Origin of the sequence: Collinsella sp. LCP19S3_D3, assembly GCF_052121455.1 — a bacterium.
Taxonomy (GTDB): Bacteria; Actinomycetota; Coriobacteriia; order Coriobacteriales; family Coriobacteriaceae; genus Collinsella.
Window position 1 is genome coordinate 1 of sequence record NZ_JBQKEF010000011.1, and the last position, 57,671, is coordinate 57,671.

Below are 57,671 nucleotides of genomic sequence, written 5' to 3' on the forward strand. Positions count from 1 at the left end.
ACGGACCGCTGCGGCGCTTGCGCGCCTTGCGAGCTACGCTGGCAAACGCTATCGCGTTTCCTCAGCTCCGCGCCCTCGCGGGGTTCGATTCCGTGCGGGGGCTACATAAAAGAAAAGGACCCCTTTGCAGAGGTCCTAGTCAATTCAAGGTGGCGGGGAAGGGAATCGAACCCCTGACACGAGGATTTTCAGTCCTCTGCTCTACCAACTGAGCTACCCAGCCATTTGAGGTGTGCCTTGTTTCAAGGCTTGATTAGTATAACCAAGGACGCGCTCCGGTCAACCGAGAATTTGAAAAAAGTTTTTGGACACCGCCTCGGTTCTGTAAAGCAGCACGTCAGAGACATCAACCGGCCGCAAGAAGTTTTTCGCCCAGGGCCTTCAAGCCTGCACTCGTTGCAAGACATCGGGCGATACAAGGATTGAAGGGCGTTCCAGCACCGCCCAAGCACCGGGACAGGAGCACATGCGCCAGGGGCGGACATTTTCGTAGCGTGCAAGGATATTGCCGCTGCAATCAATAAAGGCAATGTCGATGGGATAAGCCATAAAACAGGTGTGGACCGAAGAGCAGGACGGAAACGCCATGACGAGCGGCAGTCCGTCAGCCGTAATCGGCACGCGGCCCAGCATGCCGCGCAAGCGTGCGCCAAACGTTTCTGCCACCATAAACTCTGCCGGCGACCAACCGAGCCTATTGAGCGCACGCGCGTAGGCGATATAAGACAAGACGGCGCTCACATGACCACCCCCGGTCGCCACGGATCGACCGTAACCGCGCGCTCGTGCGACAGCTTCGCCGGCGTCCCCAGAGAAACGCCGGCAATGCTAAGCAATCTAGGCCACGGCTCATAGTACATGACGCAGGCATAGGTCCTAAACGTCCCGGACAGAGAGAGCAAGCCGCCGTCAGACGACGCCGAGCTCTGCTCGCTCGAGACCTCGACCTGCAGATCATAGCCCTGCATAGCCGCCTGAATCTCGGACTGGACACGCACCGAGGCATCGACAGAGCTCTTGTCGCCCTCCCCTTCCGGCGCCACAGCGTGCGCCAGCACGATATCGGGCACCACGCGATCGAAGCGCGCAACGGCGCCGGCAAAGACCATGACGTTGTACACAATGAGCGCAAGCGCCAGCAAAACGGGAGCGACCACTGCCATCTCGACCGTCGCCTGGGCGCGCTCCTCGTACAAGACTGCACCAACGCCCATTACGACCCACCGCCCAGAGCGCCAACCAGCGTGGCGACATCGACGGTGAGCGGGATGGAGCCGCCGCCGGGCAGAGGAATCTCCGCAAGTGTGAACACCGTACCGCTAATGGTGCGTTCGACTTGATATTCCAACGCCTCGCAAAGCGCCTTGGGATCGGTCACGCCCAACGGAATACTTCGCAGTTTGTCTTGCGCTTGAGAGAGACCGGCAATGTCAGACCCCGGACTCTTAATGACGTTAGCGGAATCGGTCAGCACCGGCTTTCGCAGGCGCAAGTCGCACGGTTCCAAACCCAGCGCCGCCACGGACGCCGAAACGGTATCGCCGAGCCACGATGCAATGGAGCCCAACGCGCCGCTGCCCCCTCCTAGGTCTTTAATCATCTCGTCCATAAGTTCGTCGGCCGAACCTTGGATGTCTCCGTATCCCACAAGCAGGCGTCCCCAAACATCCATGACGCCATCGAGTACGCCGGCAACGCCGCCCGAGCGCTCTTCCAGTGTCGAGAAAAACCGCGAGAGCACGTTGTTTTGCGCCGTCGCGTTGTCGGGAGCCAAGACCGCGGCAGAGATTGCACCGCGACTGCCGAGCGTAACCGGCTTATTGAATGAAGAGTTGAGCTTACCGGGACTGGTCATATCGCCCGAGACCGCAAAGGCGACCACGCCGTTTCGGCCGGGCGGGGCGATACGCGGCCGCTCGCCCGAAAGCGCCTTGATGGCCTGGTCAAACGCATTACCCGCGCGATCGGCCTCGTCCTCGGTCTGACGCATAAGCTCGAGCTCTTTGTTGCGACATTCGACGTAATCTTCCAGAGCCCTTTTAAACTCGTCAAAGTGATACTCGAAGCCGTTTTCGATAAATGATGGAGGCATGAGGGCGCGACCCAGGTCAACGACGTCAAATTGGCACTCCTCGCACACATCGTGGCCATCGTAATCGACGACGGATGCCAACCCGCCCGGCGACCCATTCTTATAGTTGGGGCATCCGGTCCCATAGTGCAGGTATGTCTTGCCACCAATATCACTCGTAGGCCACATGGCATCGGTGTAGAGCTGGGTTCCCTTCACCTCATCTGGAGTGCGTGGCAGGAATGGAATCTGGGGTAAGATTTTTTCACCATCATCTTTAATATACGAGTGATCGAGTTCTTCGATTGCATAAGCGTAAAACGCTTTGCGCGCGACAGACTCCGCCTCCATCTCTACACCCCCACCAAGCGGCCTTTCATTCGCCAGGCGCCGGCGGTAATAGGCCTTCGCGCGATCGAGCGCCACTTGCGGCTCCCATGTGACACTCGAGGCATAGTGCGGATTCTCAATATCCGAAAGCTTCGCCAAGCTCCTCGCTCGTTCCCACATGCACGAACAGCTTCCGACTGCGCCTCTGTCCGATCCGCCGCAGTCGGCAAGCCAGGCGCGCTCCTTGGCCTTTGACGTTTTCTCGGACGCTTTCTTCAGTTCCTTGGCAGCATAGTCAAGGTCTTTTGAGGTGCTCTCGATGGCATCGGTCGAGATTTCTGACCCCTCGAGCGCAACAAAGTCCGACTCCGATGTCCTGGGCACGGCGAGCGCTGTGCCGGTATAGGTCACGTTATCGGTATCCTGCGCCGAAACAGCCTGCGTAGCTCGCGCGGCAACCAGATATGGCAGAGCCGTTTCGACTTTTTGCAAACCCTCCGACGCACTTTTGGCAAACCTATTGCGCGTTTTAATAATCTCAATCCCGGTATCGACCATATCGCTTGCGGCTATTTTCCCACCCGGCACCAGCATGGCAACCAAGCCGGTGCCGATTGTGGCAAACCCCGCCAGGCCCAAGCTCAAAATGCTCGCATCCACCACCGTGGCCGCTGTATGGTAGGACGATATCACGTTGGCACCCGCCAGAGCACCGCTATCGGCCGCCACCTGGGTATCCCCGGCACGCGACATACTCCATATCGCCGCTGTCGACGAAAACAGCAGCGTAAGCACCACAAGTATGACGACCGCCGAAGAAAGCGTAGTGTAGGCACCGTCCTCGATAAACAAGTCGATACCGGAGCGGCCCATGAAGCCGCCCCGCTTGCGGCGGGCATTCGACCGGCAACGGCACACGAGCCCTCGCATCATTCGCAGCAGGCGACGCCTAATCCCACGCGGCAATCCACGAATCATAGTCTCCCTCCAGCCATCCGGGACGCGATCGGTACGAAACGTCGACTTTCAACTCAACATTTCCTCCTCCCCCCACATTGCCCATGGCCTGCGCGAACGCGCCGATCACGGGCAGTGGCTTTACATCACCCGCGATAGATACAGACGAAACGCCCCCTGCGCCCGCCCGGCCAAGCTCGATATCCCACGACAGCGGTCCGCCGGCGTGAAAGATCGAGACATCGGGCACCGCGGCGAGACGGCGGCGGGCAAACTCCTTGAGGTCGTCGTCCTCCGCCGTCGTCGTGGTCATGAGCCGCGCCGTCTCGGCGGCGGCAGACTCCATGACCGCACGCGTATAGAGCAGGCACACCGGCTGCAGCGCAAGCAGGATGAGCGTCAAAAACGTCGGCAGCAAAAAAGCGGCCTCGACCGTGGACTGCGCCCAATCCTCGCGCGCGATATCAATAGAGCGCGATGTCTTTGGCGCCTGCGGCGGCGTCGATAACCGATGTCGAGGCGACGCCATGGGACGCCGCCCGTGCAGCCAACGCCGCCAAGCGTCCGTCGGTGCCGGCGCGCCAAAGCCCCGCAATCGCCAGCACGATGGAAAGCAGCGCCATGGTGACGATGGCGTACTCAACGGTCGATTGGGCAGACTCCTCGCGCAAAACGTCAAGCATTTCACGATCCCTCCTTTGACCCCGATGCTTGCGGAACCAAGCGCACCGCGCGTAAGCGGCACGAGGCGTCGCCGGCATCCGCGGCAACCGTCACCATGTCGACCCAGCCGCGCCCATCGCGCACGATGGCGCCCCATACGTTGCCCTTGATGTCGAGGTAACCGCTTAGGGCGAGCTGGGCTGTGGGCACCTCGCGATAGACACGCAACAGGTCCGCGGCAGCCTCGGTCATCGGCCGCTCCTCGGCCCATGTCAGCCGGACTGCGACTGCGTTGTCCGCAGATGGCCCCGCCGCAGCATCCGCCCGTTCGTCGAGCGCCCGCAGAAAAGTTTGTGCCGTGACGGCGGCATCCCTGTCGGCCGTGTCCCGCGCTTTGTCATCGGGAGGCGCCACCGCGCCCGAGCTCCCATCCGCGACGGCCCCAGAACGCTGCTGTCGCACGGCATTCAGCCCCCAGAGCGTCGCCGCAATCGCCACAATCAGGCAAGCGAGCACCAGCAGCACGCCAACAGAATGCCCGCCTTCTACAGGCTGTTGATGCCGTCTTTGATCGCGTTCCATAGCTTTTCGACGTTGCCCTTAAATGCAACGATGGCAATGATCGCGATTACCACGAGCACGCCGACCAAGATGGCGTACTCGGTGGTACCCTGCGCGCTTTCCTCCTGTACTAGCGCCTTGGCACGTTGACAGGAACGCATTGCACGGTAAAGCGTCCGGCTCCAAACCCTACCCATAACGTCAGCCATTTTGTTCATGTATTCCTCCCTACATCATCCCGCCTGCTCCCAGCAGCGGGCCCAATATGGATAACAGCAGTGCCGGCAAGATGAGCGTGCCGGTGGGAATCAGCAGCTTGACGGGCGCTCGTTCAATCTCGCGCTCGACCGCGGCACGATGGGCGGCGCGGATCTCGCGACTTTGGGCAGCAAGGGTCTCGGCAAGCGGGGCACCCAGGGCGAGCGCTTGACCCACCGTAATGGCAAAGGTCTCGAGCGCCCGCACGTCCAGGTCCTGCGCGGCCGCCAACAACTCGTCCTCGCGCGCTCCCACGCCCACCTGCCACGCCATGCATGCCCGTTCAAGCCGAACAGTCAGCGCCGATCGACGATTGGCGCAAAAGATCTCGAGCGCCGCATCGAACGAAAGGCCGGCGGAAAGCCCCAGGCGCACCACATCGATCATCTCGGACACCTCACCGAGCGAAACCTGCGCTGAGTTGTCCACGCCAAATGCGCCCCTCACCCACGCAATAGCGGCATCGATCACCGAATGGGCCGCAGCAACGACTAGCACCGCCTCGCCCCTGAAAATCTCCATGGTCTTGCGCACATCCGAGCGCTCCAGGCCCGTCGCGACAAATACGCCGAAGGCGCACAGGCAAGCCGTGGCGGCAACCAGGGCGCTCACAGCTCCACCCGCATAATGCGTCGGATAACCATTAGGGCGACGCCGTTAAGGGCAAGCCCCAGAACCACGGCACCGGCGCCTACCGGCGTTGCGAGACCGTAGCGAAAATCTGCCGAAAGCAGGGCCAGCACCGCGCACATACCCGCCGGCATCGCCGCGACCATATGCGCCGACATGCGCGCCTGCGACGTTTTGACATCCAGGCGGCGCTTGAGCTCAATACGCTCCCCCACCATGCTCGACGCCTCGGACAGCAGATCGGCAAGCGGGGCACCGGTCCGCTGCGACACCTTGAGCGCCAACGTGACAAGCGAAAGCCCGGGGGCGTCGATGCGGACAAGCAGGTCGTCGAGCGCATCGGCAGCCGAAATGCCACAGTCGATCGCCGCCGCTACCCGCAGAAACTCGGTATGCACCGGCTCTTGCGCGTGAGCGCCCACAAACCGCATGCCCTGGGCCAGCGAATGTCCCGAGGCAAGCGACATGGAAAGTGCCGTAAAGGCCTCGGGCATGGCTTCCTCCACATCGCGCTGCTCGCGTCGGTGGTCAAAGACGTCGCGTGCGGCGCCGGCGGCAAAGGGCGCAACCGCCCCCAAAACAAAGCCGATGGGCGATAGCGACACCACGGCAAGCGCAAGGCAGCAGACGCCACTCGATAGCAACAGGAACGCTAAGCGTGAAGCATCATCCTCAACGACAAGACCGATGCGGCGCACGGGAACCAACGATACCCAGGAGCGGGCGATCTTTTTTAGCAGATTATTTTTCACCAGCTCGCGTGGCAGCTTCTCGGCCACCGATTCAAACATATGACGCACCAGCTCCGCCGGCGGCACCCTCGGCACATGAGGCTCCACTCCGCATACCGTCGCGACCGAAAACCCGGCAAGGCCCCCTACGACGAGGGGCACAACGACCTCCATTCCTCCACCTCCTCCTGCGTAAGCGTTCCCGAGCGCAAGCCCTCTGCGATAAACGGCGGCTCGCGGTTGAGGGTCCAGGTGCGCTCGGCGGCATCGAAGGTCACGTAGCGCTCGAGTTCCACGCCACCCGACGCGCCGCGTCGCACCCCCGAGTAGGAGGACACAAAACGCCGGCCGTCCGCATGGCGCTCGGACATCACGATGCCGTCGAGCGCCATAGCGATTTGTTCCTCGATAAGCTCGCTCGGCAGATCGATGCCATAGCGCGCAAGCAGCGTCAAACGCACCACGGTCTCTTGCTCGGTGCCCGCATGAAGCGTGGTGAGCGACCCATCGTGCCCGGTGTTCATGGCCTGCAGCATGTCGCAACATTCCGCACCGCGTACCTCACCCACCACAATACGGTCGGGACGCATACGCAGGGCGTTGGTCACCAGGTCGCGGATTGTCACCGCACCCTCACCCTCAATTGAAGCTTCGCGCGCCTCCAGGCGAACCACATGCGGGTGATGCGCGAACTTGAGCTCGGCGGAATCCTCGATCGTCACGATGCGCTCGCCGGTAGATATCTCGCACGATAGCGCGTTGAGCAGCGTAGTCTTGCCCGACCCCGTACCGCCCGCAACCGCCAAATCTTGGCGCAGCGACACCGCACACGAAAGCAGTTGCGCATACCAAAGCGGCAGCGACCCCAGGCCCACAAGCTCGTCCAACGAACAGATGCGATCCGAGAACTTGCGGATAGTGAGGATCGGCCCATCGATCGCCACGGGCGGAATCACCGCGTTGACGCGATAACCTGTCTTGAGGCGGGCGTTGACGATGGGACTGCGCTCGTCGATACGCCTGCCCAGCGGCGAGATGATGCGGTCGATGAGCACGCGAATCTGCTCGTCATCCTCAAACGCATGCTCGATGGGGTATAAGACCCCGCCGCGCTCAAAGAAAGCCGAGCGGCAACCGTTGACCATAATCTCGGTGACGGTGTCGTCCTCGATGAGCGGCTGCAGCGGGCCCAAGCCCACCACGTCATCCAAGATCTCGTTGATGATGGTCTCACGCTCGGGCGTCGCCAGGTCGGTCGGTTCTTCCACGTTGAGTGCCGCCTCCACCGCAGGACGCAATTCCGAGCGGGCAAGAACCGGATCGATGTAGGCACTGATGCGTGCCACCTCGTCGTAGCCCACGCGGTCCATCACGGCCCGCTTGGTGCGGCGCTTGACCGCACGGCGCCGTCCCATATCGACAGGTGCCGTCGCCGCTGCCGCACCGGCTGTTTTAATTCTCGTTTGCAGGCTCATCGGCAATCACCCTCACGCGACCAGGGAAGGCGGATGCGCGGGCGTTCGGTGCGCGTTGCACGGTCGGCGACCATATCGCTCCAAGGGCCGACGGCGCAGCCCAGCTCCACGAGCATCTCACGCGTGGCCTCGCGCACGCTGGTCGCAAAAGCGCTGGTCTGCCCCACTGCCTCGTCAGCGCGCCCAAACGCCATGAGCGCGGCGAGATCCTGCCCGCCATCGGCGATACGAATCTTGGAGCTCAACGCACAGGCAATCTCAAAGCGCATGGCGACATCCTCGTCCGCCCCACGCGCGCCAAATCGGTTGAATACGGCGCTCATGCGCGTGCGCGGCACGCCCACACGGCTCGCCAGCTCAATGACGCGCGCTGCAGACGTCGCGGAAGAAACTGCCGCATCACCCACGACAAGGCAACGGTCGCACGCCGCCACCGCAGCCGCCACGGCATCGCCCCAAAAGACCGAGGTATCGATAAGGACCACGTCGGACTCACGACGCAAGATGTCAAGCAGCAGCTCTACCGGACGCGCCATGAGCTCGGCGCGCTCGGGCGCTGCGACAGGCCCCCAAAGCGTAACGCCTGGGGCAACGCGCATCGATGCAGCGACCACGTCTGGCTCCGCAAGTGCGCCCGTGACCGACGGCTCGATAAGTGTCGCCATGTCATGCGGGGCATCGGCGCCCAGCAAGTCGTAGAGATTTCCAAACATTAGGTCCAAATCGAGTACGGCAGCTCGCAGACCCAGCAACGAAGCGGCATGCGCCATCGTGGCGACAATCGTCGATTTGCCACAGCCGCCCGATCCCGAGACGGCGCAGATGACCGGAGCTCGATGCGACGTCGACGCAGTGTCTGCCAGCGGTGCAGGGGCTGACGACGTGGGCGGCAACGTCCCCGTCTCGCCAGCCGCACCCAAGCGCTGCGTCCACGCCGGCACGGCAGGCTGCTCAAACGGTAGGGGCGGAACTGGGGATTCCGCTGTCACGTCGACGTGCGGGCCATCACCCGCGACAAGCCCCTCGACCTCATCGAGTCCATCGGCCAGGCTCACGCCGTGCACGTATCCCATATCTACGGCCAGGAGGTCTTCGCCATACGGTACCGACGCTCCGGCGTCATCACATGCAAGGGGGCCCGGGGGGCGCCGAACATGCTCGGCTTCCGCTTTCCCATAGTCATCAACACGCGGGCCTCTTGTAGCGCGAGGCGCCCCGGGTTCCCTATCAACAAAAACATCGGGCTCAGGCGACACGCGCCAATCGGAATCAACCGCTCCCTCGCCCACATGTCCGCTGCCGCATATGCTGTGCGCAGCGATGACCTCGGTCGCCCCCGCGCGAAACAGCCCCTCGATATCCGACGGATCGAGCGCCTCTATCAACACGACGACGCGGCTCACGCGTCCTTCGGCAGTCAGGCGCGCGACGGTCTCTCGCACATCTTTAGTATCAAACAGGGATGCCGCGATAATGGCAGCGCCACGGCGCGAAGGAAACGCCCGAGCCATAGACACCAACCCGTCTAGGTCGCCCACGCGAAGCACCTGCGCGCCCGCATCGCGGCCCTCGACTTCCTGCTGCAGCAGTCCGTAATCGCCACACGCGCAGCACGCAAGCCAGATCGCCTTCATCACTCGTCGCCTCCGCTCTTTTTGCCGCGTGCCGTGGCGGGAATCGTCAAGCTGACCGTTCCCTTGCCCGAGGCTCCCAGCAATTCCTTGACGTCTTTGGGGTCGGCCGCCAGCGTCACCCACTCGACCTTGCCTTCGCGCGTGGCACCGGCCTCGTCGCTGGTATCGATCACATACGCGCCGCACAGCCGGTCGGTCACGCCGTCTTTTTGCACGTACACATCCACGTAGCTGCCCACGCCTGCGGCTCCGCCCACCGAATGCTCGGCATCGACCGCCACCGAAACGGCAACCTTGCCCTTGGGCACCTCGAGCGTATGGCTCTCGGCTTTGGTGTAGACATCGCAGACCACGGCATTTTTGGGAATACGCGAGGTCGTCAAGTCGCCACGCACCTGGCGCAGTTCGGTCGCCGCATCGCGCGGCAGCAGGCTCGCGAGCCACTCTTGGGTTACGACATTGGTCTCGTCGAGGGTCTCACCCACATCGATATCACGTGCGGCAACGCAAACTTCGACGCGATCGCCGCCGTATTTGGCCAAGGTTTCGGCCTGGGCCTGCTCAGCCCGCGAACGAACCGATGACCCGTAAACCATGCAGAGTGCCGCGGCGAGCACGCCCGCTGCCAGACTGATGGCGATGCGCTTGCTCTTGTTCACGGCAGCTCCTCTCAAGACAGCACTGGGCGGATGGGATGCCCGTACCACTATTGTCCGAGCGGCCAAGCAACAAAACAGCGCGATCACCATCTTGGTTTTAAGTGTCAAACCAATTACCAGCCAAGAGCTGACCAACCCGTCAAGCCCGCGGCAAGGTTTTGGTCAGCGCGTCGGCAAAACGCTCATTTAAGGGCGCATCGCCAGTAAAAAAGCCGCCTCCCGCACAGTTGGAAGACGGCTGTCATAGATAAATTCAATTACAGATGGACATCGGGATCGAGCATTTGGGCACTCACACGCATGGATGACGCCAAGTTTTGGAACGTTTCCAGGCGCAGGCCATCGATCTGCCCGGCATCGGCGGCCTCGCGAACGGCGCAGCCCGGTTCGTGGGTATGCGTGCAGTCGCCAAACCGACACGCACGCGACGCCTCGACGATCTCGGGGAAGGCACGCGCTAGGCCCCGTTCGTGACCAACGAGTGGCAAACTGCGCAGGCCCGGAGCGTCGGCAATGACGCCGGCGTCGCCCGGCAGCGCCACCATCACGCGCGCGACCGTGGTATGGCGGCCTTGGTCGTCGCGCTCGCGCACACCACCGGTAGCCAGCGCATCGTGGCCCAGCAGCGCATTGAGCAGCGTCGACTTTCCGGCCCCCGACTCACCCAGGATCATGGCGCACGTTCCCGCCGGCACACAGGCGCGCACCTCATCCAAACCACGGCCTTCGGCAGAGGACGTCACGATCACGCGCACGTCCGGGCCCACCAGACGGCGCACGCGATCCAGATCGCGCTCGAGTTCCGCGGCCTCGCAGCGGTCGGCCTTGGTAAGCACCACCACCGGCTCGGCATCGCAGTCGAGCGCCAAAACCAGCGAGCGCGCCACGCGGTCGAGCAGTACCTCGCCGGCGCCAAGTGCCTGCACGATCAGCACGCTATCCACGTTGGAACAAAGCACCTGACGCTCGCCGCGGGCGCGGCCACGCCAACGCTCAAAACTCGTGCGTCGCGGCAGGACGCATTCGATTACGCCCATGTCGTGCCCGGGCGCACGACGCACCGCCACACGGTCGCCCACAGCCGGCAGCAGCACCTCGTCCTCGCCACGCGACTTGGCAAACCCCACGGCATGCTCGGCACGAAAGGTATCGTCGGCCGTCGCCACCAGCGGAAACCCGCGATCTAAGCGCACCACGGCACCCAGCTGCATCTGCTCGGGCTCCTCGGCTTGGGCGCAAAAATCGTCAAATGCTGCCTGCTGAGCCGCGGCGACCGGCAGATCGCCAAACGCCGGAACATCCTGCAGCGCATCGAGTCCCGGCACGCTCGCCAGCAGCTCCTCGGCAGACGCGGGGGCTTCGGTCGCAAGCTTCCGACGACGATCACGCTTGGCTCGCGCCCCCGTCGTCTTTTTCTTCGCCTTAGCCCTAGCTTTACCCACAAGCGCCTCCCAGCACCACAAATCACAACTGAGCAGGTATTTTAAATCAAAAAGAGCTGGCCGGGCAAAGCCCTAACTCAAAAAGAGCCGGTCGAGCAAACGCTCGACCGGCTCACAAACTTTCCCTCAGCCCTTTATCATCCGCGCGGGAGAAAAGCCAGCAAGGATGCCGCAGGGCCCGCCCGCCGGGAGGGGTTTCCTAAGGGCACATCCCGCAGCCGCAAAGCGGCGAGGACGTGCCCGTGGAAACCCCGCAGGCGGTCGGGCCCGGACAGGAACGCTACTCTTTTTCGACCGCGCGCATGATCGCCTTGTAGATCTCCATCAGCGGAATGATCAGGAAGGCAAGGCCCAGCGCGGCGATAACGCCCTTGAGCTCAAGCGTCACGGGGCCAAAGAACATCTCGGCAAGCGTCGGCTGCACGGTTACGATCACCGTCAGCACCAGCGCCAGCGCGGCAGAGGCCCACAGCCACTTGTTCTGCTTCTTCATCTTAAACAGCGACGTGCGGCGACTGCGCATGTTAAAGCAGTGGAAGATCTCGACCATGTTGAGCGTGATGAAGGCCATCATCACGCCTTCCTCGTCGGCGACGCCGGCGATCATATCGGAGATGTGGATGTAGCCCATGTCAAAGTACACGCCCACAAAGAAGCTCGCCAGCACCAGCGCGGCAATGATCAAGCCCTGGACCACGCAGTCCAGGCCCATATTGCCGGCAAAGACGCCGTCCTTGGCGTTGCGCGGCTTGCGCTTCATGATGTCGCCCTCGGCATCCTCCATGCCCAGCGCGAGCGCGGGGAAGCAGTCGGTAACCAGGTTCACCCACAGCAGCTGCACCGGCTGGAAGATGGTAAAGCCGATGAGCGTGGCGATAAACACCGAGAACACCTCGGCAAGGTTGGCCGAAAGCAGGAACTGGATGACCTTGCGGATGTTGTCGTAGATGCGGCGACCCTCTTCGCAGGCACCGATGATGGTGGCGAAGTTGTCGTCGGCAAGCACCATGTCGGCAACGTTCTTGGTAACGTCGGTACCGGTGATGCCCATGCCAACGCCGATGTCGGCACGCTTGATGGACGGGGCGTCGTTGACGCCGTCGCCCGTCATGGCCACGATCTGGTCGCGCGACTTCCAAGCCTCGACGATACGGGTCTTGTGCTCGGGCTGGACGCGGGCGTACACGCCGTAGTCCTCGATGTGCGCGTCGAGCTCCTCGTCGCTCATGCGATCGAGGTCGGCACCGGTGATGGCATGGCTGCGATCGGTGACGATACCCAGCTGCTTGGCAATGGCCACGGCGGTGTCGATGTGGTCGCCCGTGATCATGACGGTGCGGATGCCGGCGTCGTGGGCCTCGCGGATGGCGTCGGCGACCTCGGGGCGGACCGGGTCAATCATGCCGGACAGGCCGCAGAAGACCAGGTCGTGCTCGAGCGCGGCGGGGCTGCAGTCGCTCGGGACCTCGGTGTAGGTGCGGCTTGCCAGCGCCAGCACGCGCAGGGCCTCGTCGGCCATGGCCTTGTTGGCGGCCACGAGCTCGGCACGACGCTCCTCGGTCAGGGGGACGACCTTATCGCCCTCGTAGATGTGGGTGCACAGGCCGATCACCACGTCGGGCGCGCCCTTGGTGTATTGCTCGTACTCGCCGTCCAGGGTCTCAACGACCACGGACATCATCTTGCGGCCCGAGTCAAACGGGGCCTCGCCCACGCGCGGGTGCTCGGCAGTCAGACCAGTGAGGCCCGCCTTTCCGGCATCGTTGACGAGCGCGCACTCGGTCGGCTCGCCCACGGCCTCACCCAGTTCCTCGTCCCACTGGGCATCGGAGCACAGCGCCATACCTGCCAGGAACTTCTCCTTAGGCGCAGCGAGCTCGTGCTTGACGACGGTCATCTTGTTTTGGGTAAGGGTACCGGTCTTGTCGGAGCAGATGGTCTGCGTGCAGCCGAGAGTCTCGACGGCAGAGAGCTTGCGGATAATTGCCTGGCGCTTGGCCATCTTGGTCACGCCAAGCGACAGCACGATGGTCACGACGGCGACCAGGCCCTCGGGGATGGCAGCGACGGCGAGCGAGACGGCGACCATAAAGGTGTCGAGCAGGGCAGTCGGGTCGGTAAGGACGTTGCCCACACCGTGGCGGACGATGTCGACGCCAAAGATCACGACGCAGATGACGATCACCATAATGGTGAGGATACGGCTGAGCTCGGCGAGCTTCACCTGCAGCGGCGTGAGCTCTTCCTTGGCCTCGGCCAGGGCACCGGCGATCTTGCCCATCTCGGTATCCATGCCGGTGCCGACCACGACGGCGCGGCCACGGCCGTACACGACGGTGGAGCCCATGTAGCACATGTTCTTGCGGTCGCCGAGCGGCACGTCATCGGTGCCCGCGGCAAGCTCGATCACATTGGCGTGCTTCTCGACCGGCACCGACTCGCCGGTGAGCGCGGCCTCTTCGATCTTCATCGTGGCGCTCTCGAGCACGCGGCAGTCGGCCGGGACGGAGTCGCCCGCCTCGAGCATGATCACGTCGCCGGGTACAAGCTCGGCGCTCGGCAGGTGCACGAGTTTGCCGTCGCGTAGAACCTTGGACTGCGCCGCGCTCATCTCCTGAAGGGCCTCGAGGGCCTCCTCGCTCTTGGCTTCCTGGACCACGCCCAGCACCGAGTTGACGATAACGACGAACATGATGATGGCGACATCGGCAAAGTCCGCCTCGCCCTTAACCATGCCCGTGAGCGCGCTGATAACGGCGGCAACGATCAACATGATGACCATGGGGTCGGCCATCTGCTCAAAGAAACGCTTCCACAGCGGCGTCTTCTCGGCTTCCTCAAGCTTGTTAGGGCCTGTCTTGGCGAGGCGCGACGACGCCTCGTCGTTGCTCAGGCCGAGGTTCTCATCGACACCTTGGTCGCTGAGCACCTCCGCCGCGGCGGACAGGTATTCCTTTTGCATATAGAGTCCCCTCCTGGGATTCGGGCCACTCAGCAGATTGATGCCCGATCATAATTCCCAGGAGAAGGGCAAGGGCTCATCAAGGCTGCCGTGCTGAGCGGCAGTTGATAGTGGAGCTATGGTACCCCAAAGCGACGCGTCTAGCCAAAACAATCCATTTGGAAATATGGTCCGTATGCAACGATGCGGACCGTGTGATGCTCAATACTGATAAAACGTTTTTTCTTAGGCGCGTCGCCAAACTAAAATATCGCCCAGATAGCAGCGGTTAGAGCGGTTGGTAAAGTTTTTTCATATACCGTTTTTCCCGTAAAAAAAGAACTTCTAATTCGGCATACGGTCGATTTTTTGGGGTATTCGGTCGGTATTTCGTTATAATCAACTCAGTTTTATTTCTTATGGTTTATCTATCAGCGCAAGACGATGTCAGATGGAGGTCTGAATGTACAAGCGCACTAAGATTGTATGCACCATGGGTCCCGCCTGCGATAGCGACGAGACCATCCGCGAGATGATCAAGGCGGGCATGAACGTCGCCCGTTTTAACTTCTCGCACGGCTCCTACGACGAGCACCACGGTCGCATCGAGCGCGTCCGTCGTATTTCCAAGGAGCTCGGTATGCCCGTCGGCATCCTGCTCGACACCAAGGGCCCCGAGGTCCGCACCGGTCTTCTGGTCGACGGCAAGAAGGTTGCCGTCAAGACCGGCGACAAGATCGTCGTTACCGCTCAGCCCACGTCCGAGGATTTCCACGGCACCGCTGAGCACATTTCCCTCGACTACCTGGCTCTGCCCTCCGAGGTCGAGAAGGGCTCCCTCATCCTGATCGATGACGGCCTGGTTGCTCTCGAGGTCGAGTCCGTCGACGGCCAGGACATGACCTGCGTCGTCAAGAACGACGGCCTGATCGGCGAGCGCAAGGGCGTCAACATGCCCAACGTCAACATCTCGCTGCCCGCCATCACCGAGCGCGATCGTCAGGACATCCTCTTTGGCCTGACCGAGAACATCGACTACATCGCCGCTTCCTTCATCCGTGACGGCGAGTCTGTCCGCGGCATCCGCGAGCTTTGCCGCGAGAACGGCGGCGAGCACGTGACGATCTTCCCGAAGATCGAGTGCGCCCTGGGCGTCGAGAACTTCGATGAGATCCTCGAGGCTTCCGACGGCATCATGGTCGCCCGTGGCGACCTGGGCATCGAGATCAAGCCCGAGCTCGTTCCGCACATCCAGAAGGAGATCATCGCCAAGTGCAACGCGGCCTACAAGCCCGTTATCACCGCTACGCAGATGCTCGACTCCATGCAGCAGAACCCGCGCCCGACGCGCGCCGAGGTTGCCGACGTTGCTAACGCCATTTACGACGGTACCGACGCCGTCATGCTGTCCGGCGAGTCCGCTGCCGGTAAGTACCCGGTCGAGGCCGTCAAGATGCAGGCCAGCATCGCTCTCGAGACTGAGAAGTACCTCCCGGCTCACGCTCCGCTCGAGGTTCCGACCGATGCTCACGGCACCCGCGTCGTCAACAACGTTGTGGGTATGTCCGCTGTGAACATGGCCACCACCGTTGGCGCCAAGTGCATCACCGTGCCGACGACCACCGGCCGTACCGCTCGCCTGATCTCGCACTTCCGTCCCAACATGCCGATCTGCGCGTTCTCCCGCCACGAGTGGGCCGTCCAGCAGATGATCATGTACTGGGGCGTTATCCCGCACAAGGCCGAGATTACCCAGGGCACCGTCAACGGCACGATCGTCAAGGCGATCGAGACCGCTAAGGAGCTCGGCTACGTCGAGACCGGCGATTTGACCGTCGCTACCGCCGGCGATCCCCGTATGAGCGTCCAGCTTGAGGACAAGGTCTCCTCGACCAACGTCGCCTACGTCGCTCAGGTGCGCTAAATCGCACTTGCAAGCACATTTGCATTAAAAAGGGCCCGGAAGGCTTCTCCTTCCGGGCCCTTTTTCTGTGCGCCGATGCCTACCGCACGGCATGACACGCACCCATTTCTTTACCAAAAGCGCGAGATCCGCCCTCCGAGGCCCAAAAAATAAAGCCCCAAGCGCTAAAAGTGTTCGCCCGGTGGCAAACCCACACCTCACACAGGGCTGATAAATCGTTTTAGCAAGGTCTAAATCGACCACATTTTCGGAAGTGCGGGGAAAAATTGCCTACCCCCGAGCACAAGCCCTTTTATTTCAACAAAACCCCTGATAAAGTTGGCTTAAATACCGCTTGTGGTTGACCTGTTTGTCTTTTTCCCCGCACTTCCGAAACCGATAGCTTTTCTAGCCCAAACTACGCTCAAACGATCGGATCGCTATGTCATTTCTTGCCTGCGGACCCACGGCTTTTCAGTACTATCGCATACCGCCCCAGATACTGGGACTCTATCCGGCAATCCTGCCGCCCGACCATGACCATCGCTTGGTGCATTACTCAAAACAACCAGTATTTAAAGACTTGCTCGGCACACCAGTCTGGAGATTCGTGGGCGAAAGAAAACAGCGCGCGAACGGAAAGCTATTTCATAGCCGTCTGCTAACCCAAGAGCCGCCTCCTGGGTCGTTTAGGCAGACTGAGCATGGATTTGATGTCACGTCGCCCGAGTTTACGCTGCTCAACCTTGCTACGCAGGTCTCACGCAACCAGTTACTCATGGCTTGCTACGAGATGTGCGGCTCCTTTGCAGTGTTCACGCCTTGTAAACGGGCGCAGCAGCAGCTCGATGAAGCAATTTCGCTTAAGCTCATTCCGCCCGACTGTGGTTGGAAACGTGTTGTCGACACCAAGGGCAATGACACCAACTTGTGGAAGCGCACGCCGCTTCTTTCCGCAGCGGATATCGCCGCGTTCGCCAAGCAGGCCGCAGGCCTGCGCGGCGTTAAACAACTGCGCTGGGCGGCCGAGCACATGACGGGACAGACCGCCTCGCCCTTCGAAGTACAGACCTCCATGCTTGTCTCGCTCCCCCGCAACGAGGGCGGCATGGGCATCAATATCGCAAACAACGTGCGCATCCCACTCAGCGACGCCGCGCGCTCACTGTATGACAAAACCTGCTGCTACGCCGATATCCTCATAGAGAGCAGCACCGACAGCATGGGCGTCATCTTGGAATGCCAAGGCCGCTCCGCCCATGACAGCGAAGCCGCGAGCCTCTCCGATGCCGAGCGCACCACCGCCCTCACAAGCATGGGCTATGACGTTATCCAGATAACCTATGAGCAAATCAAAGACATGAAGAGCTTTAACAACATCGCCGAGCTCATTCATAAAAAGGCGGGGCTCCCTTACGTTCCAAAATCTAAGCTGGAACTCACTGCCGCAGAAACCCTTCGGCGGGAGCTATTGGTCGATTGGGATGAACTGTTCACCGTTAAGCCGGTCAGCTAGCAGCTAGTGACCAGAGGGACTGCGGGGACGTCAGAAGCGGCAACGCGGGCGGCAAAACCCGCCTCGGTTAGCTCGACGACCTCGGTAAACGTTGCGTCAAAGAACTCTTCGGTCAGCAGACGGTACGGCGGATGATCCGGATCGCCGGGGTTTTCGCGCACAATCTCGTGCATAACGCCAATGGTCTTGAGCACATACTCTTGTGGAATCGAATACTGACCAAACTGGGCCGCCGCGGTATAGAGGCGATCGGTCGCACGCGGGATAGAAACGATGCCGAGCGTCTTGCCAAACCAGTCAAAGTCTCCCTGCTTCTTAATGCGGAACTCCTCGCACGGCTTGCCGCCGCGCGCCTCGAGATATTGGTTCACGCGCGTGTTCCACACGGTATCGGCCACCAGATGCGACCAAACGCCCAGCGTCAAATCGAGCAGCGACTGCGCCACGTCATCGGGCGCGAGCGAAAACTCGGCGGCGCCGGGGCCGTCAACCGGCTCGGCGTCTTTGTAGCGCTGCGGATAGTGCACCCGATTGAGCCTTTCACGCTCTTCGACAATCGAGGTCGCTGCAGCCGGCGCACCCGCCGGCGCACCTTTAAGCAACGGCGCCACATAGGTGTCCCAAAACTCATGCTCGCGTGGCTTAGGAATGGGCTCGGGCTTGGCAAAGTGCGTGATGCGATACGGGATGGGGTCGGCAATACCGGGAACCATGTACCCCACAAAAATGTCCGGAACCACGCTGCCAAACAAAAAGGCATTGCGGTCGCGCACGTTATCGGCAAGCGCGCCGGCACGCGCCAGAAGTCGTTCCGTCTGAGCGATATGAATATTCCAACTTGGCATAGCCACCCCCGTAAAAATCCGGATAACTATACCATTCGCAGCAAGTCACGTGCGCGGCCGCAACCCCACTATGCGGCAACTATTCTGCTGCACCGTTTTCGGTTCCATATGATGGCACGGGAGCCCCGACCACGTGGTGATATCGATCGATATAAATCGCACGGGCCCCAAGACGTCGTACTAAATCCTGATGATGCGTGCTCATCAAGACCGTCTTACCGGCAGCAACATAAGCCAGTAGAAAGTTGACCACGATGTCGCAAGAGTCCTCGTCAAGTCCGTTGGTAGGCTCGTCGAGCACCAGAATATCGGGGTTCATCGACACGACGGCAGCCAGCGCCACACGCTTCTTTTGCCCGCCCGAAAGCTGATAGGGCGAAGCATCGACCAGATCGGCAACCTGAAACAGCTCCATGGCATCACGGACGCGGCGCCCAAGCTCGTCCGCCGAAAGCCCCATTTGAGCCGGGCCAAACGCGACCTCCTCGCCGACCGTGGCGCAAAAGAGCTGTGCATCGGCGTTTTGGAACACGAAGCCCACGCGCTGATGGAACCGCTGGGCCGTCGCGGAATCCTTGAGATATGCCGCATCGACCACATGTCCATCAAACAGGTACGTACCCGCATCCGCAAGCTCAAGGCCGTTGATAAGCCGCATGATCGTCGTCTTGCCGCAGCCGTTGGGTCCAAGCAGCGCAACCAGCTCACCGCGATTAACCTGCAGCGACACGCCATCGACCACCGTATGGCCCGCATAGGAAAACACCACGTCACGAAACTCGATGAGCGGCGTGGCCTTGGCGCCGGCAGCACCGCTCGCACCCATCGCACCATTTGTATCGTTCGCCAAAACGTCGCCCTTCCCTGTTCACATCGACGGCTTGACCGCCCGCGCTACAGCACCGCGCACAACACGGCGAGCAGCACCACAACGACCGCATAGACCGCGTCGCGCCAGCCAAATCCGTTCCGTGCAGGCGCCGGATATGCGCCGGCAAAACCGCGGCAAAGCATAGCCTCGTCCATCGCGCGGCTGCATTCCATCGCCTTGATAAAGGTCATGCCCATGATACCCGCGATCGAATCGGTACGCGAAAATCCTGCAGGCGCACGGCCAACGCTGCGCAGCAAGACTGATTCGCACAGGTCGTGCGCCGTGCGTCCCAGCACCTCGATGTGTTTGAGCGCCATATCAAACGTAAAGATAACCTCGTCGGGCAGGTGCAGCATCTTAAGCGCCGCCGACATGCGACTCCAGGTAAGCGTCCACGAAACGCCCAGCACCAATGACACATTAACAAAGGTCTTGAGCGCAATCTTGAGCATGGCGCCCGTGGCAGAAGCACCCAGCAGCAGGGCAGGCAGCGCCAAAACCACGGCAAACCCCGCGGCAGCCAACGCCGGCACAAAGGTCGCGTGCAGCCCGCGTACGGGGCGCACCGCAACGAGCACCAACGCGATCGCTGTCATCAGCATCAAGTACAGCGGGCTCTGCGTCAGGCATACGCACAGGACGCAGACGAACATCCCCACCAAACGCACTGGCGCCGAAACGGAAGAAAGGGCGCGGTCGATAATCGACCCGCCCTTATGCACGCCGCCACCTAGGCGAACCCGCTCAAGCAGGCTCGCCAGGTGCAGGACATTCTTTTGCATCACACGATGCCGAGCCCCCGCGGGCTCATAACGCTGCTCGGCCGCAAGCCAGCTAGGCAGCTCGACCGTCGCCATGGGCTCCGCTTTCCTTAACCGTCAGCGAGATCAGGCGAAAGGCGATGGTGAGCACCGCCACGCCAATCACGCCCGAAAGAATATACATCGCGGCCTGGCCGGCAAAGCCAAGGCCCTGCTCCTCGGAATAGGCCTGCAGATAATCGCCCGTGGGCAGGGCATCGGCAAAGGTCGGGGTATCGAGACCGACCGAAGTCTGCAGACTGTCGTCACCAGCCTCCTGAACGGCGGTCGCGGCGCCCTCAGCGTCCCACTCGCCCCAGGCGTCACCCGTGGCAAGCAAGCCGAGCGGCGTGGCCACGACAAGCACGGCGACCAGGATGAGCGTGGGGACCAGCGAGGTCTTCTTGGCAGCAGCGCCCCCGGCAGCAAGCTGGCCATCGGCGGCCTCGGGCCCGACGATAACGCTCGGCGCCGTCTTCTTAATGAAACCATAGATCGCGGCCGTCGCCACGCCCTCGACCACGCCGGCTACCAGCATATGCGGGACCATCATGGCAGGGATTGCAATAGACAGCGGGAAGGGGCAGTACAGCGGAGCGCCCGAAGCGTTGGTAAAGAACATCGGCTGAATACCAAACTCGATCGCCGTGCACAGGGCCGCCAGGCACAGGCCGACCCAACCGCTTACGACGGCCGAAACCGAGGTGCCCCAGCTCTTGTCGTGCAAACGGCTGTTGAGCGCACGGAACACGATAGCGGCGGCAAACGGCAGCACGAAGGCCATGTTAAAGCAGTTGGCGCCAAAGGACAGGATGCCGCCGTCGCCAAACAGCAGTGCCTGCAGCGCCAGCGCGACCGAAACCGCGATGGCCGCGGCCTCCGGGCCCAGCAGCAGCGCGATGAGCGCGCCGCCGACGGCGTGACCCGTGGTACCGCCGGGCAGCGGCACGTTGAACATCATGAGCAAGAAAGAGAACGCGGCGCAGATACCCAGGAACGCCATGTGCTCGCGGTCGAGCGTGGCGCGCACCTTTTTGATGCAGTGAACCCACACAGGGACCATCGCCACTGCCATGACGGCATCGGTCTGCGGGGACAGATAATTGTCTGGAATGTGCATGTACGCCTCCCGGTTATCGGCACACGGAATTGCAACGCCGCTTAAATCACCTTGCCAGTGTTACGTATTGTCAGATTCGTAACACGCCACGGGCTATCATAGCAAAACGGCGCACTGCCGACAAAGCAGCACGCCGTTTTGCAATGCGCGTGTCATATATGCAGGCTCAGCAGTGCCTTATACCGAGGATAGCAGTCACGTAAGGCTCGGCATCAGCCACCGCTGACCCATACCCCAGTGCAGGACCTAGCCGCGGACCTCGCCGTTTACGCCCTTGCACACCTTGGTGACAATCTTCTGGTGCGCTTTTTCGACCTCTTCGCTGGTAAGCGTGTGGTCGTCGGAGCGATACGTAAGCGCAAAGGCCATGGACTTCTTGCCCACGCCCACGCGGACCGGATCGCGGTAGACGTCGAACAGACGCACACCCTCGAGCAGCTTGCCGCCGGCGCTGGTAATGCGGCGCTCAAGGTCCTCGCAAGTCACGGAGTTGTCGACCACGATAGCAAGATCGTGCTCAACAGCCGGGTACTGCGAGAACTCGCGGTAGTTCTCCTGGTTGCGGGCGCCCTTGATCAGCTTGTCCAGGTCGAGCTCAAAGGCAACGACGACCTCGTCGATGCCCATGGCTTCGCGCGCCTCGGGGTGGATCTCGCCGACCCAGCCCAGCACGGTACCGCCAGACAGAACCTCGGCGGCACGGCCCGGCTGCAAGAAGGCATAGCCCTCGCCCTCGACGGGACGGAAGCGAACCTTCTCGATGCGCAGCTGGGCGAGCAGCTCCTCGACGATGCCCTTGCCAAAGAAGAAACGCAGCTTGCGGTACTTCATGTTCCAGGACTGCTCGCTCCACTGGCCCGAGAGCACGCCCGCCACGGACTTGGTCTCCTTGGGCAGGCTGGCGTTCTCGCGGCCGTGGAACAGGCTGCCGACCTCGTACAGGTGCACGTTGGGCGTGCCATGGGCCTCGTTATAGGCCACAGACTGCAGCAGGCCCGGCAGCAGCGAGCGGCGCATCTCGGTCTGCTCGGCCACCAGCGGGTTCATAAGTACCACGGGGCAGCCGCGGCCCTCGGTGGACATGCCGATCTTCTCCAGGTCGCCCGGCGCGGCAAAGCCAAAGGTCGTGGTCTCGTTGAGGCCGCAGGCGCGCAGGATCTCGCCGACCTTGCGGGTAAGCTTCTGCTCGCGGGTCAGGCCACCGATGTGGTTCTTGGCAGCCGGGATGGTCGCCGTCACGCGGCCCATGCCCCACAGGCGCAGGACCTCCTCGATCAGGTCGATCTCGCGCGGCAGGTCGGGGCGGAAACTCGGCGGGGTAACCATAAAGTCCTCGCCGTCGCGCTCGACGGTGCAGCCCAGGCGGGTGAGCGAGCGCTCGATAAAATCGGGCTCGATGTCGGCGCCGCAGATGGCGTGCACGCGGGCCAAACGCAGCTTAATGCTGTCGATGGTCTTGGGCGCGGGGAACACATCCACGTAGCCGGGAGCGACCTCGCCGCCGGCAATCTCCTCGATGAGCGCGCAGGCAACATTGGCCACATCCACGCAGCCGGTCTCATCGACCTGGCGCTCAAAGCGGATGGAGGCGTCGGAGATCAGCGACAGGTCGCGGCTGGTGTGCGAGGTGCGGCCGGCGTCGAAGCAGGCGCTCTCGAGCATCACGTCGACGGTGTCGTCCTCGATCTCGGAATCCATGCCGCCCATAACGCCGGCCAGCGCCACGGGGCGCTCGCCGTCGGTGATAAGGCCCATGCCGGCATCGAGCGTGCGCTCCTCGCCGTCGAGGGTCGTGAACTTCTCGTCCTGCTGGGCGGCGCGAACCACCACGCGGCGCCTGCCCTCGCGCTCGGCAAAGGTGTCCAGGTCAAAAGCGTGCAGCGGCTGACCGGTGAGCATCATCACATAGTTGGTGATGTCGACGATGTTGTTGTGCGGGCGCACGCCCAGGGCGTTAAGGCGCTTGACCATCCAGTCGGGCGACGGGCCGACCTTCACGTTGCGCACGATGCGGGCGACATAGCGGTCGCACAAGCCCTCGTCGGCGATCTCGACCGAAAGCTCGTCGTCGGTCGCGCGGCCGGTCTCCGCCTTGATGGCGGGCAGCTCAACGTGGAAATCGCGATCGAAAATGGCGCCGGTCTCACGGGCCATGCCGATCATGGACAGGCAGTCGGGGCGGTTGGGCGTGATCTCGCAGTCGAGCACGGTATCACTCGAGCCCACATACTCGGCAAACGGCATGCCGCAGGGCGTATCCTCGGGCAGGATCATGATGCCGGAGTGGTCGCCACCCAGGCCGAGCTCGCGCGCGGAGCAGTTCATGCCCATGGACACGACGCCGCGAAGCTTGCTTTTCTTGATCTTGACGTCACCGGGAAGCACGGCGCCGATCATGGCCGTGACGATGTGGTCGCCGGCCTCAAAGTTCTGCGCGCCGCAGACGATCTGCAGCGGAGCGGGGTTGCCGTCGGCGTCGAGGTTCTTGTCACCCACATCGACCGAGCACACATACATGTGGTCGCTATCGGGGTGCGGGGTCTTGGTGAGCACCTTGGCAGTCACCACGTGGTCGAAGGACTCGCCCACGGTGTCGATCGCCTCGACCTCGGTGCCGGTACGGATATATTCGTCCGAAAGGGTCTTGGGATCCTCCGGAATATCGATCATGGTCTTGAGCCAGTCGTAAGAAACGCGCATGTAGCTCTCCTAGTTCTTAATCTCCGCATAGGGAGGAAATATCAAATGAAGACGTTCGCCTTAGGGTTGTCCAGGTGCCCCAGGTTGGCATGAAAGAGGAGCGACGCGTACTAAAGGTACGCGAGCGACGGTTTGAACGCCAAGATGGGGTGCCTGGGCAAGCCTAAAATTGGTTCAGGAAACGCATATCGCCCGTCATGAGCGTTCTGAGGTCGGGCAGGTCGTAGCGCAGGGCCGCGACGCGCTCGGCGCCAATGCCAAAGGCGAAGCCGGTGTACTTCTCGGGGTCGATGCCGCAGTTGATCAGGACGTTGGGGTCGACCATGCCGCAGCCCAAGATCTCGATCCAGCCGCTGTGCTTGCAGAAGTTGCAGCCCTTGCCGCCGCAGACGTGGCAGCTCACGTCCACCTCGCAGGAAGGCTCGGTGAAGGGGAAGAAATGCGGGCGGTAACGCGTCTTGCGGTCCTCGCCAAACATGCACTTAACAAAGTAGTCGAGCGTGCCCTTAAGATCGCCAAAGGTGATGCCTTCGTCGACGACCAGGCCCTCGATCTGGTTGAACTGCGGCAGGTGACAGGCGTCGGCCGTGTCGGGACGGTAGACGGTGCCCGGGCAGATCATGTAGATGGGCGGCTTCTGCGACTCCATGGTGTGAATCTGCACGCCCGAGGTCTGGGTGCGCAGCAGCACGTCGGACTCGCCGTGGGCATGCGCCTCGGGGTGCGCGACGCTGCCGGGGTTGTTGTCGACCACATAGAAGGTGTCGCGGGCCGAGCGGCTCGGGTGATCCATGGGGGCGTTGAGCGCGGTGAAGTTGTAGTAGGAGGTGTCGACCATGGGACCGGACTCGACGGTGTAGCCGATACCGCTAAAGATGTCCTCGGCCTCCTCGATAATCTGCTTGATCAGGTGCTGATGGCCGATCTGCGGACGGATGCCCGGCAGCGTGATGTCGACGGCCTCGTGCTCCAGTGCGTGCTTGAGGGCGGCGGCCTTCATCTCGGTGGTGCGCTCGTCGAGCATGCCCTCAATCAGCTTGCGCATCTCGTTGGCGCGCTTGCCCATCACGGGGCGATCCTCGGGGGCGAGCTTGCCCATCATGCGCATCAGGCCGGTAATACGACCCTTGCGGCCGAGCAGCTCAACGCGCGCAGCCTCGAGCTTGGCGGCGTCGTCGGCGCCTGCGACGAGCTCCTTGGCCTCTTCCTCGAGTTTGACCAGATCATCAATCAGACTCATGTCTTCCCTTTCGTCTCTCGCGTTCCCCACTCGCCAGGACGACTGCCGCCGTCTGGCGTTGCAAAAACGCGGCCCGGTTCGGTAACAAAAACCGTCCTCGGGCATGTGCATTGCCCAAGGACGGTTGAATTCCGCGGTACCACCTTGTTTGACCCGGCGGATGTCTGGCCCGCCGTGCCCACTCTGTGCCCCTTATCGCGAGGCTCACGGCTTCCCTACTGGGGCTTCGCCGCCGCTGGCCGCACGCCCGTTGAGGTTGCTGCTCGGGAGTGAACGCTTGGCCCTTGCCACCGCAGGAAGGCTTGCAGCCCATGACCTTCCCTCTCTTGCCGGCGACGCGGCGGGCAAAACCCTCTCCGTCAACGCATTGGGCTATAGGATAACACATTCTGCGAGCATATCGCCGCGTTCCGTTTTGTTCGCACTGGGTATAAAGCAGGCAGCTGTGCAAACTGGCCGCACGCCCACCCGTGGCGTCCGGTCTGCGAGATCAAGGATATAGGTATGGGAAAGAAACTCGATAAGAAAGCCAAGGCCGCCGTGGCCAAGGCCTCTAAGAACGCCAAGGCGGGCAAGGGCATCAAGAAGCTCCGCAAGCTCGAAGGCAAACTATGGACCCGCGAGTACCTGCTCAAGATTGCCGAGTTCGATGGCGCGACGATTGCCCCCGCCAACGGCGCTGCGGCCCGCGCCGATGCTATGGGCACCCTTGCCGGCGAACATCACAAGCTCCTGACCAGCAAAAAGTCCGTCGAGCTTGTAAGCTCGCTGGCACACGAGACCGTCGCCGGCGGCAAGATCGACGACCCGCAGCTGCTCGACGAGATCCGTGTGCTCGGCCGCGACCAGCGCGAGGCAAGCGCCATTCCCACCGAAGAAGCCGAAGCCTGGACCAGGCTCACCTGCGAGGCCGACGCCGTGTGGCACAAGGCCAAGACGGCCAACGACTGGGCGAGCTTTGAGCCCTACGTGGATAGAATCGTCGCCCAACTTAAGCATCAGGCCCAGCTCATGGACCCCAAGCGCGACCCATACGATGTTTGGCTCGACCAGTACGAACGCGGCCTTTCCGCCAAGAGCTTCGATGCGTTTTGTGACGAGGTCAAGGCCACCGTCGTGCCGCTCGTTCACGCCATCGGCGAGCGCGGACAGCAGCCTACTGCCGACTTTTTGCATGCCCGCGTGCCCGAGGCCGCCCAGCGCGCCATGAGCTTCGATCTGATGAAGCTCGTCGGCCTTAACCTGGACGACACCACGCTCGCCTTTACCGAGCACCCGTTTAGCGAGGGCTTCTCGGTGGGCGATGCGCGCATCGCCACGCACATCTACGAGAACGACTGCATCTCCAACGTCTATAGCATCATCCACGAGGCGGGGCACGCCATGTACGAGCTGGGCGTCAATCCCGCTTACGCGCGCACGTGTCTGGAGGGCGGCACCTCCATGGGCATTCACGAGAGCCAGAGCCGCTTTTTCGAGAACACCGTAGGCCGCAGTCGCGCTTTTATGGGCCCGCTGCTCGAAGTGCTGCGCCGTCACGCGCCCGAGGTCTACGGCAACGTGGACGAGGACACGCTCTACCACGCCGTGAACATCGCTCAGCCGTCGCTGATCCGTACCGAGGCAGACGAGCTCACCTACCCGCTGCATATTATGGTGCGCTACGAGATTGAGCGCATGCTGTTTGCCGGCGAGGCCACGGCAAAGGACATCCCCGCGCTTTGGAATCGCTTTATGGGCGAGTACCTGGGCATTCCTGTTCCCGACGACACGCGCGGCTGCCTGCAGGATACGCACTGGAGCGGCGGCTCGTTTGGCTACTTCCCCACGTATGCGCTGGGCAGCGCCTACGATGCCATGTTTGTGCCGGCCATGTGCCGCGACGGTGTCGACCTTAACGGCGCCTGTGCGAGCGGCGACCTGACACCCGTCCGCGCTTGGCTGGGCGAGCACATTTGGCAGTGGGGCCGCGCCAAGGACGCGCCGGAGCTCATCAAGGGCGCGTGCGGTATGGCATTCGATGCCCGCTACTACTGCAGCTACCTGCAGGACAAGTTCACCACGCTGTACCAGCTGTAAGGATTGACCAGCACGTCATCGCCAACGCCAACCATGTTGACGTCGATGTCTTGGCAACGTCAGCGAAAACGGCCCCAAGCGAGCAAGGTGACGTGAAATGAAAGGGCGCTGACCTTCTGGTCGCGCCCTTGAAATTGAATGCCAGATTGCCGCTTGGGGCCGTTTGTAGGGTCGAGCGGTTACGCGGTTTGGTAAAACCGCGTAACTACAGAGCTTCGAGTGCAGCGGCGATGCGCTTCATGGCGGCGTCGGCGGCCGATTGGTCCGGAGCCTCGGCCAGCACGCGAATCACCGACTCGGTTCCGCTCTTGCGCACGAGCACGCGGCCCTCGCCCGCCAGCGACGCCTCGGCCTCGGCAATGGCGGCCTGCACGCCCATGTTGCCCAGCGCAGCATCCTTGTCCGCCACGCGTACGGCAACCTGCGCCTGCGGCAGCAGCTTGCACGGCACCGCGAGCTGCGAAAGCGTCTCGCGTTCGGCACGAATCACTTCCATCACACGCAGCGAGGTCATAATGCCGTCGCCCGTACGCTCGATATCGCCAAAGATCGTATGGCCCGTCTGCTCGCCACCCAGGCTGTAGCCGCCCTCGCGCATCTTGGCATACACGTGGCGGTCGCCCACGCCGCTGGTCACGGCACTCAGGCCGGCAAGCTCCAGCGACTTAATCAGGCCAAAGTTGCTGGCGATCGTCGGCACCACGGTACCGCCCGAGAGGCGCCCGTGCTTGTTAAGATACACGCCGCACACGTACAGAATCTGGTCGCCGTCGACCACGCGGCCGCGCTCGTCCACGGCCAGGCAGCGATCGGCATCGCCGTCGTAGGCAAAGCCCACGTCCAAGCCTTGCTCCACCACATGGCGCTGCAGGCGCTCCATATGCGTAGAGCCGCAGTCGACGTTAATGTTAAAGCCGTCGGGTGCGGCGTTAATCACGCGCACATCGGCGCCGAGCGCATCGAACACCGGCTTGGCCACCGAGGACGCCGAGCCGTTGGCGCAGTCAATGCCAATCTTGACGCCCTGCAGCGAAAAGTTCGCGCTTGCAATGAGCGAGGCAATGTAGCGGTTGCGGCCCTGCATGTAGTCAACCGTGGCGCCAATGTGGTTGCCCGTGGCCAGCGGCACCTCGCTCTTGCCATCGATGTAGTCCTCGATGAGCTCCAGCACGTCCTCGTCCATCTTAAAGCCGTCGCTGTTGACCAGCTTAATGCCGTTATCGCAAAACGGATTGTGGCTCGCACTGATCATGATGCCGCAATCGAAGCAGCCCTCCACGGTCTGGTGCGCCACGCCCGGCGTAGGAATCACATGCAGCATATAGGCGTCTGCGCCGCTCGCAACCAGACCGCTCACCAGCGCCGCCTCGAACATATAGCTCGAGCGACGCGTGTCCTTACCCACGATCACGCGCGCCTTGGCCCCGCGCCTGGCGCCGTAATACCAGCCCACAAAGCGGCCGATCTTGTACGCGTGCTCCACGGTCAGCCCAACGTTGGCCTCGCCGCGAAATCCGTCGGTGCCAAAGTACTTCATGCGATCTCCTTACAAAATAGGGGCGAACAGATTGCCTGTCCGCCCCAAAATGGTACTCGATTATCTGCGCTACCAGAAAAACCCTACGCCGACGCGCTATCGCGAGCCGCCTGGCATGTAGGAGTCTGACGCAGCGCAAGCGGCTTGTCCCCCGCCTCGGCCGACGTGGTCAGCGTATACGTGATCGTCGTCGTCTCGCCAGCATGCAGGTCAACGGTGCCCGAATAGAAGGGGATTCCATGCCACGTAGCGGCGCCAAGACCAAACTGGGTGCCCTCAACCGTAAGGCCACTGATGTTGCCGCCCGTCGGGGCAAACAGTGAGACATTCAGACGCTCGTCGTCGCGCGCGGCGTCGGGCGCGCTCGCTGCGACGTAGTCGGGCAGCTTGCCTGCCTCCTCCTGCGTCATGATGTTCGTCAGGGTAACGGTGATGCGATACGAGCACGTGCCGTCGCCGTTCTTGATGCCCTGGCCAATCTGCGTATCGGCGTTCAGATACCAATCGAGCTTGGAGAAGCTCAGGTTGTTAAAGTAAACGCCGGCAACGGGATCGGCACTCGGATCATCCGGATCGGGCAGCGAAGCGTCAATGCCTGTCTCCTTGATGGCATTCTGCTCATCATTGTTTCTCATCCAAGCAATCAGACGGCCCTCTTCGGCACCGCGCTCGAATGCACCGACAAGCTTCGTAACGTCGACGTCACCGATGCCACCGAGAATCTTGTCGAAGGCAGCGCTGGCGACGGATGCAAAGATGCCGTCCGACTCCTCGACCGGATAGTTCCAGTACACATCGTGCATGAGAACCTTCGCTGCGTTGGTACCGTCGACGACCGTACCATCAGGCAGCGAGACATTACCGACAAGGCCCAGCAGGTACTGCAAGAACACCGGATCGATGCCGACGACGCCATCAACGTCCTGCCCATACTGGGACTTCCACAGCGCGGCGACACGCTGCGAGTTGCGGGGCCAATCGGGCGAATACGCGTTACCAGAGTTGTACAGGTTACTGTGGTCACCAAACAGTGCCTCGTCCTCTTCGTCGACGCTCTCAACCGCCTCGTCTTTGCTACGCGCAATACGTGGAACAAAGTCACCGATCGACATCTGGCCGTCGGTGACCGAAATCAGGCCCTGCGAACCACCAAAACCGCCGCAAGCACGAATCTCGACGTTGTTCATGGCATACACAAGATAGTTGCGCGTCTGACCGTTGGCGCCGAGCATCTGGGGCAGAACGGGGGCGATCTTCTCTGCCGCGTCGACTACACCGTCCAGAGTGGCAAAGCCGTCCTTTGCCTTATCGACCAGCTCAGTCACCTGGGCGATATGCGTATCGCCAATACCCTGCACCTTTTTGTTGGCGCTCTTGAACGCCCTCGAGCTATCGGAGAGCGAATCGGCGACCGCCTGCAGCGCGGACACGTTGATTGTTCCGTCCTGGAACAGCTTGCCGGGCGTTGCCTGAGCGAGATTATCGGCCATGGGGACCAGCGCGCCGCTCGAAACATCGGACAGAGCGTCGACCATGGTGCGGGCGGCATTAATGTCGCTGCCGTACACCGGGACAAACGAGGCCATCGTCCACAGCGGGCTCGAGGTCTCCGTCTTCATGCTGCTGCAAAGGTCGTTGATCTTCTTCGTATCGTCGGGCAAGGTCGAAAAATCGCCCGACGTGACCTTACCCTTAAGGTCTGCGACGATACCCACGGCCTCCTTTGCCTGAGCCTTCACGGTCTTTGCCGAGTTAAAGAACATGAAGCCGCTCACGCCAAGTGCAACGAGGACAACCGCGACGACAGCAACGACCGCTGTGGCGGCATAACGGTTCTTGTTCTCGCCCTTGCGATGACGATGACGGACCAGCCCGTCCGACGTCGTGCTCGACGAAGTGCCGCCGCCGTAGTTCAGGCCAAAATCGTAATAGTCTTCTTTGGAACCCGAGCCCACAAACTCGGCACCGCTATCGTCCAGACGGGCAAACGTGCCGGTCTCGGAAGCTCCCGTGTAAATCGTGCCCAAGTTGCCCGTGATTCCTACATCCTTGGACGACGAGGCGTTGCCGGCAGCATTGGCGCTGCCCGCGTTGCCCGCGGGATTTGCGGAGACCTCGCGCGGCGGCACTGCGGGGGTAGCCCCGGTCGCAGCGGCCTGACCGTTTGCGCGGGCGGCCTTTTTTGCCTTCTGAGATTGCTCATACAGAGCGGTAAACATCGCCGTCTCGCCCGGAGACGTGCGATTGCCGGCGCCGTTCTGGCCAATGCCGCCCGGAGCGCCGGGCCTTCCCGCCCCATTAGAACGCGGCGGGACCGCCGGACGGCCGTCTCCGCTACCCTTAAAATGATTTCCAGCCATAGAGAAATCCTCACAATACAAAAGTCGATAAACGTTATCAGTTTATGTCATATTGAACGCGCGCAGCTAAACTCCAGACATGCGTCCTGATTACACGCAACATGCGCGAATCCCTATTCAGTTTTTAGCTTGTATCAGCCGCTGCGTCGACTACACCGTTAAAAACATCATTACGATAATCATGGCAAAGCCGATAAGGTCGGTCGGCAAAAATACCGTGCCCAGCATAACGGCGCTGGTAATGGTTGCCGAGACCGGCTCCACGGTCCCGATGAGGCTCGCGCGCACCGAGCCGATGTCCTTGACGCCCTGCATATAGAGCATGTACGCCAAAAACGAGCCCACGACCACAAACACCGCGAGTGCCTCGACGCCGGCGGCATCGAGCGCCGGCATATGGGCCCAAGGCTGCACGATAGTGCAGGTGACGATACCAGCCGTGAGCATGGCTGAGCCCGTAACGATGGGGCTGCCGTATTCTGGCAGAATTTTGGCGGGAATCACCGCCATGCAGGTGGCGCTGACCGCACACATAAGGCCCGCAACCAGGCCGAGCGGCGAGATGCTCAGGCTGGTGGGATCACCGCCGGTAGCGATTAAAAAGGTGCCGCCCAGGGCCAGACCAATGCCGATCGCCTCGCGAGCGCGCGGCATGCGGCGATCGACCACGCAGGTGTAGCCCATGATGATGACCAGCTGCAGGCACTGAAGCACCGTCGCAGTTCCGGCATTGGTCAGACGCACGGCCGAAAGATAGCAAAACTGGTTGAACAGCAGGCCAAAGGCGGTAAAGAGCAACAGCTGCTTGCGGTCGGTCGGCGTCGTCCAAAGCTTAACCAGGCGTGCGCGGTCGCGCGTGACAACCACAGCCATAAAGAGCAGGCCGGCGAGAATCTGTCGTATGCTCATAAGCCACAGCGTATCGACATGGTAGGTATCGAACAAAAAACTCGCGCTGGTGCCCGAGAAGCCCCAAAACGAGCCGCCCACGAGCGTAGCCAACATGCCCACGATCATCTTGCGCGTCTGGGCATCGTTGAGGCGGTCGCGCCATGCACGGCGGGTGCTGCGGCTGAGCTCATCGGTGCCCTCGGGCACATCAATGTTCGATATATCGGTCATCGGCACCGAAGCCCCTGCGCCTTCGACCTGCTCGACACGCTCTCTGCTCATCCCGCTCCCCCGAAACAGTCTGGAAACAATTCGGCTTACCTTACCACGGCGAAGGCACCAGCTGGGGGCTTGTCCGCTTATCGGTAGGACAATTCCGCAGACGTCTCTTCCATGGTTCGGCATCGCAACGGCTTTGCATTATGCGACAGCCAAATCACGGCAGCGAGCTCTTTTAAAATGGGCGCGACAAAGCCCTTTGATTCCATAACGTTAGCGATTTTAAAAAATATTCTTGCCACCGAGTTCAAGCTCCGTTATATTATCCCTTGCGCACTTGCGCACCCTTGATCGGGCGTTTAGCTCAGGGGGAGAGCGCTTCCCTGACACGGAAGAGGTCAGAAGTTCAAATCTTCTAACGCCCACCAAATGTTCGCAGCCCAGAGGCTATGCCTCTGGGCTGTTTTGTTTTATCTGCTAAGCCAAAAGGGCGCCGTGGCACCCAAAACCGCTTCGGCAGCTCCAATAACCATCCCAATCGAGGCTGATACCGCCTCTACATAACCGGCAATCATCCCGGCAGACCCCAAGTTGCTTCGGTATCGCCGGCAATTACCCCTGCCACACCCAAAGTCGCCCAGACAACCTCGGCGACTGCCCCAATCAGCCCCAAAATTACCCAAACAGCCTTGGCGACTGCCCCGATCTGGCCTTCGCAAGCCTCGCGGCCACATCCGGACAGCCTTCCCATAATCAGGTCTAATACTTTTCCCGAGAAGTGAACGACCTTATTTGGACCCCCGAAGCATCCACACTTTTTACAGCCAAAACCGCAGGATTCCAATGATAAAACCGCAGGAAATAAGCCACCAAAAGTGTCGATGTTTCGGGGGTCCGTTTTGACTCGTTCACTTCTCGGGAAAAGTATTAGACCTGACAATGAGGCCCCTGGTCCCATGCCCAGCAACCGCCCCTACCAATGTTGACGCGCCTCGATTACGGCCTGCCAAAGCTTAAACCGCTTCGCTTCGACGCGCTTGAGGGCAAAGTATCGCTGCTCCTCGCTCATGGGCTTGTTAAAAATGGGTCGCTTGTTCCGGTGCAGCTTCCGTCGGATGCGTTCGCACAGCCGGATGAGCTTGTCGTAGTCATTTGCCTGCTCAGTCGTCACGGTGAAGTGTGCCACGCCGCTCAACAGCTCCAACTCGTTGCGGCGCTCGGCATCCTTGTAAATCTTCTCGCGTCCGTCATGAATGGCATCGCTATCGTAATCGACCATCGCGGTCAGCACCTCTGGCAGCAGCCCGGCCTTTACTTTATCCATGCCCACCTCGACTTTAGCCGTAAGCGTTATGTCGGGTGTGCGCTCCAACACACGAAGCTTGTGATCACGTCCGTCATTGTATCCATCGCGAATGAAGACCTTCTTGTTAAGTTCGGCCTTACCCAATGCATACCCGCCGTAGCGCGCAGGCAGCGACATAAACATGCAGAGCCCCGACTCCCTCGGAGAGCGCGACCCCTCGATCACATATGCAAGCAGCGCCTTTGCCTTCGCGATACCCCTCACCTTGGGTGACTTCTCGATATACGCCGCGATGAGCTCCTTAGTCGTGAGCCTGCTATCGCGCATGCCCGCATCCCTGCCTGTTACCCCACCGGGAGCAAGGTTATCCAGCCGGTAATCCGATGTCATCGCATAGCCGGCATAGACGGCCGCTGCCACATCGCCATCGTGCACAGCCTGCAAAAACGCCAGCTCGGGAGAGCACACATACGCATCAAGGTCGCCCATCCAGTGGCCCAGCGAGATAAACGAACCCGCCGGGAGCTCGTTGGTGCACAGATGCGTCTTAACATGCTTGCTCTGCCGACGGCCGGCGCGCGACGGCACCAGCAAATCCAGCGTTTCGATCCCCAGGTCATAGCGATCGATAACCTCCTGCGCTTCTTGGTCCAAGAGCGCACAGGCACCTGCAATCGACACGACCTCTGGCTCCGAATCCCCAAAGCGAGGGTTCGGCATGTGCGCCAACAGCGCCAATGCGGCGTTATGTGAAACGATAAAGTACCTCATGGCGCGAAGATAGCACGCACGCCGGCGGCGGCTGGCGGTTCTGTTAAGTTTCCGACAAACGACCGGCGGTTTTTTCGCCGAGGTGCGCCAAAGTGTTCATTCGACGATGCCCAAACCGCAATCCGTCAAGTTTTTGGCAAGGTTGCCGCCCAACTGGCCAAAAGCCAACCATCTACTTGCCAGTTTATCCAAGGCGTAACCAACCAGTCCGCACCGCGGCTTCTCGGCAAAACGCCACAACGTCCACACCCTGCGGTATCCTTGAGCCACTTACACCTGCAGCACCAAGGAGCCACCATGCGCACCGAGCTCGATGTTCCCTTTTCGCGCAAAGAAGAAGCCAAGGCGCTGGGCGCCAAATGGGACCGGACCAAGAAGATCTGGTATGTACCCAGCGGCGTCAACCCCGAGCCCTTTGCCGAGTGGCTGCCCGGTGTTGACCGATCCGACCCCTCTGCGCCGTATATATATCTAGTACTGGGCAAGCGCGAGTGCTGGAAGTGTCACAAAGAGACCTCGGTCGCGGCCTTCGGCATTCCCTATCGAACCGATGACAGCGAGGGCATCGCCATCGCTCACGCACCCAACAAGGCCGGGCACATTGCCATCGACACGACCAATGCCAACGCACTCGCCATTGTTCCCGCTCTTGGCTGCGTCCCGGGCGAGATCCGCGACTATCTTTCTAAGCGCTGTGGCTACAAGCCCGTAGGCGCGCGAGCCTCCAAAGCCCCGTCACTCGGCAACACGTGCACCAGTTGCGACGCGCTGCAAGGCAGCCGCTATCTGTTCGAAGAACCCACGTCCCCGTTTGCCCTCACTGCCATCAACAAGCTGCCGGCACTGGAGTTTGTGCGCGTCGAAGTTGCCGGCGTCTTTGGCGTTCCGGCCACGCATACCAATTTTGACCAGGCACTCTTTACCTGGGCACGCGACCATCACGCCGAGTTCCACAAGAAGCTCGGTGAGGGGGTTTATTTGTAGAGACGGAGAGGCCTTCACAGCCAGCTCCTCCGCATCGCCTATCCCTCGTCGCAAACGTCATACACGATATCGAGGCCGCAAACAGGGCATTCCTCCGGATACACCGGCATATGAACGCCCGTCCGTTTTCTCACTTCGTCGCTGAGTCTGTCGCGCGCATCGATGAACCGAATATCGAGACACGGTATTTGCGAGCCGCAACAAGGACAGGCGACGGCAAATGACCCGCAATCAACCTCTACGCCCGGAAACATATTGTTGTCGATAAGGGCACACGGCAGTTTTCCGTACTTCCCCATCGCAATATCGCCTCGCCAGCTCACACGCGCTCCTCTCTCGCTATCCAAATCAGGAAGAGCATGCACCGGCGGGCGTGCACGAGATTGCATCGCCACGCGATCCGATCAAACAACACGATCGTAAAAGACCGCCGAAGCCAAATACGCTAATACGGCAGAAGCCCCGCCTTTTCACGCTTCTTTTCCGAGCGATCAAACTCAATGCGATGGGCCTCGAGAAACACCGCATTGGGTCGCCACTGACGCTCATTCGGCTGCCTTAGCGTCGCACCTGCAAAGGAAGCGTAGTCGGTCTTATCCAGCAGGTACGATCCGCACAGCCGATATTCGTCGCAAACAGGCTCAAACGAAATCAGATGAGCATCGAATAGAGCATGAAAATCGCGCCGAAGCAGAATGCCATTGCTGGCAACCTGTGATTTGGGTCCCGAGTAATTCTCGATATGTGCAGCCTCCAGTGCCTCGTTAACCCCACAACCCGACACCGCGCAGCGACCATCATAGGCGGCAATGAGCTGCTTGCGGAACCATTGCTGCCCCAATCGCTCGCGTCTCAACGCATAGCGAACTTTTTCGTCATCGGTCGCACTCTGTCCGGCAAACTCAATGTCGGCTGACATGTGCTTCAGATAGCTCATGTCGGACGCAAAACGAGGATCAGGCCCGCCTTTATGAACGGGACCATGCAGAACAAACCAGCCGTTTTCGGGTTCAAACCGTTCAACAAACGCAAGGCCGAGCACCTTATAGCCCACCTCGGTTGCAAATATGACTCCAACTGGAACGCCATATTCCATGCAGTTGAGCATTTTACGGTTGTAATTCTGGTCTCGAGAACCAACGGCGCCTGGCGCTTGAACCGAATACTTAATGACCCACGTACCGTCATCCAAATAGAGCGGAGGAACATCGGTGTAGAAGCTCTTTTTAGAGTTATGGACCGAAAGCGCAAAGATCTTATTGGGATCTTGCTTCACCCGATCCTGGCCCGGCCAGAAGATCCCTGAATCCCGCGTTACGGGAAAGAAGTCCGCGCCAATTCTCAAACGATACTGATACTGAGGGCTATCTTCCTTGGTGCGGTGCGGAAGGCTGGTCCAAACGCCGCCGCGCTGCTCCTCACCCAGAAACCACTCCCATGCCTCAACGTATTCGGAAGGCACGAGACTGCAGGCACGGTCATAGCTTGGTCCATCCATCAACGGAACAGCAAGGTCAATGTCGTTCATCGCCAGCACCTACAACCATACGAACGCGAGTCATGCCCCTCAATAATATGGCCGAGAGTCAATTATTACGAGATCTCATTCCGCGATCGGCACATCGTTGATGCTCTCGGTTTGCCGCTGGCGCGCTCATACCCCGCTATCCCACTCCCCTGTATACTGATGTAGCACGTGTTTCATCCGGGCTTATTGGGCCGGATTGTTCATGGGAGGGTCTTATGGCTGCTTCGAATCCGCCTAAGGGAAGCGTTTCTTCTTCGTCCATCAAGCCGGTTACGCGCAAGGCCGTGCGCTGCCAGCGCGAGGTCGCTTGGCTTGTCACGCAGGCGGCGGGCAGGCTTGTGGCGACCACTCAGGACGTCAATGCGCCTACGCCGAGCTTTGTGTTAGCGGCGGCGCTGGATTTTGTGCGCCAATTGGAGCTTGCCGCACAGGATGCCAGCGGCCACCTCGACTACCAGAATGTTATGGCGCCCGACCTGCAGACGTTCTGCCACATGGCCAAGTTGCCCGCCGCGCCCAATGCGCTTTCGGACGCGGGCTATATGTTTACGCTTTCGGGCGCGGACCTTATCCGCGATATCTACGCATACTGCAGCGAGCTCGCCGAGCGCCACCTCTTTGGCACGGCAGAAATCAAACCGGGATATGCCATCAAGCTGGTTCTTAGGCTGTTCTTGATGGATGGGTTCGGGACTATGCCAGCGTAAGCCGGATTTTTAACTTCGCCGTCGACTGGGCAACAACCGCCTTACCTTAGCGGGCGCCAATCGAGAGTCGATTATTGGGTCACCTCGTCCGCTGGCGCATTTATTCCGCACGCTCCGACAGTCGATACTTGCGGTTGCGACTCGTCGCCGGCGCTGTAGGCTCAAGCTCGCCTTGAGCAATGAGTGTGTTGACGCGCGACCTAACCTGGGAAATTGTGAGCCCTGTGTGCTCCGCCAACTCGCGCGTACCCAGCTCACCGCAACGCTTAAGTGCCGCCACAATTAAGTCACCGCCGTGGTCGACCGGCTCGACCTTTGAGCGATAGAGAACCACTTTGAACCGATCGAATCCCGGGCAGAACAGGGGCTCGGCCAAACCATGAGCACACATGGCGTCGATCATCATCGGAATGCCCGAGCCATTGCCCTCAGCCGGCGAACCTGCGCCATCCGGCAGCGGAACAATCGACATGAGTTTCATGAGCGTCGCGTTGCGGCACCGGGAGCTGCCGTCAAACAAGTTCTCGCGAGTCTTTCCTCCGTATAGGCCGCCGGGGTTCGTCACTTCGATACGGTCATCAAAGACGTCAACAGCGACCGACTGCCCACAGAACCGATCTCCGTATTCTCGGTGGATTACGGCGTTGGCGATTGCCTCGCGCAGGACCTCCTCGGGAATCTCCAGCGAGTCGACACGCGAGACGCCTTGGATCGTCGAGGTTCGCCGCAAATTCTTGGCGACTGCCGCGACGGCATCCGAGATCATTTCGCCCAACGTTCCCTCGCAGATCGTACGGTCCATGAACCTCAACGACCCCGCCGCGCCCTTCTGCGTTCCGGCATAGACCGCCACATCGATAAAGAGCTTAGGATAGAACTGCTGAGGATAGGCACCCGCAGCCAGGAGCCCGGCCTTAGTAACTTTGCCCTGGGAGTCGAGGAAATTCAGGCGCTCCAGCTTCGTTTTCTTGTCCGGCGCGCCGCGCATTGCCCGAGGTGTCAGCGAGAAAGCACGCTCTATCGTGCGATCGACCAGTGCCTCGTCAAGATCGCCTGCAACCGCGCCGGGCACTGCATCGCGATCGCTAGGACTCGTCCGCTCGTATGACGACAGTGCCAAAACCTCGGTCGATGAAAGTGGCACGTCTTTGTCATCAATGCGCTTGTAGCTGCCGCCCTGGGCGCCGCGTTCTATTACATAGCAGGGCTTGCTCGACGGGTCGAGCTCCTCAATCGTGATAACGAGAACCACGGTGCCCCGAAGCTCCACGCGCTCAATAGTGTATTTGGGCGGATTGGCCAGTTTTCCGCGACCGCCGGCATCACCCATGCCTGCGACAAATTGGTTGAGCACCTTCTCGGTCTCAAAGTCCTCAACCGGGACAAAGCCCGCGCGCTCGCTCACGCCGAGCACGATAATTCCGCCGGCGGTATTCGCGAATGCGCTAACCGTTTCCCATACGTCGCGAGAAAGCGTCGTGGCGCTCTCCTTGACCTCGACGCTAAGATCGTCCGAGCCCATGCGCCTTAAAGACTCGAGCAGACCGATCAGTTCGTTCTCGTTCATCTGCACGTCCTTTCGCTCGGTCCGGCGGAGAATGCCGCGAATAGATTTCCTTCGTCTCTCAGTTATCTCTCGTAATTATCTCTTGTCTCTCTGTTATCTCTCGTATTAGAGATGAGTGAAAGATGAGAGATAAGATATCTACCATCTGTTTCATTTAAACATGTTTTTGCTGGTAGAACAATCAGTATTGAGACAATACCGTGATTTCTTGTCTCTTTGCTGCTCAGTTATCTCTCATATTCATCTCTCGTCTTTCTGTTATCTCTCGTATTAGTGACGAATGAGAGATGAGAGATGCGTAAGCAATGGACGAGCGTGGATTTTTGGACAGTCGGAAAATCCCTCAAAAAAAACGGGGCCGGCCTTACGCCGAGCCCCGTTTTCAAACGGTCAGTTAGTTATCCAACGCGCGAGCATAGCAGTCAACATTACGCCGCCGCGAACACTCCCAAGCCCGTTCCGATGATGCAGATCGCAAAGATGCCCAAGATGATCCAAATGGTCTTGACACCCTTTTTGTACAGGGCGACGCAGGCAAAGGTTGCCAGCAAGGGCAGCAGACCGGGGAAGATCGAATCGAACAGATCCTGCAGGACAATCTCCGAACCACCCACGTCAAAGGTCAAAGCAGTGGACAGTGAGACCTGTGCAGCAATCATGGCGCCGATAACGGTCATTCCGAGGACACCGGCAGCATGCGTCATGCGAGACATAAGGTTGTTCTCTTCGGACTGCTGCAGGAACTTGGTTCCCAGGTCGTATCCCAGATGGGCTGCGACGATACGCGTTGCAAAGTTAGTCAGCGAGTAGAGAAGGAAGACGGAGACGGAAAGGGCGAGCACGACGGCAGTTGCCGTGCCCGTACCCGTAATGACGGCAAACGCGCAGCCAAGCACGCCGGAGACATAGACCTCGGGAGGAACCGCCGCGCCGACCATGATGGCGCCCATGAACATGGACTCCAAAGCAGCGCCGACGATAACGCCCTGCTGGACATCGCCAAGGATCAAGCCGACAAACAGGCTCGTAAACAGCGGACGACCAAGCATCGTAATGCCAAATGCTTGCTCGTCCACAGACGCCATAATGCGACCAGCGCAACTAGGAGGTACTGGGCAGCTATTCTGATTAACCCCAGAAATAAGCCTGCAGGCGAGACGTTCAGAACAGCTCGCCTGCAGGCAACAGCAGCAATTTGAAAGGATTAGTAGTTCATCTGGTGGTAGTAGCGACGCGTGGTGAGCGGGTGGTTACGGACGTGCTCGAGATGGCAGCTCAGACGCTCGGTGATGGTGTAGGTGACCATCGGGGAGACGATCTTGCGGAACTCAGGGTCGCTGAACGGCAGCTCGACCTCGGCGGTGTCAAACTTGTTCACGCGGACGTTAACGCCCTTCTCGTCGGCGAGCATGTGGGTGAAGTTGTCCACGCGGTCCATGAGCTTACGGGTGTCGTCCTCGCCGTAGAGCATGATGAGGCTCGTGCCCTCCTCGCACAGCTCGATGGTGCCGTGGAAGAACTCGGCGGCGTGGATAGACTTGGTCTTGATCCACTGCATCTCCTCGAGGATGCACATGGCGTAGTCGTAGGCCTCACCCCAGAGCATGCCGGAGCCAATCACCATGTGGTAATCGGTGTCCTTGAAGTCCTCGGCCATGGCGGCGCAGCGCTCGTCCTGGGCGTCCTTGGCCTTGATGAGGTACGGGGCGATGTTGCCGAACTCCTCCATGAAGGTGTCGTACTTGGGGAAGGCGCCGGCGTTCTTGAGGAAGCGGGCGACCAGCGTGATCTGGTAGGTGTAGATGGCCTCGCACAGGACGTCGTCCTCGGCGAAGCTGAAGAACTTGTAATCGGCGTACTCGGTGGCCGGGGTGTTGTCGTTGGAGACGTACATCAGCGTGCGGGCACCCTGCTCCTGGCAGAACTTGGCGGCCTCGATGATCTCGGGGGTGGTGCCGGTACGGGTGGAGAAGACGCAGACCGAGTCCTTGTTGAAGGCCTTGGGCGGGCATGCGAGGAACTCAGCGGCAATCTCGCAGTGGACGTCGACGTCGGCCGTGGTGGTCTCGACCCAATACTTCATCGGGAGCGTGTGGGCCCAGGTGCCGCCGCAGCCGATGAAGAAGATGTTGGAATAGCCCTGCTCGCAGACCTTGTCCACGGCAGCCTCAATCTGAGGACGGAGAGCGAGGGCATCGCTCACAACCTTCTCGTAACGAGGCTCATCGAAATTGAACATATCTAATATCCCTTCGTTTAATAGAGTGAAATTCGTTTCAATTGACAACTTGTCATTTCACTACGTATTAATACTTAATGACCTAAAAAAATACCTTTCTAGGAAATGGAAGCTTGGCCGTCTTTCATCTCGGCGAGTTTATGCTCGAATCCAAAGCCGCCGGGTTTAAGGCAATTCTTAGCTGAATAGTCAGCAGCGAATTCCATTGCATCCCGAATGATCTCCGCATCGAGCGGTTGCTTTTTACTCCAGCCATGCGAGAGACAGCTCACAACAAACGCAGTGATATACGAATCTCCCGCGCCCATGGTGTCAAGCGCATCTACGGGTCTTATATTTCCCTGGTACCATCGGGAACCGTCAAAGAACACAGGCCCTGCAGATCCCCGTGTAGCAATCGTGTAGCGACAACCATGCTCTATGGCCCTCTTCAATAGAACTTGAATCTGTTGATCGCTCTCGCCGGAACAGGAAAACAGACCAAGGGTTGTAGCAGGGCAAACAAGATCGAAGTATGCGTCGGTTCGATACTTATCTTTAACGGAAAAGTCGTAAACCACCACAGCGGGAAGATCTTGAACTAGGTGCACATCATCCTGCAGCTTTGCATTGACGCTGGTAAAAACCGCATCGAATCCCTGAAGAAACTTGACATCAGAATCGTTGATATGGGTTTTGTGCGCCCAGCAAGCCCCCGTATCGTAACCAACTTCGACACGTTCACCGTTGTAAACATTTACATCGCAAGTCTTGGTTGTTGCTTTTTCAGGCATGCATGATTGCGAAAGGTCAACGTTCAGCGAAGAAAGGGCATCGGTGATTATTCGCCCTCCCAGGTCGTTGCCGATCTCCCCAATATACGCAGCCTGTGCGCCAAGCATGCTTGCATGGGCAGCGACGTTTACGGCATTGCCACCAGGATACATAACGCCTTTGTTGAGATAGCGATCAATAACGTTGTCACCAATTGCTGCGATTTTCACCTCAACGCCTCCCATCACGTACGGTCTTTATTAGTACTCGACCTTGCGGTAATAACGGCGGATGTCGAGCGAATGGTCACGAATTTCCTCGAAATTCTTGCTCACACGCGAGAGAATGGCATTGAGCACCACCGGAGAAAGCATCCAGCGGAATTCATCACTGATACCCGGCAACTCATAATCATGTGTATCGAATACGGTGAAATCATCCGCATATTGCTTACAGAAGCGTGCAACGCGCTCATCAAGAGGCCTAGTCTGCGCCTCCGTCATTGCGAGCGCGACGCAAACGCCCGGCTCAACAAGTTCGATAGTGCCATGGAAGAACTCAGGCGATGTAACGGATTTGGTGCGCAGCCATTGGGACTCCTCGAGCACACACATGGCAAACGAATACGTGGGGCCCCACAGATTGCCAGAACCAATCCAAATCTGATACGGATCGTCCTTGTGCTTCAGAGCATATGCGCGAGCCATCTCGTCAGCGTTCTTGCCGACGGAAACGAGAGCAGCGGGGAGATTCACAAGCTCATCAGCGAAGCGATCGTAGTCATCGAAAAAGCCCCTGTTCTTGAGAATCTTTCCAATCAGAAGGTACAGCACGAGCTCCATAGGACGGCCCTGCTTATAGATCACTCCATAATCGGAAAGTTCACCAAGCGGTGAACCGTCCACGCCAAGCGTAGAGACAATGGTGCAGCCTGCGTCTTTTGCCGCCTTTGCCGCCGCGACCGTCTCTTTAGTGTCGCCCGACTTGGACGCCATGAACGCCAAGGTCCCCTTACCGATGCGCCGATTGCCAACCGTGAGGAAATCTGCCGAAACTTGGGACTGGACGGGAATATCGGACATAACAGAAACCATATAGTCAAACGGCTGCATCATCGCAAGCGAGCCACCTGACGAGGTGAAGAAAATCGAATCGAAACCCTTTTCGCAAATTTCGTCAGCAATTCGTTCAATTTCGGCACGTTGATTGTAGATATAAGCACCGTTATCGAGAATTGCCTGTTCATCAAATGAAACCATGAGATATGCCTTTCTAATTCAATTGGGCCAGACGGCGAAATCAACCATTTAGATTGCAAACACTCCGAAGAAGGAGCCAACGATACCAACCGCCATGAGAATAACGAGAATCCAAGCAATCTTGACCTTGTGCTGGACGAGTTCGTAAACTCCAAGTGTCACAAGCAGCGGCAGCAGGCTCGGCATGATACCGTCGATGATGCTTTGGATAGTCTGCGCACTGTCGCCGGTACCGAGAGAACCAGCCACGCTGACCGATACAAGGTTGGGCACCATAGCGCCGATAACCATAAGACCGAGAATTGCAGCCCCCATAGTGAGCTTTGGCATAAGACCAGATTTCTCGATCTTGCTCAAGAAACTGGTTCCGAATCCATAGCCCCATTTAAGGCAGAACCAACGAATCAGATAATGCGGAACATTGAATACGACAAGGAAGAGAAGCGGGCCGAGAATGTTACCCTGCATAGCAAGCGACACACCCAAGCCAGTGGCGATGACACGCAACGTTCCCCAGAACAGAGAGTCACCGATGCCAGCCAGCGGGCTCATAAGAGCGGCCTTTACGCTGTTGATGGAGGATTCGTCAAAATCCTCTTCGTTAGCGTTTGCCTCTTCCATCGCTGCCGAAATGCCCAGAATTAATGTTGAGACATAAGGAGTGGTGTTGAAGAACTCCATGTGACGCTTGGCAGCAGCAGCCTGGTCATCCTTATTCTTATACACGCGACGAATGATGGGAAGCATAGAGAAGCAGTATCCCATGTGCTGCTGGCGCTCGTAGTTCCAGGAGTACTCCATCGTAAGCGAACGGAAAAATACCGATTTTAGATCACGCTTTGTAATCTTGTTGGAACTGGTGTCATTAGAAGTCGTCATCGTCGAAGCTCCCTTCCGAACTAAGCTGTGGCGTCTGAGCAATGAAGTTTGGCTGGACCACCACGAGGATTACTGCGAGGCAAAGCCCAATGATGGCAATACCAAGGATTGGAATGCTCATGTAGGCACAGAGCGCAAACCCGAGCACGAAGAAAATAGCAGTCTGCTTGTTGACAATCATTGAAGCGAGCAGTGCAATGCCGAGCGCAGGGATGAATCCACCCGCAATAACCAGGCCGTTACTTACAAACTCGGGAATTGCGTTAAGCACCGCGTTCATAACCGGCGTTCCGAGATAGAAAGCAAGGGAGCACACGAAAAAGCGAGGAAGCGATTTGACGATGAATCCACCAAGCAGATGCATCCGCTCCATACCTTTGAGGTCGCCCTTTGCCACACAGTCGTCCGCTTTATGGACGAAAAACGGCATCACGATCAGCGTAAGCGCGTTATCGATGATGAGATAAAGCGACGCAATCGGAAAAGCGAGCGTCAGCGCAACTTCAGCGCCTTGACCCGTCGAAATTGCAAAGGCAGTGCCCAAAATACCACCGGTGATAACGTCAGGCGGAACGGCCGCCCCGATGGTAACCGATCCAATGAACACCATTTCAAGCGTGGCGCCGACAATAATGCCCGTCTGCAAATCACCCATCACAAGACCGATGAGGACGCCCGTGACAATCGGGCGAGAAGCAAGGCAAGTGCCAAGTGCCCACTCAAATGTCACGCACATTGCAACGAGGCCGATAAGGATCGCTTGAGTCAACATGAGAGATCCCCTTTCTATTGTATGTGCTTAAATCAAAATCTTCTCGTCTCTAGGTACCTGCCTGATCTCCACCTCGATTCCGGCATCACTGAGCTCATGTAGAAGCTCCACGTCGCGATCGGTAGCGAAAACCGTTGAAGATAGGCGTACATCTGCACCCTCACGCGGCTTCGTTCCTCCAATGTTGATATGCTTGATTTCGCTGTAGCCCTTCGCCAAGCGGTAAGCATCTTCGATGCTTTCAACGACAATGAACAAACGGTACTTATCGGTCACACCGCTCCTAAGAGCCTCGATAGAATCATCGACCGATTTGATAACCAATTTGACGCCTGCCGGACGTGCCAGCTTAAGCGTCGTCTTGCGCACGTCATCTTTCACAACCGCATCGCAGGCAATCAAAATGCAATTGGTGTCAAGCTCTTGCGTCCAAGTCATGGCAACCTGACCATGAAGCAAGCGATGGTCAACTCTCAGCAGCTTAATCATCTTTGTTCCTTTCTCAAAAATCCTCGTCTTCTTCTACCGAATTTGGCAGCGAACATAGGCATGTGCCCTTTTGGCGGACACTTGAAACCAATGCAGCGAGCTCGGCGTCATCAAGTGTGCTCAATTTCGAAAACACTTCGAGCACTAGTGGTAGCGACATGCCGGCAATGAGCCTTAGAGAATCGTCACCCAACCTTTCCATAAAAGCGTTATTCACTGACCCACCATAGACATCAGTGATGACAATCCACTGGTCTGCTGGGTCGCGAGAACGGTCCCAAAAATCTATCAACTCGTTTACATCCATCGTGTCCTCATCGACATATGCGCATAGCACCTTAACGCGAGGATCTTCACCGCAAAATAGCTGGAGCGTTTCACGCATCGCTCTAGCAAGTGGCCCATGGCTGGCCAAGAGCAACTTCCTCATTTATCTCCCAATCTCAGTCAATCATCTGTTAATAGAACGTTATATTTTGTATTGTTATCTACAGTATCCTCGAAACTTTCGCTTTGTCAAGACAGATCAATCAAGCTTCCTAAGCGGTAATAATTCGCCCGTAAACGGCAAAAAAACGCCCCTTTGTCGGGGCGTTTTCAATCTCTTGTTATTCGGTTAAGAAAGATCCGGGGTTTGGCTTTCGCTAGAGATAAAACTTTAAGCGCTCAGTGCAGTACACCTGCCGCGAAATAAACAATGGCACTCCCTGCGCGCTGCAACGCTTATCTACAAATAATAAAAGGGCAGATCCCGGCTTTACATTCAAATGTTCTGCCTCGTAAGCACTTGCAAAGCACACCTGCAACGTTCGCTCGTTATTGCCAAGTTCGATATGGCGTCTTCCCAGCACCTCAAGTAGAGAACCCGATAAATCTTCATGTTCCAAAAAGGCAAGAGAAGGAGTGTAGCTATTGGTTTCCAACATCGTTGGCACGCCATCGACTAAGCGCAAACGTCTAGTCTGAAGAATATTCTCGTCCTCCTGGACCTGAAGAAAAAGCACGTCGCGCAGCGTAGGATAAATCCAAGCTACTTCGAGCACTACGGTAGAAGGCTTTTTATTTTCTTGAATGCAGGAATGGGTGAAGCTTTCCTGGTCATCGGCTGCATAAGCATTGCGTGTCGTGGTAACAAAAGTCCCTTTCCCTCGCGTGCGCTCAACGATATCGGCATCCTCTAGTTCCTTGATTGCCGATCGAACAGTAATACGACTAACGCCATATTCCTCCATAAGCTCCGTCTCAGTAGGAAGCTTATCCCCTTCGCTATATACGCCACTTTCTATTCGACTCACAAGATCGTGAACGATCTGCTTATACAATGGAACAGCGCTCTCCACTTTAACCATTATTCAACCTATTGCTTTCTACACTCAACGGCTTCAAGTCCCTGCCAATTGATGCCGAGTTGATTAGCCTTAATCGAAAAGAAGTATTTGAAATAATCACCCAACATCACTTGCTTAGTAAAGTGCACTGGCTTACCAGTGCTCATATAAACGGTCTCACTCAATATAAACATCGCAGCTTCTCCTGCGATATTAAGGATGCGCTTCTCCTCATCCGTAGCAAGCCCTGCTTCAAGCACAATAGACGGGAAACAATTATCCTCTAGTCGCAGTCCCGTCTCTCTCTCAATCGTTTCATAAAGTGATGCGTTCTCCATATCGACACCCAGTAAAAACCCGAAGTTCTTAACTGGAAGATAAATATGTTCAATCATTGCATTGATGTGGTTAATTGACCTCACGCGTTTGAGGTAAACCGCAGATTCGTTCTCTTCCATTCGCAAATGACGACGGACGGCAACGGACGGCTCGACCTCCTGAAGAGCGAGAACACGAGACGAGGTTTCGATATTATTTTCATGGCAAAAATAAGTGAAACCCTTAAACGTGCTCAAGCTCGAGACGATTTTAGGCTGCCGGATAAATGTGCCTTTGCCATGACGCGTATCAAGCACGTCGTCATCCACAAGAGTTTGAATTGCCTTCCGTATCGTCGCGCGGCTAACCTCGTATTCTTCGCAAAAACCATTTTCGCTAGGCAACACGCCACTTTCGGAAAACTCGCCCATCTCAATACGGCGGCGCAAATCATCAGCTACTTGTACATATAGCGGCACAGCACTAGTCGGGTTAATCATAACGTTCTCCGTACAACATTCTATGAAACTTCTATACGTTATAAGATAACCTATTACGTATTATTTTGAAAGAAATAGACGGTTCAATCTTATTTTTGAACCGTCTACAATATCAAACACTCCATATGAAGGTGTCGAATGCCACTTGTGGCGCAAACAAGAGGGGCATTTGGCAAAAATGCCCCATTTCGCCTTGAAGTCGCTACCGTGAAATGCCAACGAGCCACATGGTCGAGTCCAAGCAAATACGACCTCAAGCGGCCAGCTACGGCATGGCCCTCTAGAACGAGACTGCGACATTTGTTTGCATTGTTTTACGAACGCAACATAACGAATTATTTCCGAGCATAGTAACGGCCGCTGAAAGCTGCTTTAGTAGTTCATCTGGTGGTAGTAGCGACGCGTGGTGAGCGGGTGGTTACGGACGTGCTCGAGATGGCAGCTCAGACGCTCGGTGATGGTGTAGGTGACCATCGGGGAGACGATCTTGCGGAACTCAGGGTCGCTGAACGGCAGCTCGACCTCGGCGGTGTCAAACTTGTTCACGCGGACGTTAACGCCCTTCTCGTCGGCGAGCATGTGGGTGAAGTTGTCCACGCGGTCCATGAGCTTACGGGTGTCGTCCTCGCCGTAGAGCATGATGAGGCTCGTGCCCTCCTCGCACAGCTCGATGGTGCCGTGGAAGAACTCGGCGGCGTGGATAGACTTGGTCTTGATCCACTGCATCTCCTCGAGGATGCACATGGCGTAGTCGTAGGCCTCACCCCAGAGCATGCCGGAGCCAATCACCATGTGGTAATCGGTGTCCTTGAAGTCCTCGGCCATGGCGGCGCAGCGCTCGTCCTGGGCGTCCTTGGCCTTGATGAGGTACGGGGCGATGTTGCCGAACTCCTCCATGAAGGTGTCGTACTTGGGGAAGGCGCCGGCGTTCTTGAGGAAGCGGGCGACCAGCGTGATCTGGTAGGTGTAGATGGCCTCGCACAGGACGTCGTCCTCGGCGAAGCTGAAGAACTTGTAATCGGCGTACTCGGTGGCCGGGGTGTTGTCGTTGGAGACGTACATCAGCGTGCGGGCACCCTGCTCCTGGCAGAACTTGGCGGCCTCGATGATCTCGGGGGTGGTGCCGGTACGGGTGGAGAAGACGCAGACCGAGTCCTTGTTGAAGGCCTTGGGCGGGCATGCGAGGAACTCAGCGGCAATCTCGCAGTGGACGTCGACGTCGGCCGTGGTGGTCTCGACCCAATACTTCATCGGGAGCGTGTGGGCCCAGGTGCCGCCGCAGCCGATGAAGAAGATGTTGGAATAGCCCTGCTCGCAGACCTTGTCCACGGCAGCCTCAATCTGAGGACGGAGAGCGAGGGCATCGCTCACAACCTTCTCGTAACGAGGCTCATCGAAATTGAACATCCCTTACTCCTAACTCACTTAGATGAACCCTTCATTCATCCCATAACGTTATAATACTTTATATAACTAACTATGCAAGTACTATTTTGGTCCTGTTCTTTCATCAAGCCCCTTAAAACAACAATCGGCGTTGTTGGACACAGCGTGCAAGTTCATTGAACGATTCAATATGCATCGTCTCTAGTTAAATGACGTCTTATGCAAATACCTTTAATCCGCTTGGGGCCGACGAATCTTTTGACTGTCCGCAGAAGCTTTCCCGGAATTCCCTATGGATAGACGCGCCGGTAATCGCTTCGTTATCTGGCTTATTGCGCATTGCCGGGGCGTCTGGGAGAAAGCACAATCTACCGCGTGGTCAACTAGCGTTTCATCGGAATCGACCGCATCCGCGCCAAATACTAAATCGCAATCGTTGAAACTCGTCCGATCATATGGCGGCAATTTCTCGCCTTAAAAATGAGCACGAAATAAGGGGGCAGCTGTTTGCAACTTGCTTTATTCGTAAGTGTTTTTACTGAAAAAACAATCACCAACCAAACAGCACTATTAATTGTTTGGCTCTTTGCTGTACAGCCATCTTTCGTATACGTCTCTCGTCTATCTCTCATCTCACGGTTGGAGACGAAAGGTGTGCGGGAGTGGATAATTGGACGGCATTTGGACCTGCGACGGATTATTTCATCCGAAAATCCACGCTCATTCGGCGGGCACGCGGGGCCTATGCCCAATCCGCTGACATCGTCTTCAGTTCGCCGCAGAGCCGCGGCCCCATATGGGTATACTCTCGAGGATTCGACTCGATTCGCCCCCGCTGGGGCGTCAAAGGAGACTGCATATGCCCACCACCTCAACCGACCCGCGCGCCGCTGCTGCCGCGCTGCTGGTACCCGGTACCATCTGCCACGGTTTTGCCGTCGAGCGCTGCGAGACCGTGCCCGAGCTCGACTCGGACGCCTACGTGCTGCGCCACACCGCCTCGGGCGCTCGCCTGCTGTACCTGGCGTGCGACGACGAAAACAAGGCTTTTGCCATTGGCTTTAAGACGCCGCCGGCTGATTCCACCGGCGTGTTCCATATCCTCGAGCACTCGGTGCTGTGCGGATCGGCCAAGTTTCCCGTCAAGGAGCCGTTCGTCGACCTGATCAAGAGCTCCATGCAGACGTTCCTCAACGCCATGACCTACCCCGACAAGACCATCTACCCTGTCGCCACAACCAACGAGCAGGATCTGTACAACCTGATGGACGTGTACCTGGACGCGGTGTTCAACCCGGTCATCTACACCAAGCCCACCATTTTTGAGCAGGAGGGCTGGCACTACGAGCTGGACCTGCCGAAGGGCGCCGAGGGCGAGGGCAACGGCAGTTCCGCAAGCCTGCGCGAGGGCACGCTACGCTATAACGGCGTGGTGTTCAATGAGATGAAGGGCGCGCTGTCCGACCCCATGAGCGTGCTGGACGATGCCGTCAACGCCGCGCTTTATCCCGACACCGCCTATGCGCACGAGAGCGGCGGCGACCCGCGCGCGATTCCTGCGCTCACCTACGAGCAGTTCCTGGACACGCACGCGCGCCACTACAATCCTTCCAACTCCTACATCACACTCTACGGCGACCTGGACGTGGACCGTGCACTGGCCTTTTTGGACGAGCGCTATCTGTCGCAGCCGAGTGCCGCGAGCCGCCGCATGGACGCAGCCGTCGCCGCCGGCGAGGACCCGTCCACGCTGGCGCCCAATCCGCTGGTCGTGCAGGCGCCCGTGACCTGCGAGTACAAGCGTGTCGAGATGGCAACCACACCCGAGAACGCCCTGGTGGGCCTGGGTCTTGTGCTGGGCAGCGCGCTCGACCGCAAGCGCACGATCGCGGCGGACATCCTGTTCGAGGCACTGCTGGGTTCCAACGAGGCACCGGTTAAGAAGGCCATTCTGGCCGCCGGCCTGGGCGGCAACGTGGTGAGCTACACCGCGGCCGAGAGCCTGCAGCCCTACGAGCTCATCATGCTGCAAAACGCGCAGCCCGGCGTGGCGCGCGAGCTGCGCCGCGTGTTCCAGGACGCCTGCCGCGACCTGTGCGAGCACGGCGTTCCGCGCGAGCGCCTAGAGGCCATCATCAGCAGCAACGAATACGACCTGCGCCAGCGCGACTACGGTATCGCCGACGGCGTGGCCATTGCGTGCGACGCGCTGAGCACCTGGCTCTACGATGACGACGCCGCGACGCTGGCGCTCAAATACGGCCCGGTGTACGAGGAGCTGCGCGGCGAGCTGGACGGCAGCTATTTTGAGGACCTGCTGCGCGAGCTCGTGCTGGAAAACGACCACATGGCGCTGGTCGAGCTGGTGCCGGTGGATGCCGCCGAGGGTGCGGAGTGCGCCGAGACTGCCGAGCTGGCAGCCAAGCGCGATGCCATGACCGATGCCGAGCTGGCCGATGTGGTCGAGCGCACGGCTGCGCTGCGCGCCGCGCAGGAGGCGGATGACGCGCCCGAGGCCAAGGCCACGCTGCCACGCCTGCGCGTGTCCGACATTGGCGAGGCGCGCCCCGAGCCGCCGCTGGTCGTGGACACGACCGCGCCCATCCCCTGCCTGCGCCACGGCATCCCCACCAACCGCTTGGCCTACGCCATGCAGTATTTCGACCTGAGCTGCGTCGCGTTTGAAGACCTGCCCTATGTGACCCTGCTCTGCCGCCTGCTCAAACAGCTGCCCACGAGCGAGCACTCGGCCGAGGAGCTCGACAACCTCATCGCCGGCAAGCTGGGCTTTTTGAGCTTTACGACCGAGGTCATGACCCAGCCCGACGTGGACGGCGTGCGCCCCTACCTGCTGGTGAGCGCCGGCGCCCTGTCCGAAAAGATCGATGCGCTGGCAAGCCTGCCGCGCGAGGTGTGGTCGAGCACGCTGTTGCTCGATGCCGAAGCCGACCGCGTGCGCGACGTGCTCACGCAGATTCGCATTGGGCTTGAGCAGGGCTTTATTAACAACGGACACTCGGCGGCGCTCGGCCGCGCGATGAGCTACAGCTCGCCTTCGGCCGTGGTGCGCGAGCAGCTTTCGGGTGTGGACTTCTACCTGTTCCTGCGCGATCTGCTCGACCACTTTGATGAGCGTCTGGACGATCTGCGCGCCAAGCTTGCCGAGCTGGCAGGCCGCATCTTTGTGGCCGACGGCTGCCTGGCGAGCTTTACCGGCAGCGATGAGGACTTTGACGCGTACTGGGCCGCCGCGGGCGACCTGGGGTTGGGCGCGGGCGACGGTGCTGTTGCCGGCCGCGACACGCTCGTGGTGCCGACGCCGTGCGACCGCCACGAGGCTTTTGTCATCCCCAGCGACATCTGCTTTGCGGCAAGCGCATGCGACCCGCGTCGCCTGGGCATTGACGTGACGGGCGCCTGGGCGGTTGCCGCCAACGCGCTCTCCTACGACTACCTGTGGAACGAGATCCGCGTGAAGGGCGGGGCCTACGGCTGCGGATTCCGCGCGGCAGGCGAGCGTCAGGCCGCGTTCTACACCTACCGCGACCCGGCAATCGACCCCTCGATTGAGCGCGTGGCGCGCGCAGGCGAATGGCTCGGCGGTTTTGAGCCCGACGTGGCCGCCTTTGAGGGCTTTATCGTGAGCTGCGTGAGCGGCATGGACGCGCCGGTGAAGCCGTACGCGCTCACCAAACGCCGCAACACGACCTACCTGGCCGGACTCGATCCACATGCACGCGAGGAGCGCCGCGCCCAGATGCTCGCCGCCACACCCGGTGAGCTGCGCTCGCTCGGCGCCGACGTGACGCGTATCGCAGCCGTCTCGCCCACCTGCGTCTTTGGCGGCCGAGACGTCATCGCCAAGAGCAACGCCGGCTTCAACGTCATCGACCTGCTGGGCTAACGCACAGCAAAGGTAGATTTTTGGGACATGCCTGAAAATCTACCTTTTCTTTTGCCGCTGCCTGGGCGGGGCAGCTCAGCCCGTCACACCAGTTTGTCTAAATCTGTAACATCTAGGCGGGAATATTGGCTCCAGATGTTACAAATCGAGACGTTTTCGGATGACGCCGGCCCTTTGTCTAAATCTGTAACATCTAGGCCCGATTTTGCCGAGTTACTGTTACAGATCGAGACACACCGCCGCGAACACCCACTCTTCGTCAAAACCCACGAAGATGTCCATGAACTGCTCCCCTTGCGATGGTTTGCGTGGTGGTTTCGTCATTTGACCAGATAAAACCTACCAAAATAAACCTGTCCCTTTTTGGTAGGTTTGAGAGAGGGGCCGGGATGGATAAGGCCGAGTTGCGGCGGGCGGTAATTGCCCGGCGCGATGCTCTAGATTTGGATATGCGGGCGGCAAAGTCTGCTGCTGTATGCGCGCGGCTCGTTGAGTTGCTGGGCGGCTCGGGTCCCGTGGCCCCGCGCACCGTTGCCGTCTATGCCGCCATAGGCTCCGAAGTCGACCCTGCCGCGTTTGCCGCAGCGGCCGCAAAACACGGCTGGCGCGTGGCCTATCCGTGCATGTTCTCGGCAGCTGACACCGTGGCTTGTGGCCAGCGCATGTGCATGCGGGCAGTTGCTGCCGGCGATGCGTCCGAGGCCCCGTTTATCGCCCACCCTACGCGGGCCTTCGCAGCCACGGACGTCGACAGCAGCCGCTTTCCTATCGTGCCTGCCGAGGCGCTCGATATGATCGTCGTGCCGCTCGTAGCCTTCGACCACACCGGCGCGCGCCTGGGCTACGGCGGCGGCTGCTACGACCGCTACCTGCCCACGCTCTCGCCCGCATGCCAAATCATCGGCATCGCCTTTGACGAGCAGCGTGTCGACCACGTTCCCACCGACACCCACGACCTGCCGCTACCCCACATCATCAGCGCCTAACCGCCGTTGTATCGCACCTGCAAGATGGGCATCCGAAAATCCACGCTCGTCACGCCGCAGCCGCAGCCACAACCGCAACCGCGGCCGTAGCCTAGTGCTCCTCGCCGGCGCGGGCCAGGTCGTAGGGCGTGGTCTGGTAGACGTAGTAGTTGAGCCAGTTGGTGTAGAACAGCTGAGCCTGGCTGCGCCAGACGTTGCGCGGCTCGGCGGTGGGGTCGTCACCTGGGAAGTAATGCGCCGGCACCTGGGGGTTGAGCCCGCGCTTCACGTCGCGCTCGTACTCCAGGCGCAGCGTGTCGGTATCGTACTCGGGATGGCCAAAGACAAAGAAGCGGCGGCTGTCGGTCGACTTGACGATGTACAGGCCCACCTCGTCTGATACGGCCACGACCTCAAGCTGCGGCTCGGCCTCCACGTCCTCGCGGCGCACATCGGTATTGCGTGAATGCACGGCATAGAAGCGGTCATCAAAGCCGCGGACCAGCGGGCTTTGCGGCTTCACCAGATAATGCTCAAACACGCCGCTCGCCTTGGCCGGCAGGTCGCACTTCTGGATACCGTAATGATGGTAGAGCCCTGCCTGTGCACCCCAGCAAATATGCAGCGTAGAGTGCACGTGCGTGGTGGACCAATCCATGATCTGGCAGAGCTCGGGCCAGTAGTCGACCTCCTCGAATGGCATCTGCTCCACCGGCGCGCCCGTGATGATCAGGCCGTCGTAGTGGATATCGCGGATGTCGTCGAACGTACGGTAGAACGTCTCCAGGTGGCCGGCACTCACGTGCGTGGCCTCGTGCGTCTTGGTGCGTAGCAGGTCCACCTCTACCTGCAGCGGCGTGTTGGAGAGCTTGCGCATGATCTGCGTCTCGGTGGCGATCTTGGTTGGCATGAGGTTGAGGATGAGCACGCGCAGCGGACGGATGTCCTGGTGCAGCGCGCGGTACTCGGTCATGACAAAAATGTTCTCGCTCTCGAGCTGCGCGGCGGCAGGGAGGGCGTCGGGGATGCGAATGGGCATGGATGCTCCTTACGAGTCAGTTGCAGCTATGGTACAACGAGCGGCCCCATCCGCGCGAGTGCATCGCCCCGAGACACCGTCAGCGGCCCAAATCACTCCAAAAGTAGAGATTAAGGCATGTCCCAAAAATCTACGGCGCTTTAGCCTAGCAAAGTGGCAGCAGGACGCTACAATGGTTCGATGCGAAATACTCGGCCGAAAGGATATGAATATGTACCAGACGCGTAAGATCGGTGTGGTCGGCCAGGGCCACGTAGGAGCACATGTCGCCAACAGCCTGCTCATGCAGGGCATTGCCGATGAGCTGTACCTCTGCGATATCAACGAGGCAAAGGTGACGTCCGAGGTCCAGGACCTGCGCGACTCCCTTTCGTTTGTTCCGTACAACACCAAGATCGTCAACTGCTACGACCACTACGAGGAGCTGGCCTGCTGCGACGTCATCGTCAACGCCGCCGGCAAGGTCGCACTGGCCGCCGGCAACCGCGACGGCGAGCTGTTCTTTACCACCGACGCCGCCCGCACCTTTGCCAAGCGCATCGTCGATGCCGGCTTCGACGGCATCTTCGTGAGCATCTCCAATCCCTGCGACGTCGTGTGCACTGAGCTGTGGCATCTGACCGGCTACGATCCCAAGAAGATCATCGGCTCGGGCTGTGGCCTGGACTCTGCCCGCCTGTGCACCGAGATCTCCAAGAAGGTCGGGGTGAGCCCCAAGTCCATCGACGCCTACATGATCGGCGAGCATGGCTTTAGCCAGCTGGCCGCCTTTAAGGCCGCAACCATCGCCGGCAAGAGCCTCAACGAGCTTCAGGCCGAGAACCCCGACAAGTACGCCTTCGACCACATGGAAGTCGAGGAGCTCGCACGCAAGGGCGGTTATGTGACTTACGCCGGCAAGCAGTGCACCGAGTACGCCGTTGCCAACTCCGCCGCGCGCGTCTGCGCCGCCGTACTGCACAACGAGCACGCCGTGCTTTCGGCCTCTACGCTTATGACCGGCCAATATGGCGAGGAGGGCATCTTTACCTCCCTGCCGTGCGTGATCGGCGCCGAGGGCGTCGAGGAGGTCTACACGCTCGACCTTTCCGAGCACGAGCTCGAGGGCTTCCACAAGAGCTGTCAGCACATCCGCGACAACATCGCCCAGCTCGACTGGTGGGACGCCGAGGCCTACGACGCCAAGTAGTCCGCCGGTTGATGCGACAACTCACTCATACGGACACAATGTAAAGCGGGTCGCGCCGGAAACCCACCGGCGCGGCCCGCTTTTTGACTCACGCGACACGCTTGCAGATTTAGGTCTAATACTTTTCCCGAAAAGTGAACGAGCAAAAACGAGCCCTCGAAGCATCGGCACTTTGTGGAGACCATTTCCTGCAGTTTCATTAAGATTTTCCTGCTGTTTTGGCGTCAAAAAATGTCGATGCTTCGGGGGTCCAAAATAGGTCGTTCACTTCTCGGGAAAAGTATTTGACTTCGTTTTTCGACAAACAGAAAGGGGCACCGTAACGCAAACGGGGCCCGCGCTTGGCGAAGGCCCCGTCATGAAAAATCGCGTTCCCCGTTACCTAGTACCGCTCGACGCCCATGTAGCGGCGAACCTCGGGACTGTGGTCAAATACCTTGCCGCGGGCGGCGCGCAGCTCACAGCTCATCGCATAGAAGAAGATCGGCTCCAGGTACGAACGCACGCTGGCAGGCACCTCGCCCACGCCGTACTCAAGCGCATCGAGCACCATGACTGTATCGGTGTGCGTGTTGAGAAATGCCAGTGCGCGCTCCTCCATGGGGCGACACTCGCCAGCGCCAAGCTGCACAAAGTAGAACACGCCGGGCTCGGTAGCCTCGAAGGGACCGTGGAAATACTCGCCGGAGTGGATGTAGCAGCAGTGCTGCCACTGCATCTCCATGAGCGAGCAGATGGCCATGGCGTAGGTCTGGCTAAAGTTGGGGCCGGAGCCCAGGATATAGAAGAACTTGTGCTGCTGGCAGAGCTCGGCAAAGCGATCGCCCAGCTCGGCGTTGACCTTCTCGCGGGCAGCGGGCAGCAGTGCGTCCATCTGCTTAAGGCCGGCGTACATGTCGGCGAGCGCCTCGTAGCCCTCCTGCTGGTCGAGCAGCTCGGCGGCGATCAGAGCGCCGATGCCCTGCGGAACTTCGGCCTGCGACTCGCCCTTGCCCCACGGGTAAACCCAGGTGGTCCACTTGCCGTTATCGATCTTGGAGCCCGCGTAGTCAGTCATAGTCACGACCTCGGCACCGGCGGCCAGCGCCATCTCGCAGCCGTCGACGACCTCTTGCGTGTTACCGCTGTGGCTACAGGCGATGACGAGCGACTTCGGCCCTAGACTCTTGGGGGCCATAAGGCAAAACTCGCGCGCCGTGTAGACCGTCGAGGTAAACGTGGTTGCCTCGCGCTTGAGCAGCTCATTGGCCGGCATAAGGTCAATCATCGAACCGCCGCAGGCGATCCAAAAGACATTCTCGATCTTACCCTTGCGCTCGATAATTTCCTGAACCAGATCGTGTGCGTTCACG

At 59.5% G+C, this 57,671-nt stretch carries 48 protein-coding genes and 2 tRNA genes; 10 read left to right on the top strand and 40 right to left on the bottom strand.

The window, feature by feature from the left end; genetic code table 11:
- Positions 1-150: 150 nt before the first annotated feature.
- The 13 genes from ACTQXM_RS05665 to cpaB all read right to left on the bottom strand — a co-directional run bounded on the left by ACTQXM_RS05665 (position 151) and on the right by cpaB (position 9,969).
- Positions 151-223 (bottom strand) — tRNA-Phe (locus ACTQXM_RS05665).
- 158 nt (positions 224-381) lie between these two features.
- On the bottom strand, positions 382-741 hold the full coding sequence (locus ACTQXM_RS05670) for a DUF192 domain-containing protein (protein WP_441015652.1): 360 nt from the start codon (positions 739-741) through the stop codon (positions 382-384).
- Positions 738-1,214, bottom strand: a complete 477-nt coding sequence (locus ACTQXM_RS05675; protein ID WP_441537238.1) for a hypothetical protein — start codon at positions 1,212-1,214, stop codon at positions 738-740. Before ACTQXM_RS05675 ends, ACTQXM_RS05670 begins: the two co-directional genes overlap by 4 nt.
- Entirely contained in the window at positions 1,214-3,274 is a 2,061-nt protein-coding gene (locus ACTQXM_RS05680) for a hypothetical protein (protein ID WP_441547620.1), read from the bottom strand. Before ACTQXM_RS05680 ends, ACTQXM_RS05675 begins: the two co-directional genes overlap by 1 nt.
- Positions 3,275-3,350: 76 nt before the next feature.
- Positions 3,351-3,887: a TadE/TadG family type IV pilus assembly protein gene (locus ACTQXM_RS05685; RefSeq protein ID WP_441015643.1), complete on the bottom strand. Its 537-nt coding sequence runs from the start codon at positions 3,885-3,887 to the stop codon at positions 3,351-3,353.
- Positions 3,823-4,041, bottom strand: a complete 219-nt coding sequence (locus tag ACTQXM_RS05690; RefSeq protein WP_154517649.1) for a hypothetical protein — start codon at positions 4,039-4,041, stop codon at positions 3,823-3,825. The genes ACTQXM_RS05685 and ACTQXM_RS05690 overlap by 65 nt, the downstream gene beginning before the upstream one ends.
- Before the next feature lies 1 nt (position 4,042).
- Positions 4,043-4,273, bottom strand: coding sequence for a hypothetical protein (locus ACTQXM_RS05695; RefSeq protein ID WP_154517646.1), 231 nt, complete (start codon positions 4,271-4,273; stop codon positions 4,043-4,045).
- Positions 4,274-4,566: 293 nt separating this feature from the next.
- Positions 4,567-4,800 carry a hypothetical protein gene (locus tag ACTQXM_RS05700; protein WP_427719148.1) on the bottom strand — a complete coding sequence of 78 codons (234 nt, stop codon included), beginning with the start codon at positions 4,798-4,800 and terminating at the stop codon, positions 4,567-4,569.
- Positions 4,801-4,810: 10 nt separating this feature from the next.
- Positions 4,811-5,452, bottom strand: coding sequence for a type II secretion system F family protein (locus ACTQXM_RS05705; RefSeq protein ID WP_441064132.1), 642 nt, complete (start codon positions 5,450-5,452; stop codon positions 4,811-4,813).
- The gene (locus ACTQXM_RS05710; RefSeq protein ID WP_441537236.1) at positions 5,449-6,375 is read right to left on the bottom strand and encodes a type II secretion system F family protein; all 927 of its coding nucleotides are present in this window, start codon (positions 6,373-6,375) and stop codon (positions 5,449-5,451) included. The genes ACTQXM_RS05705 and ACTQXM_RS05710 overlap by 4 nt, the downstream gene beginning before the upstream one ends.
- Complete coding sequence (locus ACTQXM_RS05715; RefSeq protein WP_441537235.1) at positions 6,348-7,676, bottom strand: CpaF family protein; 1,329 nt, start codon at positions 7,674-7,676, stop codon at positions 6,348-6,350. The genes ACTQXM_RS05710 and ACTQXM_RS05715 overlap by 28 nt, the downstream gene beginning before the upstream one ends.
- A complete protein-coding gene (locus ACTQXM_RS05720; RefSeq protein ID WP_441537234.1) occupies positions 7,673-9,310 on the bottom strand; it encodes a nucleotide-binding protein in 1,638 nt (545 codons plus the stop codon). The genes ACTQXM_RS05715 and ACTQXM_RS05720 overlap by 4 nt, the downstream gene beginning before the upstream one ends.
- Complete coding sequence (cpaB, locus tag ACTQXM_RS05725; protein WP_441537233.1) at positions 9,310-9,969, bottom strand: Flp pilus assembly protein CpaB; 660 nt, start codon at positions 9,967-9,969, stop codon at positions 9,310-9,312. The genes ACTQXM_RS05720 and cpaB overlap by 1 nt, the downstream gene beginning before the upstream one ends.
- Here cpaB and ACTQXM_RS05730 point away from each other — a divergent pair.
- On the top strand, positions 9,962-10,159 hold the full coding sequence (locus tag ACTQXM_RS05730; RefSeq protein WP_441038661.1) for a hypothetical protein: 198 nt from the start codon (positions 9,962-9,964) through the stop codon (positions 10,157-10,159). The two genes, cpaB and ACTQXM_RS05730, sit on opposite strands and share 8 nt — an antisense overlap.
- A 67-nt stretch (positions 10,160-10,226) precedes the next feature.
- Here ACTQXM_RS05730 and rsgA read toward each other — a convergent pair whose 3' ends face one another.
- Together rsgA and ACTQXM_RS05740 are read right to left on the bottom strand one after the other, a co-directional pair.
- The gene (rsgA, locus tag ACTQXM_RS05735) at positions 10,227-11,180 is read right to left on the bottom strand and encodes a ribosome small subunit-dependent GTPase A (protein ID WP_427795936.1); all 954 of its coding nucleotides are present in this window, start codon (positions 11,178-11,180) and stop codon (positions 10,227-10,229) included.
- 511 nt (positions 11,181-11,691) lie between these two features.
- Positions 11,692-14,373, bottom strand: a complete 2,682-nt coding sequence (locus ACTQXM_RS05740; protein ID WP_427728430.1) for a cation-translocating P-type ATPase — start codon at positions 14,371-14,373, stop codon at positions 11,692-11,694.
- 442 nt (positions 14,374-14,815) lie between these two features.
- Here ACTQXM_RS05740 and pyk point away from each other — a divergent pair, with 442 nt between their 5' ends.
- Positions 14,816-16,276 carry a pyruvate kinase gene (gene pyk / locus ACTQXM_RS05745; protein WP_427793920.1) on the top strand — a complete coding sequence of 487 codons (1,461 nt, stop codon included), beginning with the start codon at positions 14,816-14,818 and terminating at the stop codon, positions 16,274-16,276.
- A 421-nt stretch (positions 16,277-16,697) separates the two neighbouring features.
- Positions 16,698-17,771, top strand: a complete 1,074-nt coding sequence (locus ACTQXM_RS05750; protein ID WP_441537232.1) for a hypothetical protein — start codon at positions 16,698-16,700, stop codon at positions 17,769-17,771.
- Here ACTQXM_RS05750 and ACTQXM_RS05755 read toward each other — a convergent pair.
- From ACTQXM_RS05755 to pheS, 6 genes are all read right to left on the bottom strand, one after another.
- On the bottom strand, positions 17,768-18,616 hold the full coding sequence (locus tag ACTQXM_RS05755) for a hypothetical protein (protein ID WP_427748311.1): 849 nt from the start codon (positions 18,614-18,616) through the stop codon (positions 17,768-17,770). The two genes, ACTQXM_RS05750 and ACTQXM_RS05755, sit on opposite strands and share 4 nt — an antisense overlap.
- A 79-nt stretch (positions 18,617-18,695) precedes the next feature.
- Positions 18,696-19,466: an energy-coupling factor ABC transporter ATP-binding protein gene (locus tag ACTQXM_RS05760; protein WP_441537231.1), complete on the bottom strand. Its 771-nt coding sequence runs from the start codon at positions 19,464-19,466 to the stop codon at positions 18,696-18,698.
- 44 nt (positions 19,467-19,510) lie between these two features.
- Entirely contained in the window at positions 19,511-20,347 is an 837-nt protein-coding gene (locus ACTQXM_RS05765) for an energy-coupling factor transporter transmembrane component T (protein ID WP_441537230.1), read from the bottom strand.
- On the bottom strand, positions 20,325-21,410 hold the full coding sequence (gene cbiM, locus ACTQXM_RS05770) for a cobalt transporter CbiM (RefSeq protein WP_441537229.1): 1,086 nt from the start codon (positions 21,408-21,410) through the stop codon (positions 20,325-20,327). The genes ACTQXM_RS05765 and cbiM overlap by 23 nt, the downstream gene beginning before the upstream one ends.
- 246 nt (positions 21,411-21,656) lie before the next feature.
- Entirely contained in the window at positions 21,657-24,110 is a 2,454-nt protein-coding gene (pheT, locus tag ACTQXM_RS05775) for a phenylalanine--tRNA ligase subunit beta (RefSeq protein ID WP_427747845.1), read from the bottom strand.
- A 163-nt stretch (positions 24,111-24,273) separates the two neighbouring features.
- Entirely contained in the window at positions 24,274-25,350 is a 1,077-nt protein-coding gene (gene pheS, locus ACTQXM_RS05780; protein WP_441537228.1) for a phenylalanine--tRNA ligase subunit alpha, read from the bottom strand.
- Between the two features lie 504 nt (positions 25,351-25,854).
- Here pheS and ACTQXM_RS05785 point away from each other — a divergent pair.
- Positions 25,855-27,429, top strand: a complete 1,575-nt coding sequence (locus tag ACTQXM_RS05785; protein ID WP_441537227.1) for a carboxypeptidase M32 — start codon at positions 25,855-25,857, stop codon at positions 27,427-27,429.
- 205 nt (positions 27,430-27,634) lie between these two features.
- Here ACTQXM_RS05785 and glmM read toward each other — a convergent pair whose 3' ends face one another.
- From glmM to ACTQXM_RS05800, 3 genes are all read right to left on the bottom strand, one after another.
- Positions 27,635-28,966 (bottom strand): phosphoglucosamine mutase, encoded by a 1,332-nt coding sequence (gene glmM, locus ACTQXM_RS05790; protein ID WP_441537226.1) that lies wholly within the window; start codon positions 28,964-28,966, stop codon positions 27,635-27,637.
- Between the two features lie 83 nt (positions 28,967-29,049).
- Positions 29,050-31,326 carry a DUF4012 domain-containing protein gene (locus tag ACTQXM_RS05795; protein WP_441537225.1) on the bottom strand — a complete coding sequence of 759 codons (2,277 nt, stop codon included), beginning with the start codon at positions 31,324-31,326 and terminating at the stop codon, positions 29,050-29,052.
- Positions 31,327-31,476: 150 nt separating this feature from the next.
- Positions 31,477-32,499, bottom strand: coding sequence for a DMT family transporter (locus tag ACTQXM_RS05800; protein ID WP_441537224.1), 1,023 nt, complete (start codon positions 32,497-32,499; stop codon positions 31,477-31,479).
- Positions 32,500-32,789: 290 nt separating this feature from the next.
- Here ACTQXM_RS05800 and ACTQXM_RS05805 point away from each other — a divergent pair.
- Positions 32,790-32,864 (top strand) — tRNA-Val (locus tag ACTQXM_RS05805).
- A 545-nt stretch (positions 32,865-33,409) separates the two neighbouring features.
- On the opposite strand, the gene ACTQXM_RS05810 is transcribed toward ACTQXM_RS05805, so the two are convergent.
- Positions 33,410-34,513: a hypothetical protein gene (locus ACTQXM_RS05810; protein WP_195838592.1), complete on the bottom strand. Its 1,104-nt coding sequence runs from the start codon at positions 34,511-34,513 to the stop codon at positions 33,410-33,412.
- A 297-nt stretch (positions 34,514-34,810) separates the two neighbouring features.
- Here ACTQXM_RS05810 and ACTQXM_RS05815 point away from each other — a divergent pair, with 297 nt between their 5' ends.
- Positions 34,811-35,497: a DUF5710 domain-containing protein gene (locus ACTQXM_RS05815; protein WP_441537223.1), complete on the top strand. Its 687-nt coding sequence runs from the start codon at positions 34,811-34,813 to the stop codon at positions 35,495-35,497.
- Positions 35,498-35,942: 445 nt separating this feature from the next.
- Here ACTQXM_RS05815 and ACTQXM_RS05820 read toward each other — a convergent pair whose 3' ends face one another.
- Positions 35,943-37,025: an HNH endonuclease gene (locus ACTQXM_RS05820; protein WP_441537222.1), complete on the bottom strand. Its 1,083-nt coding sequence runs from the start codon at positions 37,023-37,025 to the stop codon at positions 35,943-35,945.
- Positions 37,026-37,240: 215 nt separating this feature from the next.
- Between ACTQXM_RS05820 and ACTQXM_RS05825 the strand changes: the two genes are divergently transcribed.
- Positions 37,241-37,732: a hypothetical protein gene (locus ACTQXM_RS05825; RefSeq protein ID WP_441537221.1), complete on the top strand. Its 492-nt coding sequence runs from the start codon at positions 37,241-37,243 to the stop codon at positions 37,730-37,732.
- Between the two features lie 100 nt (positions 37,733-37,832).
- Here the strand turns inward: ACTQXM_RS05825 and ACTQXM_RS05830 are convergent, their stop codons facing one another.
- The 12 genes from ACTQXM_RS05830 to ACTQXM_RS05885 form a co-directional block, all read right to left on the bottom strand.
- Positions 37,833-39,299: an ATP-binding protein gene (locus ACTQXM_RS05830; protein ID WP_152067326.1), complete on the bottom strand. Its 1,467-nt coding sequence runs from the start codon at positions 39,297-39,299 to the stop codon at positions 37,833-37,835.
- Positions 39,300-39,727: 428 nt separating this feature from the next.
- Positions 39,728-40,384: a PTS system mannose/fructose/sorbose family transporter subunit IID gene (locus tag ACTQXM_RS05835; RefSeq protein WP_441547621.1), complete on the bottom strand. Its 657-nt coding sequence runs from the start codon at positions 40,382-40,384 to the stop codon at positions 39,728-39,730.
- Between the two features lie 119 nt (positions 40,385-40,503).
- On the bottom strand, positions 40,504-41,538 hold the full coding sequence (locus ACTQXM_RS05840) for an SIS domain-containing protein (RefSeq protein WP_099432596.1): 1,035 nt from the start codon (positions 41,536-41,538) through the stop codon (positions 40,504-40,506).
- 98 nt (positions 41,539-41,636) lie between these two features.
- A complete protein-coding gene (locus ACTQXM_RS05845; RefSeq protein ID WP_226790463.1) occupies positions 41,637-42,521 on the bottom strand; it encodes a PfkB family carbohydrate kinase in 885 nt (294 codons plus the stop codon).
- Positions 42,522-42,551: 30 nt separating this feature from the next.
- A complete protein-coding gene (locus ACTQXM_RS05850; RefSeq protein WP_055310759.1) occupies positions 42,552-43,550 on the bottom strand; it encodes an SIS domain-containing protein in 999 nt (332 codons plus the stop codon).
- A 48-nt stretch (positions 43,551-43,598) separates the two neighbouring features.
- The gene (locus ACTQXM_RS05855) at positions 43,599-44,429 is read right to left on the bottom strand and encodes a PTS system mannose/fructose/sorbose family transporter subunit IID (protein ID WP_055310758.1); all 831 of its coding nucleotides are present in this window, start codon (positions 44,427-44,429) and stop codon (positions 43,599-43,601) included.
- Complete coding sequence (locus tag ACTQXM_RS05860; RefSeq protein WP_055310757.1) at positions 44,416-45,201, bottom strand: PTS mannose/fructose/sorbose/N-acetylgalactosamine transporter subunit IIC; 786 nt, start codon at positions 45,199-45,201, stop codon at positions 44,416-44,418. The genes ACTQXM_RS05855 and ACTQXM_RS05860 overlap by 14 nt, the downstream gene beginning before the upstream one ends.
- Before the next feature lie 27 nt (positions 45,202-45,228).
- Positions 45,229-45,690, bottom strand: coding sequence for a PTS sugar transporter subunit IIB (locus ACTQXM_RS05865; protein WP_055287645.1), 462 nt, complete (start codon positions 45,688-45,690; stop codon positions 45,229-45,231).
- A 13-nt stretch (positions 45,691-45,703) separates the two neighbouring features.
- Positions 45,704-46,120 (bottom strand): PTS sugar transporter subunit IIA, encoded by a 417-nt coding sequence (locus ACTQXM_RS05870; RefSeq protein WP_055287649.1) that lies wholly within the window; start codon positions 46,118-46,120, stop codon positions 45,704-45,706.
- Positions 46,121-46,334: 214 nt separating this feature from the next.
- Positions 46,335-47,039 (bottom strand): GntR family transcriptional regulator, encoded by a 705-nt coding sequence (locus ACTQXM_RS05875; RefSeq protein WP_441067325.1) that lies wholly within the window; start codon positions 47,037-47,039, stop codon positions 46,335-46,337.
- An 8-nt stretch (positions 47,040-47,047) separates the two neighbouring features.
- Complete coding sequence (locus ACTQXM_RS05880) at positions 47,048-47,836, bottom strand: GntR family transcriptional regulator (protein WP_441067327.1); 789 nt, start codon at positions 47,834-47,836, stop codon at positions 47,048-47,050.
- A gap of 372 nt (positions 47,837-48,208) precedes the next feature.
- On the bottom strand, positions 48,209-49,243 hold the full coding sequence (locus tag ACTQXM_RS05885; RefSeq protein WP_099432596.1) for an SIS domain-containing protein: 1,035 nt from the start codon (positions 49,241-49,243) through the stop codon (positions 48,209-48,211).
- Positions 49,244-50,081: 838 nt separating this feature from the next.
- Here ACTQXM_RS05885 and ACTQXM_RS05890 point away from each other — a divergent pair.
- The gene (locus tag ACTQXM_RS05890) at positions 50,082-53,126 is read left to right on the top strand and encodes an insulinase family protein (RefSeq protein ID WP_441537220.1); all 3,045 of its coding nucleotides are present in this window, start codon (positions 50,082-50,084) and stop codon (positions 53,124-53,126) included.
- Between the two features lie 389 nt (positions 53,127-53,515).
- Positions 53,516-54,112: a 5-formyltetrahydrofolate cyclo-ligase gene (locus tag ACTQXM_RS05895; protein WP_441537219.1), complete on the top strand. Its 597-nt coding sequence runs from the start codon at positions 53,516-53,518 to the stop codon at positions 54,110-54,112.
- 91 nt (positions 54,113-54,203) lie between these two features.
- On the opposite strand, the gene metA is transcribed toward ACTQXM_RS05895, so the two are convergent.
- Entirely contained in the window at positions 54,204-55,130 is a 927-nt protein-coding gene (metA, locus tag ACTQXM_RS05900; protein WP_427795205.1) for a homoserine O-acetyltransferase MetA, read from the bottom strand.
- 211 nt (positions 55,131-55,341) lie between these two features.
- Here metA and ACTQXM_RS05905 point away from each other — a divergent pair, with 211 nt between their 5' ends.
- A complete protein-coding gene (locus ACTQXM_RS05905) occupies positions 55,342-56,319 on the top strand; it encodes an L-lactate dehydrogenase (RefSeq protein WP_441038644.1) in 978 nt (325 codons plus the stop codon).
- A gap of 382 nt (positions 56,320-56,701) precedes the next feature.
- Here ACTQXM_RS05905 and ACTQXM_RS05910 read toward each other — a convergent pair whose 3' ends face one another.
- On the bottom strand, positions 56,702-57,670 hold the full coding sequence (locus ACTQXM_RS05910) for an SIS domain-containing protein (protein ID WP_427747838.1): 969 nt from the start codon (positions 57,668-57,670) through the stop codon (positions 56,702-56,704).
- Position 57,671: the final 1 nt, after the last annotated feature.

Excerpts from the sequence above, each read along its gene's own strand:
- ACTQXM_RS05675 (WP_441537238.1), bottom strand. The coding sequence starts at position 1,214 with ATGGGCGTTGGTGCAGTCTTGTACGAGGAGCGCGCCCAGGCGACGGTC.
- ACTQXM_RS05680 (WP_441547620.1), bottom strand. The coding sequence starts at position 3,274 with ATGGGCCGCTCCGGTATCGACTTGTTTATCGAGGACGGTGCCTACACT.
- ACTQXM_RS05685 (WP_441015643.1), bottom strand. The coding sequence starts at position 3,887 with ATGGCGTCGCCTCGACATCGGTTATCGACGCCGCCGCAGGCGCCAAAG.
- ACTQXM_RS05690 (WP_154517649.1), bottom strand. The coding sequence starts at position 4,041 with ATGCTTGACGTTTTGCGCGAGGAGTCTGCCCAATCGACCGTTGAGTAC.
- ACTQXM_RS05695 (WP_154517646.1), bottom strand. The coding sequence starts at position 4,273 with ATGACCGAGGCTGCCGCGGACCTGTTGCGTGTCTATCGCGAGGTGCCC.
- ACTQXM_RS05700 (WP_427719148.1), bottom strand. The coding sequence starts at position 4,800 with ATGAACAAAATGGCTGACGTTATGGGTAGGGTTTGGAGCCGGACGCTT.
- ACTQXM_RS05710 (WP_441537236.1), bottom strand. The coding sequence starts at position 6,375 with ATGGAGGTCGTTGTGCCCCTCGTCGTAGGGGGCCTTGCCGGGTTTTCG.
- ACTQXM_RS05715 (WP_441537235.1), bottom strand. The coding sequence starts at position 7,676 with ATGAGCCTGCAAACGAGAATTAAAACAGCCGGTGCGGCAGCGGCGACG.
- ACTQXM_RS05720 (WP_441537234.1), bottom strand. The coding sequence starts at position 9,310 with ATGAAGGCGATCTGGCTTGCGTGCTGCGCGTGTGGCGATTACGGACTG.
- rsgA (WP_427795936.1), bottom strand. The coding sequence starts at position 11,180 with ATGCAGCTGGGTGCCGTGGTGCGCTTAGATCGCGGGTTTCCGCTGGTG.
- ACTQXM_RS05740 (WP_427728430.1), bottom strand. The coding sequence starts at position 14,373 with ATGCAAAAGGAATACCTGTCCGCCGCGGCGGAGGTGCTCAGCGACCAA.
- pyk (WP_427793920.1), top strand. The coding sequence starts at position 14,816 with ATGTACAAGCGCACTAAGATTGTATGCACCATGGGTCCCGCCTGCGAT.
- ACTQXM_RS05750 (WP_441537232.1), top strand. The coding sequence starts at position 16,698 with ATGTCATTTCTTGCCTGCGGACCCACGGCTTTTCAGTACTATCGCATA.
- ACTQXM_RS05755 (WP_427748311.1), bottom strand. The coding sequence starts at position 18,616 with ATGCCAAGTTGGAATATTCATATCGCTCAGACGGAACGACTTCTGGCG.
- ACTQXM_RS05765 (WP_441537230.1), bottom strand. The coding sequence starts at position 20,347 with ATGGCGACGGTCGAGCTGCCTAGCTGGCTTGCGGCCGAGCAGCGTTAT.
- cbiM (WP_441537229.1), bottom strand. The coding sequence starts at position 21,410 with ATGCACATTCCAGACAATTATCTGTCCCCGCAGACCGATGCCGTCATG.
- pheT (WP_427747845.1), bottom strand. The coding sequence starts at position 24,110 with ATGCGCGTTTCTTACGACTGGCTCAAGACCATGATCGATATTCCGGAG.
- pheS (WP_441537228.1), bottom strand. The coding sequence starts at position 25,350 with ATGAGTCTGATTGATGATCTGGTCAAACTCGAGGAAGAGGCCAAGGAG.
- ACTQXM_RS05785 (WP_441537227.1), top strand. The coding sequence starts at position 25,855 with ATGGGAAAGAAACTCGATAAGAAAGCCAAGGCCGCCGTGGCCAAGGCC.
- glmM (WP_441537226.1), bottom strand. The coding sequence starts at position 28,966 with ATGAAGTACTTTGGCACCGACGGATTTCGCGGCGAGGCCAACGTTGGG.
- ACTQXM_RS05795 (WP_441537225.1), bottom strand. The coding sequence starts at position 31,326 with ATGGCTGGAAATCATTTTAAGGGTAGCGGAGACGGCCGTCCGGCGGTC.
- ACTQXM_RS05800 (WP_441537224.1), bottom strand. The coding sequence starts at position 32,499 with ATGAGCAGAGAGCGTGTCGAGCAGGTCGAAGGCGCAGGGGCTTCGGTG.
- ACTQXM_RS05810 (WP_195838592.1), bottom strand. The coding sequence starts at position 34,513 with ATGAGGTACTTTATCGTTTCACATAACGCCGCATTGGCGCTGTTGGCG.
- ACTQXM_RS05815 (WP_441537223.1), top strand. The coding sequence starts at position 34,811 with ATGCGCACCGAGCTCGATGTTCCCTTTTCGCGCAAAGAAGAAGCCAAG.
- ACTQXM_RS05820 (WP_441537222.1), bottom strand. The coding sequence starts at position 37,025 with ATGAACGACATTGACCTTGCTGTTCCGTTGATGGATGGACCAAGCTAT.
- ACTQXM_RS05825 (WP_441537221.1), top strand. The coding sequence starts at position 37,241 with ATGGCTGCTTCGAATCCGCCTAAGGGAAGCGTTTCTTCTTCGTCCATC.
- ACTQXM_RS05830 (WP_152067326.1), bottom strand. The coding sequence starts at position 39,299 with ATGAACGAGAACGAACTGATCGGTCTGCTCGAGTCTTTAAGGCGCATG.
- ACTQXM_RS05835 (WP_441547621.1), bottom strand. The coding sequence starts at position 40,384 with ATGGCGTCTGTGGACGAGCAAGCATTTGGCATTACGATGCTTGGTCGT.
- ACTQXM_RS05840 (WP_099432596.1), bottom strand. The coding sequence starts at position 41,538 with ATGTTCAATTTCGATGAGCCTCGTTACGAGAAGGTTGTGAGCGATGCC.
- ACTQXM_RS05850 (WP_055310759.1), bottom strand. The coding sequence starts at position 43,550 with ATGGTTTCATTTGATGAACAGGCAATTCTCGATAACGGTGCTTATATC.
- ACTQXM_RS05855 (WP_055310758.1), bottom strand. The coding sequence starts at position 44,429 with ATGACGACTTCTAATGACACCAGTTCCAACAAGATTACAAAGCGTGAT.
- ACTQXM_RS05860 (WP_055310757.1), bottom strand. The coding sequence starts at position 45,201 with ATGTTGACTCAAGCGATCCTTATCGGCCTCGTTGCAATGTGCGTGACA.
- ACTQXM_RS05865 (WP_055287645.1), bottom strand. The coding sequence starts at position 45,690 with ATGATTAAGCTGCTGAGAGTTGACCATCGCTTGCTTCATGGTCAGGTT.
- ACTQXM_RS05870 (WP_055287649.1), bottom strand. The coding sequence starts at position 46,120 with ATGAGGAAGTTGCTCTTGGCCAGCCATGGGCCACTTGCTAGAGCGATG.
- ACTQXM_RS05875 (WP_441067325.1), bottom strand. The coding sequence starts at position 47,039 with ATGGTTAAAGTGGAGAGCGCTGTTCCATTGTATAAGCAGATCGTTCAC.
- ACTQXM_RS05880 (WP_441067327.1), bottom strand. The coding sequence starts at position 47,836 with ATGATTAACCCGACTAGTGCTGTGCCGCTATATGTACAAGTAGCTGAT.
- ACTQXM_RS05885 (WP_099432596.1), bottom strand. The coding sequence starts at position 49,243 with ATGTTCAATTTCGATGAGCCTCGTTACGAGAAGGTTGTGAGCGATGCC.
- ACTQXM_RS05890 (WP_441537220.1), top strand. The coding sequence starts at position 50,082 with ATGCCCACCACCTCAACCGACCCGCGCGCCGCTGCTGCCGCGCTGCTG.
- ACTQXM_RS05895 (WP_441537219.1), top strand. The coding sequence starts at position 53,516 with ATGGATAAGGCCGAGTTGCGGCGGGCGGTAATTGCCCGGCGCGATGCT.
- metA (WP_427795205.1), bottom strand. The coding sequence starts at position 55,130 with ATGCCCATTCGCATCCCCGACGCCCTCCCTGCCGCCGCGCAGCTCGAG.
- ACTQXM_RS05905 (WP_441038644.1), top strand. The coding sequence starts at position 55,342 with ATGTACCAGACGCGTAAGATCGGTGTGGTCGGCCAGGGCCACGTAGGA.